Below are 57,274 nucleotides of genomic sequence, written 5' to 3' on the forward strand. Positions count from 1 at the left end.
GGTCGCCGGGTTGCTGGAGTAGTACGTCTCGTACTGGCCGCCGGGGCGGGTCATCTCGCGGAGTTCCGCGGGCGCCGCTATGGAGGCCTGCACCTCGGGGTGGGTGCCTATCCACCAGCCGAGCAGCGCGGCCACGGCCGTGGAGATCAGCGCCGTCGGCACCCACCAGTGACGCGCGCGGTAGACGGCCGCCGGGAACCCCTGGGTAAAGAAGTGTGTGACGTCGCGCCAGGACGCTCGGCGGGTGCCCGTCACCGCGCTGCGCGCGCGGGCGACCAGCTGGCTGAGCCGGCCGGTGAGCTGGGGGTCGGGGGCGGCCGACTGAATCACCGAGAGGTGGGTGGCGGCGCGCTGGTACAGGGTGACGAGTTCGTCGGCCTCGGCTCCGGTGAGCCGGCGGCGTCGTCCGAGCAGGGCGTCGAGGCGGTCCCACTCCGCGCGATGCGCGGAGACGAAGACGTCGAGGTCCATCGGTGTCCCTGCTCCTCGGCTGTTCGTACTGCGGTGCGATGTGCCATCAGCTTGGCAGACTGGCGGTGTTCGGGGCAGACCCAGGGAAGGGCGGCGGGCGTGAGTGAGCTGGTGACGGGCGAGGCGGTGGCGCTGGAGCTGCGCCCCGCGAAGCTGCCCAGCAGGGGGCTGGCGGTGCTGCTGGACCTGGCGGCGGCCGTGACCGTCTATGTCCTGGTGACCCTCGGGCTGGTGGCGGCGACGGCCTCGCTGGACGAGGCGGCGCGCACGGCGGTGTCGGTCGCGACGTTCGTCCTGGTGCTGGTCGGCGGGCCGATCCTGGTGGAGACGCTGACGCATGGGCGGTCGCTCGGGAAGCTGGCGTGCGGGCTGCGGGTGGTGCGGGACGACGGCGGGCCGATCCGGTTCCGGCACGCGCTGGTGCGGGGGCTGCTCGGGGTGATCGAGATCCTGATGACGTTCGGGGTCGTGGCGTGCGTCGCTTCCCTGGTGTCGGCGCGCGGGCGGCGGCTGGGGGATGTGTTCGCGGGGACGCTGGTGGTGCGGGAGCGGGTGCCGGCCGCCGGGCAGGGCGGTTTCGTGCCTCCGCCTCCCCCGTGGCTCGCGGGACGTTTCTCCGGGCTCGATCTGTCGGCGGTGCCCGACGGTCTGTGGCTCGCCGTCCGTCAGTACCTGACGCGGATGCGGCAGCTCGACCCACAGGTCGGCTGGTCGATGGCGGAGCGGCTGGCGGCGGACGTGGCCGGGCGTACCGGGGCGCCGGTGCCTCCGGGGGTGCCGGCCGCGATGTATCTGGCGGCGGTGCTGCAGGAGCGGCAGACGCGGGAGGCGCAGCGGACGTTCGGGGGCGGAGGGGCCGCCCCGGCCGCCCCGGCCTCTCCTGTTCCCGCCGTCGGCCAGGGCGGGCCTGTGCTGCCGCCGCCCGCCGTTCCGTCCACACCCGTGTCCCCGGCTGTACCGCCGGTCGCGCCGCCCGCGAGCGGCGAGGCCCCCGGTGCGTCCGCCGGGCGTCCCGCCACCGGCTTCGTGCCGCCCGCCTGACCACCGCCGGAGGCGGCGCTTCCTCAGCCGAGGTCCGACGGCGGTGAGTCCAGGTCCTCCAGCTCGACGCCCGGCGCGGACAGGACGACGTCCCCGGCCAGGTGCACGGTGTGCTGCTCGCCCGTGTCCAGGGCCGTGACCTGGTACGCGTCCACGGTCAGGGGGCCGTTGTCAGTGGCGTGTGTTTCTCTGTCGACCAGCGCCCAGGACTGGTCCACGGTGCGGGGGGCGAGGACCGGATCGGTGAAGGCGACGAGGCGTACGCGGGTGGCCGCGGCGGAGGGGGTGAGGCGCAGGAGACGGGCGGTGGCGACGAGGAAGGCCGGGGAAGAGCCGGTGAAGGCGTGGGCGCGCACATTGCCTTCGGTGGCGTGGGTCCCGGTGGGGTCGGTGCGGACCCAGGTGACGCCGTCGAGGGCGGCGCCGCGGACCTGCCAGCTCGCGGCGTGCAGTTCGAGGCGGAGGGGGCGGCCGAGTTCGTCGAGGGTGAGGTCGACCGAGCCGACGTGATCGCCGTCGGGGGCGGTGAGCTGGGAGACGTAGCGCCAGCCGGAGGGGCCGGGGGCGCACTGGAAGTGTTCGTCAGCGAGGGGGGTGTGATCGTGCGGATCGTGGAGCGAATAGCGGCCGCGGGGCATGGGGGTCCTGGGTCGTGAGGGCGGGGCCGGTCGCCGGCCCGACAAACGGGGCAGGCCCCCGGCACGGGGGTGCGGGGGCCTGCCTCGGGGCTCGGGCTCGGTGAGGAGCGCGGCCGGCTCAGTAGCGGTAGTGGTCGGGCTTGTACGGGCCCTCGACCTTCACGCCGATGTAGTCGGCCTGGTCCTGGCGCAGCGTGGTGAGCTTGACGCCGAGCGCGTCCAGGTGGAGGCGGGCGACCTTCTCGTCGAGGTGCTTGGGCAGCACGTAGACGCCGGTCGGGTACTCGTCGGGCTTGGTGAACAGCTCGATCTGGGCCAGGGTCTGGTCCGCGAAGGAGTTGGACATCACGAACGACGGGTGGCCGGTGGCGTTGCCCAGGTTCAGCAGGCGGCCCTCGGACAGCACGATGATCTTCTTGCCGCCGGGGAACGTCCAGGTGTGGACCTGCGGCTTGATCTCGTCCTTGACGATGCCGGGGACCTTCGCGAGGCCGGCCATGTCGATCTCGTTGTCGAAGTGGCCGATGTTCCCCACGATCGCCTGGTGCTTCATCCTGGCCATGTCGGAGGCCATGATGATGTCCTTGTTGCCGGTCGTGGTGATGAAGATGTCGGCCGTCTCGACCACCTCGTCGAGCGTGGTGACCTGGTAGCCGTCCATCGCCGCCTGCAGCGCGCAGATCGGGTCGATCTCGGTGACGATCACCCGGGCGCCCTGGCCGCGCAGCGACTCCGCGCAGCCCTTGCCGACATCGCCGTAGCCGCACACGACGGCGGTCTTGCCGCCGATCAGGGTGTCGGTGGCGCGGTTGATGCCGTCGACCAGGGAGTGGCGGCAGCCGTACTTGTTGTCGAACTTCGACTTCGTCACGGCGTCGTTCACGTTGATCGCCGGGAACAGCAGCGTGCCGTCACGCTGCATCTCGTACAGGCGGTGGACACCCGTCGTCGTCTCCTCGGTGACACCGCGGATCTCTGAGGACAGCTGGGTCCACTTCTGCGGGTTCTCGGAGAGGGTGCGGTTGAGGAGCTCCAGGATGACCCGGTGCTCGTCGGACTCGGCGGTGTCCGGGGAGGGCGCCTTGCCGTCCTTCTCGTACGCCACGCCCTTGTGGACGAGGAGCGTGGCGTCGCCGCCGTCGTCGAGGATCATGTTCGGGCCGCCGGTGGGGCTGTCCGGCCAGGTCAGCGCCTGCTCGGTGCACCACCAGTACTCCTCGAGCGTCTCGCCCTTCCAGGCGAAGACGGGGACGCCCTGCGGGTTGTCGGGCGTGCCGTTCGGACCGACGGCGATGGCGGCCGCGGCGTGGTCCTGGGTGGAGAAGATGTTGCAGGACGCCCAGCGGACCCGCGCGCCGAGCGCGACGAGGGTCTCGATGAGGACGGCGGTCTGCACGGTCATGTGCAGGGAGCCGGTGATCCGGGCGCCGGCCAGGGGCTGGGCGTCGGCGTACTCCCTGCGGATCGCCATCAGGCCGGGCATCTCGTGCTCGGCGAGGGTGATCTCCTTGCGGCCGAACTCGGCCAGGGAGAGATCGGCGACCTTGAAGTCCTGTCGGCTGTCGACAGTCGTCATTACGGGCTGCTCCTCGGGTTGGGTCGAGGTGGGTACGGCTGGTCTGCGCGGCGGCGGACACAGGGGTGCCCGAGGAGGGCACAGGCATGCCCGCGTACGCGCAGCGCAGTCCGTCGGAGGCCCTCTCTCCCTCGGCCGGTCCGCGGGGGACCGCCCGACCGCCATCAGCAGCGACGTCTGGCTCCGTCCCAAGCTACACCGACCCGCCCGGCGGTCCCCAGTCCGGCCGCGAACACATCAGGCCGTTCTGGGGCCGCGATGCGGTCCCGGAACGGCCTGACGGCGGTGTCGGGGCGGGTCAGTGCGCTGCGTCCGGCTGGGTGGGGCCGCCGGGCGTGGCCTCGGGGTCGGGCCCCTTGGCGGCCTCGGCCTCGCTGTAGATGTCGGGCTCGAGGTAGATGACCCGGGCGATCGGCACGGCGTCGCGGATCCGGGACTCCGCGGCGTTGATGGCGGCGGCCACCTCGGCGGCGGTGTCGTCGTGCTGCACCGCGATCTTGGCGGCGACGAGCAGCTCCTCCGGGCCGAGGTGGAGGGTGCGCATGTGGATGACGCGGGTGACGGTGTCGCCGTCGACGACGGCGGCCTCGATCTTGCGGGTCTCCTCGGCGCCCGCGGCCTCGCCCAGCAGCAGCGACTTGGTCTCGGCGGCGAGGACCAGGGCGATCAGGATGAGCAGGACGCCGATGCAGAGGGTGCCGATGCCGTCCCAGACGCCCTCGCCGGTGGCGAGGGCCAGGCCGACGCCGCCGAGGGCGAGCACCAGACCGACGAGCGCGCCGAAGTCCTCCAGCAGGACGACCGGCAGCTCGGGCGCCTTGGCGTGGCGGATGAACTCCTTCCAGGAGCGGCCGCCCCGCAGGCCGTTGGACTCCTTGATGGCGGTGCGGAAGGAGAAGCCCTCGGCGACGATCGCGAAGACCAGCACGCCGACCGGCCAGTACCAGTGCTCCAGCTCGTGCGGGTGCTTGATCTTCTCGTAGCCCTCGTAGAGGGCGAACATGCCGCCGACCGAGAACAGCACGATGGAGACGAGGAAGGCGTAGATGTAGCGCTCGCGGCCGTAGCCGAAGGGGTGCTCCGGGGTGGCCTTGCGCTGGGCCTTCTTGCCGCCGACGAGCAGCAGCGCCTGGTTGCCGGAGTCGGCGACCGAGTGCACGGACTCGGCGAGCATCGACGAGGAACCGCTGAAGACGAACGCCACGAACTTCGCTACCGCGATCGCGAGGTTGGCGGCGAGTGCCGCCACGATCGCCTTGGTGCCGCCTGACGCGCTCATGTGTCCGCGTTGTCCCTTCGTACGCCGTTGAGTCCCGGCAGGCGGGTGCGCCTGCCGCCGGGCCGTCGCCCGTGCTGCGACGGTGGGCCATTGTTGCAGCCCCGCCCGGCGACGGTGCGTCAGCCCGTCGTCATGGACCGCTCAGAGGACGACGGTGGCCCGGAAGACGGTTCCGGTACCCGAGACCTCGGCCTTCTCACCCGCGGGGACGAACACGGACTGTCCCGGCGTCAGGTCGTGCTCACCCGCGTGGACCGTACCCGCGGTGCACAGCAGGATCTGCGGGGCATCGAGGGTGACGTCGTGGGCGGGGGCGCCCTCGGGGAGGACGTAGCGGGAGAGCCGGAACTCGTCGGTGGGGGTCTCGTAGACCTCCTCGTCGTCCGGTCCGGCCTCCGGGCGGAGCACGCCGGGGTCGGCGGCCTCGAAGCGGACGATGCGCAGCAGTTCGGGGACGTCGACGTGCTTGGGGGTGAGGCCGCAGCGCAGCACGTTGTCGGAGTTGGCCATGATCTCGACGCCGAGGCCGTCGAGGTAGGCGTGCGGGACGCCTGCGCCGAGGTACAGGGCCTCGCCGGGCTGGAGCCGGACGTGGTTGAGGAGCAGCGCGGCGACGACGCCGGGGTCACCCGGGTAGTGGTGGGCGATGCCGGCGTAGGGGGCGTGGTCGCCGCCGAGGCGGTCGCAGGCGGCGGCCGTCTCCGTGACGGTGTGGGCCATCTCGTCGGGGTCTGCGGTGAGGACTGCGGTGAGCACCTCGCGCAGGGCCGCCTCCTCGGGGCGGGCGTGCAGCAGGTCGACGTACGGCTTGAGGGAGTCCACGCCGAGGCCGTCGAGGAGTGCGGCGGCGTGCAGCGGGTCGCGGAAGCCGCACAGGCCGTCGAACTCGGTGAGGGCGCAGATCAGTTCGGGCTTGTGGTTGGCGTCCTTGTAGTTGCGGTGCGGGGCGGTGACGGGGACGCCGCGGCGCTCCTCGTCCTCGTAACCCGCCTGCGCCTGGGCCCGGTCGGGGTGGACCTGGAGGGACAGCGGGGAGCCGGCGGCGAGCAGCTTGAGCAGGAACGGCAGGCGCGGCCCGAACTTGGCGACCGCGGCGGCGCCGAGCTCGCGCTCCGGGTCGGCGTCGATGACCTCGGCGAGGGTGCCCCGTCCGGTGCGCGAGGGGGCGCCGGGGTGGGCGCCCATCCACATCTCCGCCTGCGGTTCGCCGGTCGGTTCGGTGCCCAGCAGCCGCGGGATGGCGGTGGTGGAGCCCCAGGCGTAGGGGCGGACGGTGTTGTCGAGGCGGTCCATGGGGCTCTTCGCGTTCCTTCTGCCGGTTCTCGTGCGGGCGGCGCCGGGCCGGGCGTCCGCGCGGGGTTTCAGGGGGCCTTCGGCATCATCGGGGTGTGGAGGCGAGCGCCAGGTAAACGGCGGCGAAATCGGTGACGGCGATCAGTTCCGCGAGGGTCTCCAGTTCGCCGCCCTCCTCCGGTTCCAGCTCGCTGATGGGCGTGTCGTGGGTGAGGGCCAGTTCGCGGGCGGCGGGGGCGGCGGTGAGGCCGCCGAGGGGCCGGTCGCGGAGCAGCACCACGCGCGCGTGCAGGGCGGGCGGTTCCTCCACGCGGTCGCGGAAGAAGTCGTCCGGGTCGGCGCCGGCGGCGAGGGGTCCGGCGAGCAGGGCGCTGTGCGCGGCGAGGGCTTCGGGCAGTTCGGCGACGACGGCGGGGGTGCCGGACAGCTCGGCGAGCGCGGCGGCGAAGCGCCGTCCCGCCGGTCCGGCCGAGACGCCCTCGGTCCACACGATGGGCAGCGCGTCGGCGAGTTCGGCGGCGAGGGTCTTGGCCGCGTTGCTGTACGTGGCGACGGCGGGCCCGCAGCGTTCGGCGACGGCGTCGAGGCGGTCGGCGACCTTCTGCAGGGCGTCCGGCGGCGCGGTGAGCAGGCCGGTGCGGTCCAGCAGCGCGAGCAGCGGGGTGAGCAGCGCCCACAGCACGCCGGGCGCGGAGGCGGCCAGGGGCTCGTCGTGGTCGTAGGGCGCGACGGCCATGGGGACGAACAGGCCGTGGCTGCCGGAGACGGTCTCGGCGAGCGGGGTGCCGGCGGGGGCGACGGCGACGACCGTGAGGCCGCGCCGGTAGGCCTGCTCGGAGAGGAGGGACAGGCCCGGTTCGGTGCCGTCCGGGGTGGCGATCAGCAGCAGGTCCACGGACCCGGCCCAGCCCGGGAGTTCCCAGCGCAGGGCGCCCGCGGCGGGCGCGACGCCGGTGGGGGCGAGGCGGGTGACGGGGCTGCCGGCGCCGGCCAGGGTGCCGAGCAGGTCGGCGGCCTGGGTGGCGGCGGCGCCGGGCCCGGCGATGAGCACGGCGCGGGGCGCCGTCGGTTTCAGGCCGCCCACGCCCGCCTCGGCGGCGTGCCGTGCCGCGGTGCGGACGCGGGCGCCGGCCTCGGCGGCGCCGCGGAGCAGGGCGCGGTGGTCGGCCTCGGCGAGGCCCTCCGGTGAGTCGAGCAGCGATTCGTCGAGCATGGGCGACTGGCTCCGATCGGCGGGGCGGTACGCGGGGGCTCCGGGCGCGCGGCGGCTACTCCGGGCGGCGGGCCTCGTCGACGAGGAGGACGGGGATGCCGTCGCGGACCGGGTAGGCGAGTCCGCAGTCCTGGCCGGTGCAGACCAGCTCGGTGTCCCGCTCCTCGAGGGGGGAGTGGCAGGCCGGGCAGGCCAGGATCTCCAGGAGGCCGGCTTCGAGAGGCATGAGGGTCCCTTCACTGGTGGATGTGCTGGTCAGGGTACCGCCGGTGGGGGCCGCGCGGCGGGTCCGGGGCGGTCCGCCCCGGGCGCCCGCCGGCCCGGCCTCCGGGGGTTCGGGGACTACTGCCTGATCAGGGCGAGGGCCTCGTCGCGGACGCGGATCATGGTGGCCTCGTCGCGGGCCTCGGCGTTGAGCCGCAGCAGCGGTTCGGTGTTGCTGGGGCGGACGTTGAACCACCAGTCGGCGGCGGAGACGGTGAGGCCGTCCAGGTCGTCGAGGGTGACGCCGTCGCGGCCCTCGTAGGCGGCGCGGATCGCGGCGAGGCGGGCGGCCTGGTCGTCGACGGTGGAGTTGATCTCGCCGGAGCCGGCGTAGCGGTCGTACTGGTCGACGAGCGCGGACAGGGTGCCCTGCTGCTCGCCGAGGGCGGCGAGGACGTGCAGGGCGGCGAGCATGCCGGTGTCGGCGTTCCAGAAGTCGCGGAAGTAGTAGTGGGCGGAGTGCTCGCCGCCGAAGATCGCGCCGGTCCTGGCCATCTCCGCCTTGATGAAGGAGTGGCCGACGCGGGTGCGTTCGGGGGTGCCGCCGTTCTCCCGGACGACCTCGGGCACGGACCGGGAGGTGATCAGGTTGTGGATGACGGTGCCCGTGCCGCCGTTGCGCGCGAGTTCACGGGAGGCGACCAGGGCGGTGATGGCGGAGGGGGAGACCGGTTCGCCGCGCTCGTCGACGACGAAGCAGCGGTCGGCGTCGCCGTCGAAGGCGAGGCCGAGGTCGGCGCCCTCCTCGCGGACGCGCTTCTGCAGGTCGACGAGGTTGGCCGGGTCGAGCGGGTTGGCCTCGTGGTTGGGGAAGGTGCCGTCGAGCTCGAAGTACATCGGGACGAGCGTGAGCGGCAGTCCGGCGAGGACGGTGGGGACGGTGTGGCCGCCCATGCCGTTGCCGGCGTCGACGACGACCTTCAGCGGGCGGATGCCGGTGAGGTCGACGAGGGAGCGCAGGTGGGCCGCGTAGTCCTCGAGGGTGTCGCGGCGGGTGACGGTGCCGGTGGTGGCGGCCTTCTGCGGGGCGCCCGTGTCGCTCCACTCCTCGACGAGGGCGCGGATGCCGGCGAGGCCGGTGTCCTGGCCGACGGGGGCGGCGCCGGCGCGGCACAGCTTGATGCCGTTGTACCGGGCCGGGTTGTGCGAGGCGGTGAACATCGCGCCGGGCAGATCCAGCGCGCCCGAGGCGTAGTACAGCTGGTCGGTGGAGCACAGGCCGATCTCGGTGACGTCGGCGCCCTGGCCTGCCGCGCCGCGGGCGAAGGCGGCGGACAGGCCGGGCGACGAGGGACGCATGTCGTGGCCGGTGACGACGGCGGTCGCGTCGGTCACCCGCACGAAGGCGGCCCCGAAGAGCTCGGCGAGCGCCTCGTCCCACTGGTCGGGGACGACCCCGCGCACGTCGTACGCCTTCACGATCTGCGAGAGATCAGCAGCCACGGCAAGCCCTTCCGGAAGTCCTGTCGGTCACCACAAACTACCCGTAGTGTCCGGCGGGACCGTCGCGGAGGCTCAGGGCAGCATCCAGCCGAGCACCACCGTGCTCTGCCCGACCACGATCAGGCACATCACGAGCAGCAGGCCGAGGCTCCAGGGCAGCACCTTGCGCAGCAGGTCGCCCTCGCGGCCCGCGAGTCCGACGGCCGCGCAGGCGATGGTGAGGTTCTGCGGGGAGATCATCTTGCCGAGCACACCGCCGGAGCTGTTGGCGGCGGCGAGCAGTTCGGGCGAGAGGCCGGACTGCTGGGCCGCGGTGACCTGGAGGGCGCCGAAGAGGGCGTTGGCGGAGGTGTCGGAGCCGGACACGGCGACGCCGAACCAGCCGAGCACCGGGGACAGGAAGGCGAGGCCCGCTCCCGCTGCGGCCACGAAGTGGCCGATGGTGGCGGCCTGTCCGGAGAGGTTCATGACGTAGGCGAGGGCGAGCACGCTGGTCACGGTGAGCAGTGCGAACCGCAGTTCGCGCACCGTCTCCAGCCACTCGTTGACCGCCACGCGCGCGTGGACGCCGATGACGGCCGCGGTGGCGAGCCCGGCGAACAGCACGAGCGTCCCGCCGGTGGAGACGAGCGGCAGGCTGAACATGTTGCCGCCGACGGGCTCGCCGTCGGGGTTCGCGACGTCCAGGAACGGCCAGTTCCAGGTCTGCGTGGCGCCGGCGAGCCAGTCCTTGACGGCCGGGATCTGCGCGACGGCGAAGATCGCGACGATCAGCGCGTAGGGGGCGTACGCCCGGACGACCTCGCCGCGCGGGTCCTCGGCGTCCAGTTCCTCGCTGCGGGTGCCGGTGAGGACGGAGGCCCGTACGGTCTCGGTGGCGGGCACGCGGGAGTGGGGCACGGCCATCAGGGCGCCCGCGCCGACGAGGGCGGCGCCGATGTCGGCGAGCTGCGCGGAGACGAAGTTGGAGGCGACGAACTGCGCCACGGCGAAGGCGACGCCGCACACCAGGGCGGGCACCCAGGTCTCGCGCAGTCCGCGCCGGCCGTCGACCAGCCACACCAGCACGAGCGGAACCACGAGGGCCAGCAGCGGGGTCTGGCGGCCGACGACGGACGCCACGGAGTCCAGCGGCAGCCCGGTGACCTGGGCGAGCGTGACGACGGGCGTCCCCATCGCGCCGAACGCCACCGGCGCGGTGTTGGCGACCAGCGCGACCACGGCGGCGCGTACGGGGTCGAAGCCGAGGGCGACCAGCATCACGGCGGAGATCGCGACGGGGGCGCCGAATCCGGCCAGGGCCTCCAGCAGGGCGCCGAAGCAGAACGCGACGACGAGCGCCTGGATGCGGGGGTCGTCGGAGAGACGGCCGAAGGAGCGGCGCAGGATGTCGAAGTGGCGGGTGCGGACCGTCATCCGGTAGATCCACAGGGCGTTGACGACGATCCACATAATGGGGAAGAGCCCGAAGACGGCGCCCTGGACGCCGCTGGAGAGCGTCTGGTCCAGTGGCATCCCGTACGCCAGCCAGGCCACCGCGACGGCCGCCGCCAGGCCGATGAGGCCCGCGAGGTGGGCCTTCATCCGGACGCCGCCGAGCAGCACCAGCACGATCAGCAGAGGCAGGGCCGCCACGAGGGCGGAGAGGCCGAGCGATCCGGCGACGGGTTCCAGTTCCTGGACGTACACGTGCGCCTCCCGGATTCCGCCATGCGAAAGCGATTTCTCGCTGGGTCACCGGAATGGTCGTGTCCGCGCCAAGCGGGCGTCAATGGGTGTGCAGTGAAGGGATGTGACGGGGTGACCGGGCGCGTGCCCTCAGTTGTCAGGGGAGCGCAGAACCCGCAGGTGGCCGCGGCGGGCGACCTCCATCGGGTCGGCGCCACGCGCGCCGCCGCCTCCGGCCGCCCGCTCCTGGGGACGGGCCGCCTCACGCACGGCGTTGGCGAGCGCTTCCAGGTCGTCCCCGCTGGGCTGCGCCGGGGCGGACCCGTCGAGCAGGCGGACGACCTCCCAGCCACGCGGCGCGGTGAGGCGCTCGGAGTGCTCGGCGCACAGGTCGTAGCAGTGGGGTTCGGCGTAGGTGGCGAGCGGGCCGAGGACCGCGGTCGAGTCGGCGTAGACGTACGTCAACGTCGCGACGGCGGGACGGCCGCAGGCGGTGCGCGAACAGCGACGTACAGGGCTCACGACGTTGGACGGTACCGCACTCTTGAGCGGGCCGCGACGACTCTCCACCAGGTCACTCCCCCGTGTCGGGGTGTGAAACGCCCCACATACCCCAGGAAACACACCTCTGTGACCAGGCGGTACGCCGGAACGGCGGCTTTCGGACGGTTCTGATTGCGGTCACCAGTCGACATAAACACCGTCAAAAGCCTTGAGGTGATCGGTCGAGGAGAGATACGGAATCGAGCCCAAGCTTGGCTGGAATGGTCAGGTTGTGACATGGCGCGCGGGTCGGCCGGAACGCGCGTGGGCGTGGGGCGGCCCGGCGGCACGACGACTACCCTTCGCAGTGATGGACAGCCCCGTGACTCCTCACTCCGCAGGCCCCGGGCCCCGACGCCGTGACCGACACGGCCGGGGCATGCGCGGCCCGATCGCGCCACCCCAGGTGCCGCTGGCCGCCAGCCGCGCGGAGACGTTCGCGGACCTGGTGCAGGACTCGGTGGAGCGTCTCGAGCGGCGCTGGCCGCAGCTCGCCGACATCGATTTCCTGGTGCTGGACGTCCCCCGGCTGGACGGCGCGGCCGCCGGCTGGGACGAGACGGTCCCCCTGGGCGGGACGGTGACGGCACGCGACGGCCGCCCCGCGCGCGTGGTGATCTACCGGCGGCCGGTCGAGATCCGCTCCAAGGGGCGCGACGAGCGGGCGGCGCTGGTCCATGAGGTCGTGGTCGAACAGGTCGCCGACCTGCTGGGACTCACCCCCGAGACGGTCGACCCCCGGTACGGGGAGGACTGAGGTACCGGGGGGTCCTGGGGGCTCCTGCTGCTACCGCTGGAGGACGGACAGGTCCTCGGACGCCTCCGGCACCGCCACCATGCCCCGGTCGTCCGGGAGCGGCTGCACCGTGAAGAACGGGACGCCGCCCTCCGTCGAGGCCAGGGTGCGCGAGGCGTAGACGGGGCCGCCCGACCGCGTCTCCACCGTCAGGGCGTAGCTGCCCTTCAGGCCCGCGGGCACGGGCGCCTCGATGTCCTGCGTCGTCCCCGACTTGATGCTGTACGTCTTCGTCTGCGGCGTGCCGCCCTTGGTGCCCGCGGAGGCCGTCACCCTGATCTCGGCGGCGCCCTCGGGCGCGGTGACCGAGAGGGTGGTGCCCTTGGCGGTGTTGTCCAGGGCCGTCGCGCGCGTCTGGACCGGGCGGGCCGCCGGGATGAACGCCGACTCCTGCTTGCCCTCCTCGCCTCGCAGCACCCGCACCGCCGCCACCACGGGCACGGAGGCGTCCGGCGCGGTCAGCACCAGGGAGCCGGCCTCGCCACGGGTGAGGTCGCCCAGGTCGAAGGCCGCCGTCATGCCGCCCTTGAGGTGCAGCGTCTCGTTGCCTGCCGGGGTGATCAGACCGGAGGGGGCGGCGAGGCGCACCTTCAGGTCGACGTCGGCGTCCCCGGGCGTGAAGGCGACCAGGCGGACGGCCGTGGCGTCCTTCGGGATGCCGGGCAGGACCAGGCTGCCCGACGGGTCGGCCGACGCGGGCAGCCAGTCGCCGCCCGTCTCGTCGTCCAGGGCCTGCACGGCGGCGCCGACCCGGCCGCTGCGCACCACCACGTGCACGGTGACGTCGGTCTGCTTCTCGGCGGTGAGCGTGGACAGCAGCACCGGCTCGGAGGAGCGCGGCTTGACCGTGATGCCCTCCCCCACCGTCGTCTCGAGCTCGCCGTCCTTGCCGTAGAGCTCGATGTCGACCACGGCCGCGGAGTCGTCCGGGTTGGTCAGGTGGATGTAGTCGGTGCGGGTGTCGTCCGTGCTGGCGCCGGGGAACCAGAACTGCGTGTCGGCGGCGGAGCAGGCGACGCCCTGGAGGCCGCGGCCGGTGCCCGCGGTGACCTCGGTGGTCTGCTGCGCGGTCCAGCCGGACGCGAAGCGGCCGTCCGCCGTGCCGACGAGTGCGGGGGCGTCGGCGCCCTCCGCCTCGGCGGTCACCGGCGTGCCGGGCTCCTTGAGCTGGAGGACGGGCTTGCCGCCCTGGTCGTCCTTCGCGGAGCCCTTGCCGCCCTTCTCGCTCTCCTCGTCGGCGGAGGCGTCCTCCCCGTCCTTCTCGTCCTCTTCGTCGGCGGAGGCGTCCTCGTCCGGGACGGTCTGCCGCGCGGCCGACCGGAGCACGGCCGTGCCCTTGTCGTCCGCGCCCTCCGTGACCGGGGTGAACGAGGTGTAGGTCGTCTCGGCGAGGTCGGAGGTGCTGGGCTGCGGGCAGAGCAGGCCGGTGCGCTCCACGGGCAGGGTGGCCGCCGCCCCGGCCGGCTGCTCGGCCGCCTCGGGGCCGGGCGCGGTGAGCGCGGCGAAGCCGGTGACGGCGGCGAGCGCGGCGGCGCCCGCGATCAGGGACAGGGTGGTGCGGTTCACTGCTGGCTCCCGTCAGGACGCTCGTTGCCCGTGCCGTGGGGGTCGTAGGCGGGGTCGTAGCCCTGCTGGTACGCCGTCCCGTCGTACCCCTGCGGGTACGTCTGGTCGTAGCCCTGCTGCGGGGCGCCGTAGCCGTAGGGGTCGTACGCGCCGTCCTGCTGCGGGTAGCCCTCCGCCTGGTACTGCTGTCCGCCGTAGCCGTCCGCCGGGTACTGCTGCTGGTAGGGCGCGGCCGCGTAGGCGTTCTCGTCGTAGTCCGCGTTCTGGTACTGCCCCTGGTCCCAGTCGCCGTAGCCGGCCTGGTGCGGGACGGTCGCGGGGGGCTGCTCCGGCGGGGCGGGCATGGCGCCTTCGCCGTCCCCTGTGCCGTACGGGTCCGGGCCGGGCGCGTCCATGGCGTCGGCGTCCGTGCCGTTGCTGCCGTCCGGGTCGCCGCCGTCGGCCGCCGCCGCGGCTGCGGCCTCCGCCTCGGCCTGGGCGCGCAGGCGACGGGCGCGGCGGCCCTCGCCTGCCATGGCCTCGGCCGGGACGGGCGCCTCCTCGGGCAGGTCGTCGTCGATGTCACGGCTGCGGCCGGGCAGCGCCATGACGACGAGGACGATCGCGAGCAGGCCCTGCGCCCACATCCACAGGGTGTGGGTGAACGGCTCGTCGTAGGTGACGTCCAGGGCGCCGCCCGACGCGGGCAGCTCGAAGCCCTGGGCCCAGCCGTCGACCGTGGTCGGGGTGAGCTCCTTGCCGTCGAGCGTGGCGGTCCAGCCCTCGGCGGCGGAGTCGGCCAGGCGCAGGACGCGGCCCTCCGCGCCGTCCTCGATCTCGGTGTGGATCTCGACCGGGCCGGCGGCCACGGGCTCCGGCTCGCCCTTGCCCCCGGCGGGCACGACCACCGCGCGGGCGACCTGACGGTCCACCCGCCACAGCGCGCCGCCCGCCTGCTGGCTGAGCCGGCTCAGACCGGGCGTGGCGTCCAGTACCCGGGTGACCTCGCGCGGGGCGCCCGTGTGCACCAGGACGTAGCGGACGGCGAAGCCGCCGAGCTGGTCGGCCTGGTCGGCGCCGGAACCGGCGACGAGGTTGGCGACGACCTTGTCCAGCAGCTCGTTCTCGCCGTCCTGGGCGGCGATCTCCGCGTCGCCCATGCGGGCCCCCGAGCCGCGCACCAGGACGTAGTCGACGCGGTCGGCGGAGTCGGTGTCGAGGACCAGGGTGCGGGCCTGGTCGCGGGTGGCGCTCTCCTCGGCGACGAACGCCGGCACCTGCACCGGTTCGCGCCGCTCGACGGGGCCGTCGGCGCCGCCGGCCATCCAGCCGACGGCGAGGACCAGCGGTCCGACGGCGCAGGCCAGGGCGATCAGCGCGGCGACCGGCTGGCGCCAGCCGAAGCTCATCTCGGCGACACGCGCGCGGGCGCCGTCGGCGCCCAGTGTGCCGGCGGCCAGCAGGGCGATGCCGTAGACGAGGGTGGCGGGGCCCGCCCAGGCGGAGCCGTTCGACAGGGCCGCGAAGACGAGGCCCACCAGGGCGGCCGTCCACGCGGTGAGGATCGCCGTGCGGCGCTCGGCGCGCAGCAGGGCGGCCAGCGCGGCGAGGACCAGGCCGATCAGCAGCAGCCCGCTGCTGGTGCCCGGTCCGCCGGGGCTGGCGCCGAGCAGGTCGAGCGCGGACGCGGCGGACTGTCCGAACGGCAGTCCGGCCTCCGTGAAGAAGCCGAACGGCAGCAGGGACAGCGACCAGGGGGCGAGCACCAGCAGGGGGCTGCCGAACTGCGCCAGGAAGCGCGGGCCGTAGGTCTTGAGATCGGCCCGGCGCAGGGCCAGCACGCCGATGCCGAGGACCAGCGCCATCGGCCACACGATCGGGGTGAAGGCCGTGGTGAGGGTGAGCAGCAGCGCATATGCCCAGGTGGCGCGCCAGCTGCCGCGGCCGTCGGGGGCGGTGAGGCCGCTCGCGGCGATGCCGGCGCGGGCGAGGAGGGGCAGCAGCACGGCGAGCACGGCCGTGCCGATGTGTCCGGAGGCCAGGGCGCCGGTCGCGGCGGGCAGGAAGGCGTAGGCGACGGCCGCCCACGCGCGCAGCAGCCGGGACTCGACCAGCGGGCGGGAGGCGAAGTACGCGGTGAAGCCGGCCAGCGGCACCGAGCAGACGAGCATCACGGTGACGGCGAGGCCGGTGGAGCCGAGCAGCAGGGTCGCCAGTGCGGCGACGACGGCCAGGTAGGGCGGTGCGGTGCCGGTGCCGCCGGCGCCGACCGCGTGCCAGGCGTCGGTGTAGCGGGCCCACAGGTCGCCCGCGGCGGCGGGCGCGGGCAGCAGGGCGCCGCCGGCCAGGGCGCCGCCGCCGAGGAGCTGACGGCACGCCACCAGCGAGACCAGCAGCAGCGTCAGGAAGAGGACGGGGCCGGGTTTGCGCGCGATGCGCTTGACGCGGGCGAACTGCTCTATCTCGAGGAAGTCGGCGTCGTCGCCGCCGGGCCCGGACTCCATCGCGCTGCCGTGCCGTCCGGCGCCGGAGACCGCCTCGGGGTCGGAGCGGCCGACGAGGTTGCTCGCGACCTGCTCCACGGTGACGCGGACGGTCGCGCCGGGCGGCGGGAACAGCGGCCGCAGCTCGCCCTTGTCGACCTGGGGGCTGCCGCGGTCGCGGCGTCCGGCGAGGATGCGCTCGGGACGCAGCAGGACGCCCATCAGGCCGCGGATCTCGTCGACGGCCTGGCCGGGCACCTTGCCGACCAGGTAGGCGAGGGTGCGCAGCAGGGTGCCGAGGACGACCCGGAGCAGCACCCAGGGCAGCGCGGCGGTACGGGTGTTGACGAGGAGGGTGTGGACGGCGCCGGCCTTGTCCACCTTGTGCGGGGAGGCGGCCGTGCGGCCCACGCAGTCGACGGTGCGACGCTCACGGGAGGCTGCCTCGGCGTGCCGGACGACCGCCTCGGGTGCGACGAGGACCCGGTAGCCCGCGGCGTTGAGCCGCCAGCACAGGTCGACGTCGTCGCGCATGAGGGGCAGGTGCCGGTCGAAGCCGCCGAGCTGCTCGAAGAGGTCGCGGCGGACGAGCATGCCCGCGGTGGACACGCTCAGCACGGGCCGTACGTGGTCGTGCTGGCCCTGGTCCTGCTCGCGGCGGTCCAGACCGGTCCAGCGGCGGCCGGAGTTGGCGATGGAGACGCCGACCTCGAGCAGCTGCCTGCGGTCGTACCAGCCACGGAGCTTGGGGCCGACGACGGCGACGTCCTCGCGGCCGAGCTCGTACTCGTTCTCCACGACGCGCAGCAGCTCCGCCAGCGCGTCGGGCTCGGGCGCGCAGTCGTCATGCAGCAGCCACAGCCACTCGACCGGTTCGCCGTACGGCAGTTCGGGCAGGTCGTAGGCGTCGTCGCGCCAGCTGCGGGTGACCGGGTCCCAGCCGCTCGGCCGCCTCAGGTACGGCAGGTCGTCGGGGGTGAGGTGCGGGGCGCCGCGGTGGCACTCCTCGACGGCCTGGCCGAAGCCGGTGCGCCGGGCGAGGTGCAGGACACGCTCGTCGCCGAGGGCCTCGGTGACCAGCCGGGCGGAGTCGTCGGCGCTGCCGGTGTCGGCGGCCACGGCGAACTGGACGGGGCGCTCCTGGCCGAGCAGGCCGGCCAGGGCGTCCGGCAGCCAGCGGGCGCCGTCGTGGGAGACGAGGACCGCGGTCACCACGTGACGCGGGAACTCAGGTGCGGCAGCGGAATCCTGACGGGCTGCCGTGTGGCTGTGCACGGACATCGAGGTACGGGCCCCGGTTCGGTGGACTGTGGGGACGCCCGTGCCCGATGGGGGCGGCGGGGCGTCTCGGACGAGCGACCACACTATCGGCTGCACAACAAGGGGGCCCGCCGCCTGTGGACAACCCACCGGCGACGGGCCTTAAGTGACGTTTGTACGAAGAAGCGTGTGCATATCGGGACTGCGCCGGGCGGGGCCCGGGGCGCCGCGCGTCAGACGGCGGCCTTCTTGAGGCGGCGGCGCTCCCGCTCGGACAGACCGCCCCAGATGCCGAAGCGTTCGTCGTGGGCGAGGGCGTACTCGAGGCACTCGGAGCGGACCTCGCAGGCGAGGCAGACCTTCTTGGCCTCCCGGGTGGAGCCGCCCTTCTCGGGGAAGAAGGACTCGGGGTCGGTCTGGGCGCACAGCGCGCGCTCCTGCCAGCCGAGTTCCTCTTCCGCGTCGTCGACCAGCAGTTGCTGCACCAGCTCGGTCATGTGCGCCCCTCGTCCGTCTTTCGCGTCCCCGTGATGTGGCCGTTACCGATTCCGGCTGAACGACACGAGTGAAATTACAAGTGTGCTGCTCCGGGCGAGTCAAGCCGAGATCTGCTATTGGGCCCCTTATTCACTCTGCGGAACCAAGGCCGAGCGGAAAGTGTTCAAATCACCCTAAACCTTGACACGCAGACGGAACCCGCGTGGGCGTCCGGCCTCGCACAAGGCCTCACAAGGGAGGACGCCCCGAGGATCGATCCCGTTCCGACACCCCTGCCGCGGCGACCCGGATCACAGTCGGATCACGAGATCGCAACGGCGCGCGGGGCGCCCGGCCGTGCGCACCTTGTGTCCCGGCAACCGGCTGAACAAACCTTTCGCCTGCCAGATGAACCGGATGAGGTGAACCAGGTCCCACATACCGGGCTTCGAGTTGACTTCGGGAGTGTGAACCGCTCTCCTTGTGGGCATGCTCGCGAATCCGGCACTCACCTCGACCCGCTCCGCCGGGTTCCTCGGTGCTGCCCGCGCTCGCTGTAGCTGTCGCTGTACCGGCTGTTGAGCCACCGCGCTCCCGCCGACGCCGCGTCCTTCGAGGACCCGGCCTCCTCCTGCTGAATCCGCTCCCACCCGGGGCACCCCCTGCCGCCCGCCCGCGACCCGGGCCCCGCGCGGCGACACCCCCACCGCCCCGCCTCTTCGCGCCGAGGACCTCCGTACTCCATGAACAGCGACAGCGACCTGCAGATCGCCGGCGACATCCTCGAAGTCCCGCACCTGCTCCAGCCCGAACGTGAACACCCCTCCACCGTGGCCGAGTTCGCCGGCCTGGCCCGCGCCGTCGCGGCCGACCGCGCCCAGTGGGAACCCCTCGTGCGGTACGACGCCACCACCCGCTGGTACCACCGGCTGCGCACCGGACCCGGCTACGAGGTGTGGCTGCTCTCCTGGGTCCCCGGCCAGGGCAGCGGGCCGCACGACCACGGCCGCTCCTCCGGCGTGCTCACCGTCCTGGAGGGCGCGCTGACCGAGCGCACGGAGCGCGGCACGCGCGTGCTGACCGCCGGGGACCAGCGGGTCTTCGCGCCCGGCTACGCGCACGACGTCGTCAACGACACCCTGGAACCCGCGGTCAGCCTGCACATCTACCACCCGGGCCTGACCGAGATGCCGATGCACCCCGCGTCCCGGCTCCGCACGGCCGCCGCCTCCCCCGCCGCCCCGCACTGCGAGGCACGCCCGGCAACGGTCCGGTGACTGGCTGACGCGATGTCGTAGCGGCCTGCGAGGATGACCCCATGCGCATTGTGGTTCTGGCAGGCGGCATCGGCGGTGCCCGTTTCCTGCGCGGTCTGAAGCGGGCCGTGCCGGACGCGGACATCACGGTCATCGGCAACACCGGGGACGACATCCACCTCTTCGGGCTGAAGGTCTGCCCGGACCTCGACACGGTGATGTACACGCTCGGCGGCGGTATCAACGAGGAGCAGGGCTGGGGGCGGAGCGACGAGACCTTCCACCTCAAGGAGGAGCTCGCGGCCTACGGCGTCGGGCCGGACTGGTTCGGGCTCGGCGACCGCGACTTCGCGACGCACATCGTGCGCACGCAGATGCTCGGCGCGGGCTTCCCGCTGAGCGCGGTCACCGAGGCGCTGTGCGACCGCTGGCAGCCCGGCGTGCGCCTGATTCCCATGACCGACGACCGCGTGGAGACGCATGTGGCGGTCGAGGTGGACGGCGAGCGCAAGGCCATCCATTTCCAGGAGTACTGGGTGCGGCTGCGCGCCTCGGTGCCCGCCCAGGCGGTCGTGCCGGTCGGCGCCGAGCAGGCCAAGCCCGCGCCGGGCGTCCTGGAGGCGATCGGCGAGGCCGACGTGATCCTCTTCCCGCCGTCCAACCCGGTGGTGTCCGTCGGCACGATCCTCGCGGTGCCCGGCATCCGCGAGGCCATCGCCGACGCGGGCGTGCCGGTGGTCGGCCTCTCCCCGATCGTGGGGGACGCGCCGGTGCGCGGCATGGCCGACAAGGTGCTCGCCGCCGTCGGCGTGGAGTCCACGGCGGCCGCGGTCGCCGAGCACTACGGCTCGGGGCTGCTGGACGGCTGGCTGGTGGACACCGTGGACACGGCGAGCGTGGAGCGGGTCGAGGCGGCGGGCATCCGCTGCCGGGCCGTGCCGCTGATGATGACCGACGTGGACGCGGCCGCCCGGATGGCCGGCGAGGCGCTGGCCCTGGCCGAGGAGGTCCGTACGGCATGAGCGAGGCGCACCCCGCCTACCGGGTCTGGGCCCTCCCCGGCCTGCCCGAGGTCCGTCCCGGCGACGACCTGGCCAAGCTGATCGCGGCCGCCGCGCCCGACCTCGCCGACGGCGACGTCCTCCTGGTCACCTCGAAGATCGTCTCCAAGGCGGAGGGCCGGATCGTCGAAGCCGCCGACCGGGAGGCCGCGATCGACGCGGAGACCGTACGGGTGGTGGCCCGGCGCGGCCCCCTGCGTATCGTCGAGAACCGGCAGGGCCTGGTGATGGCCGCGGCCGGTGTCGACGCCTCGAACACGGCCCCGGGCACCGTCCTTCTGCTCCCCGAGGACCCGGACGCCTCCGCCCGCACCATCCGCCAGGGCATCCGTGACGCGCTCGGCGTCGAGGTCGGCGTGATCGTCACCGACACCTTCGGCCGTCCCTGGCGTGCGGGGCTGACGGATGTGGCGATCGGCGCGGCGGGCGTGCGCGTGCTGGACGACCTGCGCGGCGGCACCGACGCGCACGGCAACCCGCTCTCCGCCACGATCGTCGCCACCGCCGACGAGCTGGCCGCCGCCGGTGACCTGGTCAAGGGCAAGGCGGCGGGCCTGCCCGTGGCGGTGGTCCGCGGCCTGCCGCACACCACGTCCCCCGACGACACCGAGGGCGCCCGCGCCCTGGTCCGCGTCGCCCGCGACGACATGTTCCGCCTGGGCACGTCCGAGGCGGTGCGCCAGGCGGTCACCCAGCGCCGTACGGTGCGGTCGTTCACGGACGAGCCGGTGGACCCCGGCGCGGTACGCCGCGCGGTCGCCGCCGCCGTGACGGCCCCCGCGCCCCACCACACCACCCCCTGGCGCTTCGTCCTCCTCGAGTCCGCCGAGATCCGCACCCGTCTGCTCGACGCGATGCGCGACGCGTGGATCGCTGACCTCCGCAGGGACGGCAAGCCGGAGGAGTCCATCGCCAGGCGGATCCGCCGCGGCGACGTCCTGCGCAACGCCCCGTACCTGGTCGTGCCCTGCCTGGTGATGGACGGCTCCCACCACTACGGCGACGCCCGCAGGGACGGCGCGGAGCGGGAGATGTTCGTCGTCGCCACGGGCGCGGGCGTGCAGAACTTCCTGGTGGCCCTGGCGGGCGAGCGGCTCGGCTCGGCGTGGGTCTCCTCGACGATGTTCTGCCGCGAAGTGGTCCGTGACGTCCTGGACCTGCCCGACGACTGGGACCCGATGGGCGCGGTGGCGGTGGGCCACCCGGCCGGGGAACCGCGCCCCCGCCCCGAGCGGGATGCCGCCCGGTTCATCGAGGTGCGGTGAGCGAGGCCCTACCCTCGTAGGAGCTCTTCACTCTCACCTCAAGGACTCTCGTGGCCGGACGCTTCGCTCCCCGCCCGACACGGACCACCGTGCGCGGCGGCCATGTCGCGATGCCGTCCCCACGAGGCCCCCGCGACGCGCCGGCCTCACCCCGGACCCGAACCTACGTACCGGACCACCCCCTGGACCTGGGCCTGGTCCTCGGCCCGCTGCGACGCGGCACCGGCGATCCCACGTTCCGCACGACCCCGGACGGGGCCGCGTGGCGCACCAGCCTCACGCCCGTGGGGCCCGGCACCCTGCGGGTGACCCGGCACGACGACACGATCCGCGGCCAGGCGTGGGGCCCCGGAGCCGACTGGCTCCTGGACCGCCTGCCCGAACTGCTCGGCGCGGCCGACGACCCGTCCGCGTTCGTGCCCCGGCACAAACTGCTGGCGCTCACCCACCACCGTCTGCCGGGCCTGCGGCTGCTGCGCACCGGGCTGGTGCTGGAGTCGCTGATCCCGTCGATCCTGGAGCAGAAGGTCACGACCGGGGAGGCGTACCGGGCGTGGCGGCTGCTGGTCCGCAAGTTCGGCGTACCCGCGCCCGGGCCCGCGCCCGAGCGGATGGCGGTCATGCCCGCGCCCCGCACCTGGGCGCTGATCCCCTCCTGGGAGTGGCACCGCGCCGGCGTCGACGACAAGCGGGCCTCGACCGTGCTGCGCGCGGTGCGGGTCGCTGCGCGGCTGGAGGAGGCGGCGGGGATGCCCCCGGAGGAGGCGCGGGCGCGGCTGGAGGTCGTGCCGGGGATCGGGCCTTGGACGTCTGCGGAGACGGTGCAGCGGAGTCATGGGGCGGTGGACTCCGTGACGGTGGGGGATGTGCATCTGCCGGGGATCGTGGGGTGGGCGTTGGCGGGGGATCGTGACGCCGATGACTCCGTCATGCTGTCCTTGCTGGAGCCCTACGCGGGGCAGCGGCACCGTGCGGTGCGGTTGATCCTGCTGAGCGGGAGGACGCCTCCGCGGCGGGCGCCCCGTATGCCGCACGGGGACATCGGTCGTCTCTAGCACCCCGTGCCGTGCAGCACCGTACGGGCGTTGCACACCCGTTCCCGTTCTTCTCACACCGGTGTTGGTGGGGGCCGGGGGTGTTTGCGCACCTCGGCGCCGACGAGGTGCCGCCGCGCCCACCCTCCCCCACTCTCGGCTTCGCTCGAGCGGGAGGTACCCCCATCGCCCCAGCGGCACGAATGCCCGCAGTTGGCGGTGACCGCACGCCGCCGGTGTCGGGGTAGCCGCTCGCGGCGGGGAGGGGACGGGGTGGGGGTGGGCGCCCGCAGCGGCTGGCGCGTCCGCGCCCTCAGCCTCTCCAGCACGCACTCTCGCGCCAGACCGAGGACGACCGCCCCCACCGCGGCCCCGCACCACCCACCGCCCGTATGCGCTACACCCGCCCCCACCGGACAGGTGGATGCGCCGCAGGCGTCACACCGCAACCCCCACCAGGCGTCGGGGGCACCGGACCTCAGTCCTCACCGCACAGAACCCCGCGCCGCAGGCATCGAACCCCCACCACGCGTCAGGGGCACCAGACCTCAGCCCTCACCGCGCAGAACCCCGCGCCACAGGCGTCGAACCGCACCTCCCACCAGGCGTCAGAGGCACCGCGCCTCAGTCCCCCCGCCGCAGGCGTCCGACCGCACCCCCTACTGATCCGACGAAAACCGCACCGCCCCCGCCGGAATCCGCGCGTCGCACCACACCCGCACGCCCTCCCTCAGCTCGTTCCGCGCCCCGATCACCGCGCCGTCGCCTATCACCGCCCCCGTCAGCACGGCCCGCTCCCCCACCCGTGCCCGCGTCCCGATCAACGAGTCCGTGACCACCGCCCCCGGTTCGATCACCGCGCCCGGCAGGATCGTGGAGCCGAACACCCGCGCGCCCTCCGCAACGAACGCCCCCTCGCCCACCACCGTCCCGCCCGCCAGCTTCGCGTCCGGCGCGACCCGTGCCGTCGGCAGCACCAGCCGGTCCCCGCACCGCCCCGGCACGGCAGGCGACGGCGCCTTGCCCAGCACCAGATCCGCCGAGCCCCGTACGAACGCCGCCGGCGTCCCGAGGTCCAGCCAGTACGTAGAGTCGACCATCCCCTGCAGATGCGCCCCCGCCTCCAGCAGCCCCGGGAACGTCTCCCGCTCCACCGACACCACCCGCCCCGCGGGAATCGTGTCGATCACCGACCGCCGGAAGACATACGCCCCCGCGTTGATCTGATCGGTGACGATCTCCTCAGGCGTCTGCGGCTTCTCCAGGAACGCCAGCACCCGCCCCGTCCCGTCCGTCGGCACCAGCCCGTACGCCCGCGGATCGGTCACCTGCGTCAGATGCAGGGAGACGTCCGCCCCGGACGTCTCGTGCGTCCGCACCAGCGCCCGGATGTCCAGCCCCGTCAGGATGTCCCCGTTGAAGACGAGCACCGGCTCGTCCGGCCCGGAGCGCAGCCGCGAGGCGACGTTGCGGATCGCGCCGCCGGTGCCGAGCGGCTCCTCCTCCGTGACGTACTCGATGTGCAGCCCCAGCGCCGACCCGTCACCGAAGTACGGCTCGAACACCTCCGCCAGGTACGACGTGGCGAGGACGATGTGCTCCACGCCCGCCGCGCGCGCCCGCGCGAGCTGGTGCGTGAGGAACGGCACCCCGGCCGCCGGGACCATGGGCTTGGGCGTGTGCACCGTGAGCGGACGCAGTCGCGTGCCCTTGCCGCCGACCAGGAGGATCGCTTCTGTCACCTGTCGTCTCTGCTTCCTGCCGGGACCGGCCGAACTGTCTTTCGGCCGGCCAGTGTATGCAGACGGCCCCCGGCAGGGGCGGAGCAGCCGGCCCGTGGGCCGTACGCGGGCGCGGTCCTCAGCGGCCTTGGTACTTGGCCGCCTTGGACCGCACGGTGCTCAGCTTCTTGTAGAGCTTCCCCCCGGGGCATGAAGTGTTGAACCCGTCCCGGTGACCGGAGATCACCTTCATCTTCACCTTCTTGCCTTTCGCGTACAGGTTGCCCCCGCCGGACGTCAGGGATGTCTTCTTCTTCGGATTCATGCCGTGGAGTCCGAGCTTCCAGGCGGTGAGCCGGGCGACGGCCTTCACCGCCTTGGAGGACGGCTTCTTGGAGCCGTAGGAGCCGATGACGGCGATGCCGGTGGTCTTGGAGTTGAACCCCATGGTGTGCGCGCCCTTGACCGGCTTGGCCACGCCCCCGGCCCGGCCCTCGTAGATCCGGCCGCACTTGTCGACGAGGAAGTTGTAGCCGATGTCCCGCCAGCCCAGGCTCCTGGTGTGGTAGCGGTAGAAGCCGCGGATCAGGGAAGGCACCTGCGAGCAGGAGTAGTTGTTGCCGGAGGCGGTGTGGTGCACGAAGGCCGCCTTGACGGTGCTCGTGTAGACGAAGCTCTTCTCGCGCAGACTCTCGTCCGCCCCCCAGCCACGCCGGGTGACGATGGCGGGGCGCGGCCCGATGTACGGCTTGGCCTGCTGCTGCTCTGTCAGCTCGGTGCCCCGCAGCGTGACGAGTTCCTCCCGCGTCTCCTCGGCGGTGAGCGAGGGGATCCGGGTGGCGCCGAGGGGCACGAGGGCGGAGTTGGCGGCGGAGGCGGCCTTGGCCGCGGCGGTCATGACGCCCGTACGGGGTTCTTCCGCACCCTCTGCAGGCCCGGCAGGCCCGGCGGGCTCGGCGGGCTCGGCACCCTCTGCAGGCCCGGCAGGCCCGGCGGGCTCGGCGCCCTCTGGGGGCTCCGCGCCCTCCGCAGGCTCCGCGCCCCCCACGGGCTCCGCGCCCTCAGCGGGCTCTGCACCCTCCCCCCGCTCGACGGGCTCCGCACCCCCCGCGGACTCCCCGGCCTCCGCCTCCCCCGGATCGACCAGGTCGAGCCGCATCCCGGCCGGCAGGGTGGACACCTCCCCCGCGCCACCTGACACCCCTTCACCTGACCCCGTGTCGACAGGATCGGCGTCGTCCGGCTCGCCGGCTGTCGGCAGCACCCGCACCTCGACCCCGTCCGACTCCCCCACCCACAGCGGCGCGGTGGCGCCCCGCGCCTTTCCGGAGGCGGCCTCCGAGGAGTCCGGGTCCGCCCCGTCCTGGGTGTAGTGGGTCTCGAGGTCCTGCCAGTCGGTCCACTCCCCCGTGCCGGCCTCACGGGTGCGGACCTGCACGCGGCCGCGCAGGTCGGCGGAGGGGTCGTCCCAGACGACACCGAGGAGGGAGAAGGTCCGTACCGTCCGGGGCGTCAGGCCGAGGACGGCGCCGGAGGCACGGTCGTGGGTCAGGGGCCGCAGGGGCAGCGACTGGGTGCTGCCGGGCACGTCGGCCCGCACTCCGGCGGACGATGCGGATGATGCGGACGATGCGGACGAACCAACCGCACCCGCGGACGCGACGACCCCACCGGACGAGGCGCCCGCGGCGGGCGGGGCGAGCGGAAGGGCGAGGGCCGCGGCGCAGGTGACGCCGATTGAGGAAGCAAGAATTCCACGCATGCCCCTGAGCTTGGACATAGTCAGACATATCTGTCCATCGGTCATATGACGGTCCGTCGGCTGCCGTTCCCCCGAACCGGTGGCCCGCGCATGGCCCGCACGGTGGGTGCGCCCGGCGGGGGCCGCGTACGCTTGCCCGGGTGAACGCCACCGACCGCACCCCTGCCGACCTGCTGAGTTCCGCGCTGGCCGCGGACCCGGGACGCCCCCTGGTGACCTTCTACGACGACGCCACGGGCGAGCGGGTCGAATTGTCCGTGGCCACCTTCGCCAATTGGGTGGCCAAGACCGCCAACCTGCTCCAGGACGAACTGTCCGTCGAACCGGGCGACCGGGTGACCCTGCTGCTGCCCGCGCACTGGCAGACCGCGGTGTGGCTGCTGGCGTGCGCGTCGGTCGGCGTGGTCGCGGACGTCGGCGGCGACCCGGCCGCGGCGGACGTGGTGGTGAGCGGCCCGGAGCCGGAGCAACTGGAGGCCGCCCGCGCCTGCTCGGGCCCGCGGGTCGCGCTGGCCCTGCGGCCGCTCGGCGGGCGCTTCCCGCAGCCGCCTGAGGGCTTCGCGGACTACGCCGTGGAGGTGCCGGGGCAGGGCGACCGGTTCGTGCCGTACGCGCCGGTCGACCCGGAGGAGCCGGCGCTGATCGTGGCGGGCCGGGAGTTCTCGGGCGCGGAGGTCGTCGAACGGGCCCGCGCGGAGGCGCCGGACCTCGGGCTGACCGGCCCCGGCTCGCGCATCCTCTCCGGGCTGCCGTACGACACGTGGGAGGGGCTGAACGCCGGGCTGTACGCGCCGCTGGCGACCGGCGGCTCCGTGGTGCTGTGCCGTCACCTCGACCGGCTGGACGCCGACGGCCTGGACAAGCGGGTGGAGAGCGAGCGGGTCACGGTCATCGCCCGCTGACCTGCCTCGACGAACACCGTCGTCACCCGTTCGGCGCAGCACCACCCCCCACCCCTCCCTTCCCCGGGCCACAGTCGTAGCAAGCGGCACACACCGAGCGGCACGCGCGGCGGCCCGCACCCGTACGCCGTCCCGGCCCGTACGCAGGGAGGGGTGGAACCGGCATGAGCGACACCGCAGGCACACCCCCCGAGGGACAGGGCGCGGCGGGCCGCCCGCTCGGTCCCGGCGCCGGAGCCTCGCCGACCGGGCGCGGCGCGGTCCGCCGCCGTCGACGGCGCTGGGTGTGGGGCGTGGGCCTCGGGGTGTCGCTCACGCTGGTGGGCGCCGCGGCCGCCGGGTGGGCGGTGTACATGAAGCTCGAGGGGAACATCACCCCGGACGACGCGACGGCGGCCGAGCTCGCCCGGTTCGAGAAGGACCGGCCCACCGCGCTGGTGAAGGACGCCCTCAACGTCCTGCTCATCGGGTCGGACTCGCGCGCGGGCGCGGAGAACGGCCGCTACGGACACGACCCGGGCACCGAGCGCTCGGACACGGTGATCCTGCTGCATCTGTCGGCGGGCCGGCGCAGCGCCACCGCGGTGTCGATACCGCGTGACCTGATGGTGGACGTGCCCGACTGCCGCCGCCGCGACGGGTCGCGTTCCGCGCCGATGTTCACCCAGTTCAACGCGGCCTTCGAGGTGGGCGGCCCGGCCTGCACCATCCGCACCGTCGAGAAGCTGACCGACGTCCGCGTGGACCACCACGTCGTCGTCGACTTCGAGGGGTTCAAGGACATGGTCGACGCGGTGGACGGCGTCGAGGTGTGCCTGAACGAGCCGATCGACGACAAGGACGCCCACCTGCGCCTGCCGGCGGGGCGCGTGACGCTGGACGGGGAGCAGGCCCTCGGGTACGTCCGCGCCCGCAAGACCCTCGGGGACGGCAGCGACACCGGGCGTATCGAACGCCAGCAGCGGTTCCTCGGCGCGCTGGTCAGCAAGGTCCGCAGCAACGAGATCCTGCTGAATCCGGTGAAGCTCTATCCCGTTCTCGACGCGGCCACCTCGTCCCTCACGACCGACCCCGAACTCGCCAGCTTGCGTGGTTTGTACGAACTCGTACGGGGGCTGCGCGACATCCCCACGGAAGGGGTGCAATTCCTCACCGTGCCACGGGAGTCCTACGCCGGGGACGTGAATCGCGACCAACTCGCCCAGCCCGCCGCCGGGAAACTGTTCGAGCGGCTACGCAAGGACGAACCCGTACGCGTGGATACGGACGGTGAGCGAAAGGCCACGGAAAAGGAAACGACGGCGCCGGCGGACAGCGCGTCCCCGGCGCCCACGTTCTCCGGGAACACCGCCGCCGAGGACACCTGCGCGTAAAAGAAACTCAAAGGCAACTCACAGGCTGCGAACTCCTGTCCATGGAAATGGGTGGATTGCCCCTTGTGAAGGCGTGGAATTGGTCACCGACGTCGCCGGAGGCCGATCCGGCCCGTTAGTGTGAGCCCTCCGGTGCGTCCGTTCCTTCAGGTCCGTCCTGAGATCCCGCACTGTGTGACCGAGACCCGAGCGCCTTGGGAGGGGAAAGGCGCCGCGTGGCCCCGACGGAGGATTCGAGCGACCGTGGACGCGCAAGGCCGTGGGCGGGGAGAGAACATCGATCCCGCAGACCAGTGGGTACTCAATCCGACCACCGGCGAATACGAACTGCGACTGAGCCCTTCCGCACCGCAGTCACCCATTCCGGGCCCGCGCGGCCCGAGGAACGCGGGTGCGGGAAATGCGGGCGCCCGAGCGGCGTCGCCCGACCAGGCGCCCGAGCGCCCCGGCCGTGCCTCACCCGAGCGTGGGACGCCCGGGCCGGACGTGCCGCCGCAGCGCCGGCGCCGGGGTGCCCAGGAGGAGGAGCCTCCGGCGGGCCGCCGCGGGCGCCGGCCGGCGAAGAAGAACAAGAAGGCGAAGAAGGTGCTGCTGTGGACCAGCGGCACGGCGGCCTTCCTGGTGCTCGCCGCGGGTGTCGGCGGCTACCTGTACCTGGAGCACCTGAACGACAACATCACGTCCGTGTCGGACGACGGCGCGGGCACCGGTGGCTTCAAGAAGGACCAGGCCATCAACATCCTGCTGATCGGCACGGACAAGCGCACCGGCTCCGGCAACGAGGGCTACGGCGACAAGGGCAGCGAGGGCCACGCCGACACCACGATCCTGCTGCACGTCTCCAAGGACCGCTCCAACGCCACCGCGCTGAGCATCCCGCGTGACCTGATAGTCGACATCCCGGACTGCCCGACGGAGCAGGAGGACGGCAGCCAGAAGGTCATCCCCGGCGAGACCGGCGCCCGCTTCAACACCAGCCTCGGCCAGGCCGGCCGTACGCCCAGCTGCACCATGCGGACCGTGACCGAGCTGACCGGCATCAAGCCGGACAACTTCATGGTGGCGGACTTCAACGCGGTGAAGACGCTGACCTCGGCGGTCGGCGGCGTCCCGGTGTGCCTGGGCAAGGACATCAACGACCCGGACTCGCACCTGAACCTGCCCAAGGGCACGCACCGGGTCGAGGGCGAGGAAGCGCTGGCGTTCGTGCGCACCCGTCACTCGGTGGGTCTGGGCGGCGACCTGAGCCGCATCGAGCTGCAGCAGCAGTTCCTCAGCTCCCTGATGCGCGAGCTGAAGTCGAACGACACGCTCACCAGCCCGTCCAAGATGATCAAGCTGGCCGAGGCCGGGACCAAGGCGCTCACCGTCGACTCCCAGCTCGACAGCATCAACAAGCTCAAGGAGCTCGGTCTGGAGCTGGGCAAACTGAACGTCAAGAACCTGACGTTCACGACGGTCCCGGTGATCGACAACCCGGCGGAGAAGATCAAGGTGACCGTCGTGCTCGACGAGTCGAAGGCGCCGGAGGTCTTCGACCTCATCCGCAACGACGTGTCGTTCACCGAGGTCAAGCAGAAGCAGAAGAAGGAGAAGGCCGCCGTCGCCGCCCGGCTCAAGGGCGAGAAGGCCCCGGCCTCCGAGGTGCGGGTGCGCATCCTCAACGGCGGCGCGCCCTCCGGAAGCGCCCAGTCGACCCTGAGCTGGCTCCAGGTCGATCAGGGCGTCAACAAGTCGGAGAACGCGGGCAACGCGCCCGCGGAGCTGGCGAAGACCACCCTCGAGTACGCCCCCGACCAGGCGGACCAGGCGCGGCGGCTGGCCGACATCATGGGCCTGTCCGGGTCGGCGCTGAAGCCGGGTGAGAGCGTCACCAACTCCCAGGGCGTGCCCGCGATGACGCTGACCCTCGGCAAGGACTTCAAGGGCGCGGGCGTCTCGCTCACGACACCGGCCAAGGCGCCGGACGACATCAAGAAATCCACGGCGGACAAGGTCGTCTGCGCCGAATAGGCACCGGACGGGCCCGTCTCGCGTCTTCGGGGACGCAGACGGGCCCGTTCCATGTCCAGGGGTGGGGAGAAAACACCGCACGATGACGCGAAGTGACGTGTACGAAGAGGGCGCACGGCAGGACAGCGCCCCGAGCGTCCCCGCGGGCGGCGACGGCGGCGACGCCGCTGGGAGACCGCGCGCCGGACGGGCGCGGCGCGCCCTGCGCTGGTCGGCGACGACCCTGGCCGTGCTGATACTCGGCACGGCGGGCGCCGGTTACCTGTACTACGACCACCTCAACGACAACCTGGTGAAGGGCGAGCGCAGCAGCGGCGACTCCAAGGCGGAGCGGTCCGCGCCCAACGCGGACGGGCAGACGCCCCTCAACATCCTGCTGATCGGCTCCGACAGCCGCGCCTCCGACGCCAACGTCGCCCTCGGCGGCGGCAAGGCCAACCGTGGCAACCCGCCGCTGGGCGACGTGCAGATGCTGATCCACCTGGCCGCCGACCGGAAGAGCGCGGCCGTGGTGAGCATCCCGCGCGACACCCGCGTCGACATCCCCCGGTGCACGGACCCGGAGACCGGGTCGACGTACCCGGCGACCAACGACATCATCAACACCTCGCTCGCGCGCGGCGGTCCGGGCTGCACACTCGCCACCTGGGAGAACCTCACCGGCGTCTACGTCGACCACTGGATGACCATCGACTTCGCGGGCGTGGTGCGGATGGCCGACGCGGTCGGCGGGGTCGAGGTCTGCGTCCGGCAGAACGTGTGGGACCGGCCGCTGCCCGGCGTGCCCGGCGGCTCGGGCCTGAAACTGCGGGCGGGCAGGACCAAGGTGCAGGGCGTGCAGGCGCTGCAGTGGCTGCGCACCCGGCACGCGTGGGGCAGCGACATCCTGCGCACCCGGGCTCAGCGCATGTACATGAACTCGATGATCCGCACCCTGCGCGGACAGAACGTGTTCACCGACACCGGGCGGCTCACCGACCTCGCGGAGGCGGCCACGAAGTCGCTCCAGGTCTCCGAGGAGATCGGGTCGGTGAAGAAGCTGTACGACCTGGGGATGCAGCTGAAGACGGTGCCGCCGGACCGCATCACGATGACGACCCTGCCGACCGTCGCGGACCCGCAGAACTCCAACCACCTCCTCCCCGCCGGGGACGACGCGGAGAAGGTCTGGGCGCTGCTGCGCGACGACGTGCCGTTCGACGACAAGGGCGGCAAGGGCGCGAAGAACAAGACGGCCGGGAAGGCATCCCGCGAGGAGCGCACCGCGGACCCGTCCGCGCCCGACGACGAGATCGGCGTGCTGGTGCGCAACGCCACCCGGTCCGCGACCGAGGGGCCGGTCTCCGGCCGGGCGAGCGCGATCGCCGCGGAGCTGGCCGAGCGGGGCTTCACCCGTGCCGCGCCGGACACCTCCGCCGCCGGCGCCGAGGAGCGGACCGTCGTGCGCTACCCCGCCGACGATCTGAAGGGGGACGCCCAGCGAGTCGCCAAGTCCCTCGGGATTCCGACGAGTTCGGTGCGCCGGTCGGCCGACGTCTCCGGCGTCACCGTGGTCGTCGGCGCGGACTGGCGCGAGGGAGACGCGTACCGGGAGCCGGAGCCGCCGAAGGCGGGCGACCTGCCGAAGAACGCCGACGCGCTCACCGCGGCCGAGAAGAGCGCCTGCATGGACGTGTACGCGCCGTACCGCTGGTAGCGGGCGGGGCCCCCGCCGCGCCCCTTGGCGAAATCGAGGGAAAACCCGGGGCAACTGACGGGCCTGTCAAGCGTCTAACAGGACGCAGGGCGGGGCCTGCGCGCCGGAGCGAGGAGTTTTCCACGGGTGGGAAGGACGGGGCAGTGACACAGAACGCCACACGGGAGACGGCCCGCCACGAGGAGATCGCACCGGATTCCGACGACGCTCCGCCCGCCGGCGACGCCCCGCCCGCCGACGGCTCCGTCCCGCGTCCGCGGCGCTTCCGCCGGATCCTCAAGTGGTCGGCGGCGGTGCTCGCGCTGCTCATACTCGCGGCCGGCGCGGGCGGTTACCTGTACTACCGGAAGCTCAACGACAACATCCGCAAGGACCCGCTGAACCTCGGCGACGGCAAGGTCGCCGAGCCGACGCCCAACGCGGCGGGCCAGACCCCGCTGAACATCCTGCTGATCGGCAGCGACGCGCGGGACAGCGAGGAGAACCAGAAACTCGGCGGCGCCCGCGAGACGTTCGGCTCGACACCGCTGGCGGACGTGCAGATGCTGGTGCACCTGTCCGCGGACCGCAGCAACATGTCCGTGATCAGCATGCCGCGCGACACCCTGCTGCAGATCCCCAAGTGCACCGACCCGGACGACGGCACGGTGTACCCGGCGAGCGAGGGCCGCCGTATGACCAACGAGAGCCTCGGGCACGGCGGTCCGGGCTGCACGGTGGCCACCTGGCAGGAGCTGACCGGCATCCACATCGACCACTTCGTGATGGTGGACTTCGCGGGCGTGGTCGCCATGGCGGACGCGGTCGGCGGCGTCCCCGTCTGCGTCGACGCCAACGTCCACTCGCGCGACAGCCTGGGCCACGGCTCGGGGCTGAAGCTGCCGAAGGGCACCCACCCGGTCAAGGGCGAGGAGGCCCTGCAGTGGCTGCGCACCCGGTACGGCTTCGAGGACGGCAGCGACCTCGCGCGCGCCAAGGCGCAGCACATGTACATGAACTCGCTGGCCCGGCAGTTGCGGGAGAACGCCACCCTGAGCAGCCCCAACAACCTGCGCAGGCTGGCCGAGGAGGCCACCCGGGCGCTCACCGTCGACCCCGGCCTCGACACGGTGAAGAAGCTGTACGACCTGAGCACCGAGCTGCGCAAGGTGAAACCGGAGCGCATCACCATGACGACGATGCCCAACCGGTACGTCGGCGCCCGGGTGGAACCCACCGAGGACGCCGAGAAGCTGTTCCGGCTGGTGCGCGAGGACATCGCCCTGGACGGCAAGGACTCCAAGCCGAAGCCGGCCGTGGAGAAGCCGCCCGCCGACCCGGCCGCGGCCGACGCCGCCATCGCCGTGCAGGTCCGCAACGGCACCCGCACCGACACCCTCGCACCCGCCCAGGGCCGTGCCTCCGCGATCGCCGGGGAGCTCCAGGGCAAGGGCTTCACGAGCGCCACCGCCGACGCCGACGGCGCGTACACCGAGGAGCGGACCGTGGTGCGCTACCCGAGCGCCGACCTGGAGGGCGACGCCCGCCGCGTCGCCGCGGTCCTCGGCATCCCGGCGGACGCGGTGAAGCGGTCCACGGACGTGTCCGGGGTGACGCTCGTCGTGGGCGCGGACTGGCGCGAGGGCACGCGGTACGAGGCGCCCGAGCAGGACGACACCACACCCGAGTCGGCGCAGGCGCTCAACGGCGCGGACGACAAGGCGTGCATGCACGTGGACCCCGACTTCACCTGGTGACGCGCGAAGGCCCCTTCCCGGCGCGGGAAGGGACCTTCGGCCGTAAGGTGACGGGGCGTCAGACCGCCTTGGCGTCCTCCGCCGTGACGGCGGGCCGGCGGGAGGCGATGACCTTCTTCGCCAGGGAGCGCGGGCTGGTGAGGAAGCCCCAGCCCCAGGACATGTGCATGGTGGCGAGGGCCACCGGGATCTGCAGCCGCGCCTTCAGCGACAGGCCCTTGCCGGCGGGTATCGAGCCCGCCACGATCGCCGCGAGGTAGCCGCCGGGGATCACGAAACCCCACGGGGTGAGCGCCGCGCCCACCACGATGCCCGCCGCGATCGCGCACACCGCGGTCGGCGGGGCGAGGTAGCGCAGGTTGATGGAACCGGAGTGGTAGCGGGCCACCACGTGGCGCCAGCGGCCGTAGTCCTTGTACTGCTTGGCCAGCGCCCGCACGGACGGGCGGGGACGGTACGACACCCGCAGCTCGGGCGAGAACCAGATCAGCCCGCCCGCCTCACGGATGCGGAAGTTCAGCTCCCAGTCCTGGGCGCGGATGAACTCCACGTTGTAACCGCCCTGCCGCTCCAGCGCCTCGCGCCGGAACACGCCCAGGTACACGGTCTCGGCGGGGCCGGCCTCGCCGCCGGTGTGGAAGGCGGCGTTGCCCACGCCGATCTTCGAGGTCATCGCGGCGGCGACGGCGCGCTCCCAGTCGTTCTCGCCCTCGGCGTGCATGATGCCGCCGACGTTCTGCGCGCCGGTCTCCTCCAGGAGGCGCACGGCGGTGGCGATGTAGTTCGGGGAGAGCATCCCGTGGCCGTCGACGCGGACCACGATCGGATGGCGCGAGGCCTTGATCGCCGCGTTGAGGGCGGCCGGGGTGCGGCCCGTCGGGTTGGGCACGGTGTGCACCCGCGGGTCCTCGGCGACGAGCTCGGCGGCGATCTCGTCCGTGCGGTCCGTGGACGGACCGAGGGCGATCACGACCTCCATCTCGCCGGCGTACTCCTGGGCGAGGATCGCGCGGACCGCGCCGCGCAGATGCCGCTCCTCGTTGAGGACGGGCATGATCACGGAAACGGCCGGGGGCCGCACGTCGGGATTGGCGTTCATAGGAGCCTCACGTTACCGCGAACGGGGGACACGTCTGCGCGTGCCGGGGTGCTGTGCGGAGGGCCGCAGATCGTATCGGCCTACGGTGCTCACGATTCCACGCTCGGCCGTCGTCCGGAGGTGCCCCCCTTGCCCACGCCGCCGCGCTCTTCCCGGCCCCGAAACGCCGACCGGCGCCCGGCGCGGCCTCCCCGCCCGGGCCCGCGCCCGCCCGCGCCCCCGCGCCGCCGTCCCCGGTGGGTCATGCGCACGGTCACCGCGCTGTCGGTCGTGGTGCTGGCCTCCGCCGGGATCGGGCACGCGGTGCTCAGCGGGCTCGACGACGACATCGCACGGGTCGACCCGTTCCGTGACATGAAGAACCGGCCCCGGGCCGGGCACGGCATGAACATCCTGTTGGTCGGCACGGACGGGCGGGACACCGTCGGCAAGGAGGAGCGGAAGCGGTACCGGCTCGGCGGGGCGCCCTGCCACTGCACCGACACGATCATGATCGTGCACATCTCCGAGGACCGGGACCGCGCCAGCGTCGTCAGCCTGCCCCGCGACTCCTACGCCGTGACGCCCCCGCACACCGACCGGGTCAGCGGGCAGCAGCACAAGGGACACCCGGTGAAGCTGAACGCGGCGTACGCGGAGGGCGGGCCGCAGCTCACCGTGCGGACGGTGGAGAAGATGACCCGGGTGAAGATCGACCACTACCTGGAGGTCGACTTCGCCAGCTTCATGAAGACCGTGGACGTGGTCGGGGGTGTGGAGATCTGCACCGACCAGCGGCTGAAGGACAGCCACACCGGGCTCGACCTGCCGCCGGGCCGGCACACCCTGAAGGGCGGCGAGGCCCTCCAGTACGTCCGTGCCCGGTACGTCGACGGCGGGTCCGACCTGAGCCGGATGCGGCGGCAGCAGCACTTCATGGCGGCGCTGGTGGAGCGGGCCACGTCGTCGGGGATCCTGCTGAACCCGATGCGGTTCCGGGACGTCACGCGCGCGGTGCTCGGCTCGGTCCGCGCGGACGAGGGGTTCGGCACGGGCGAGCTGCTCGACCTGGGGCGGGCGATGCGGAACTTCTCGCCGTCGTCGTCGGAGTTCACCACCGTGCCCGTGGTGACGCCGGGGTACGTCGTGAAGGGCATCGGCTCCACGCTGAAGTGGGACCCGCAGAAGTCCGAGCTGATCTTCGACGCGCTGCGCCGTGACGAGCCGCTGTCCACGCGGCCCTCGGCCGGCGCGGCGCTGCGGGTGCCGGTCGACCCGAAGCAGATCCGGGTGCAGGTGGAGAACGGCACCCGCACGCCCGGTCTGGGCCGCCGCGTGGACGCGGCCCTGGCGGCGACCGGCTTCGCCACCACCAAGGCCCCCGTCAACGCCGCCCGCCAGGACCACCAACGCACGGTCGTCACCTACGACCCCCGCTGGGACCGCTCCGCGAAGTCCCTCGCGGCGGCCCTTCCCGGCAGCGAACTCCGCGCGGTGAAGGGCCAGGGCGCCACCCTGAAGGTCATCGCGGGCGCGGACTTCGAGAAGGTCCGCAAGGTCCGCCCGGAGGACCCCGGCCAGGGAGAGTTCGGGGTGGTCAGGGGCGACGAGGTCAACTGCGGCTGACCCCGCCTGCGGCGGGGGCTCTCCCGGCCCCTGCGCGCCCTTGGCCCCGAGGCCCGGTCATGCCACCCGGGCCGAAGGCCCGCTCCTTGGTGTCCACGGCGGACCGACGCGGCCTGCCGGGCCGCGGACGGCCAAGCCGCCTCCGGGCCCGAGCGGGCCTTCGGCCCCGGACACGCTGGTGTCCACGGCAGACCGCGCGGCCTGCCTGGCCGACGCCGGCCTTCGCGCTCCGAGGCCTGGGCAGTGCCGCCGGGCAGTCCAGGGATCCGGGCGGGGCCTGGGCGGTGCCGCCGGGCAGTCCGGGGGATCCGGGCGGGGGCCGAGTGCCCGCCTCGGGCAGCCGCGCGGGAGCCGGTCGGCCGCAGGGCGACGGACGCGAGTCCGGGGGCGCACCCCGCACCTCCGGCCACTCAGGCCCTGGGCTCCACGGCAGCGCGCCGGGCAGCCACGCAACCGCCGGCCGTCCCCGGGAGGGCAGTGCACAGGGACCCAGCACTCGGCCACGCCACGGGCCGAACCCGCGGGTTGCGGGCCGCCGCCCGGCAAGTCCGGGGCTGGACACAGGATCCGGCCCTGACGGACCGGAGCCACGCCCCCAAGCGTGACTCGCCGTCCCACCCCCCGCCGTCAGGCGGACGCCGCGCGGCTGACCGTCCGGCCGTCCCACTCGTAGACCGGGACCCAGTGCACAGGGACCCAGCACTCGGCCACGCCACGGGCCGAACCCGTGGGTTGCGGGCCCCCGCCCGGCAAGTCCGGGGCTGGACACAGGATCCGGCCCTGACGGACCGGAGCCACGCCCCCAAGCGTGACTCGCCGTCCCACCCCCCGCCGTCAGGCGGACGCCGCGCGGCTGACCGTTGGCCGGCCTCTCGTGGGTCGGGACACCGTCATCGTCCTGCGCGTTCGGCGGCGAGCCGTGTCGCGGGCGCTCAGGTCAGGGGGCCGTGCCCCGCCTTCGGCGGCGAGCCGTGTCGCGGGCGCCCAGGTCAGGGCGCCGGGCCCCGTCCGGGGCTCGGGGGCATCCCGCCCTCGGGGGCCCGAGGGCGGGACGGCGTCAGTCGTCGAAGCCCTCCGCCGCCCGCTTCTCGCGCAGCTCCAGGATCGCGCGGCGGCGGGAGAGGCGGTGGGTGCGGCGGATCTGCGCCTCCTGGTAGCGGCGGCGGTCGCGGTCGGACTCGGGGAGAACCGGCGGGACCCGGCGTGGCTTGCCATCGGCGTCGACCGCGGCGAAGACGAGGTAGGCCGAGCCGACGTGCGTCGCCGGCGCGGACTCGTTCCAGCGTTCGGCCAGCACCCGCACCCCGACCTCCATCGAGGTCCGGCCCGTCCAGTTGACCTGGGCCTTGACGTGAACAAGGTCACCCACGCGAACCGGCTCGAAGAACGCCATCTCGTCCATGGAGGCCGTCACGGCCGGCCCTCCGGAGTGCCGGCCGGCGACGGCGCCCGCCGCGTCGTCGACCAGTTTCATGATCACCCCACCGTGCACGGTGCCCAGAAGATTCGTGTCGTTGTGGGTCATGATGTGGCTGAGAGTGGTGCGGGACGCCGAAACGGGCTTGCCCGGGATCTCCGGACTGTCCGTCTGCGCGGCAGGGGCCTGGTCTGTCATGGCCTCCACCTTATGCCGAGGTGACAAGCGGTGGTTTTGTGTCAGCTTCGCAACAGCGCCGCCCTGATTTTCCGACGACCCTTGTACCGCTCCCCCGGCGGACCTGCACACTGTCTGGCATGAATGATTGGCCCGAGGCATGGTCCGACGACAACCGCGGCGGCCGCTACGGACGCGGGAGCGCGAGCGCACAGCCCGAGAGCCCCCGCGTCATGCGGCAGGTCCGGCGGGGTCGGCCGGCCCCTCCCGGGCCGGGCGCCTACGGCGGTGTCCCGCAGCAGCCCCAGTACGTCGACGGCCGCGGCAGCGGCGGCTACGACGACTACAACACAGGACAGGTGTACGGCGGCGGCGGACGCGGCGGCGGTGACGGCTACGGCCCGCAGCGCCCCGCACCCGACTGGCGGCGCCGTATCAAGTGGACGGCGATCACCCTGGTGACCGTGCTGTTCGTCACCACCGTCGCCACCTACTTCTGGGCCGACTCCAAGCTCAACCGCGAGGTCGACCTGTCGAAGGTGATCGAGCGGCCCGAGAAGGGCGAGGGCACCAACTACCTGATCGTCGGCTCCGACAGCCGCGAGGGCCTGTCCGACGACGACAAGAAGCGGCTGCGCACCGGGTCCGTCGACGGCAAGCGCACGGACTCGGTGATGGTCCTGCACACCGGTGACAACGGCCCGACGCTGATATCGCTGCCGCGTGACTCCAACGTGGAGATCCCCACCTTCAAGGGCTCCGAGTCCGGGAAGACCTACCAGGGCACCGGCCGTCAGGTGAAGCTGAACGCCGCGTACGCCGAGGACGGGCCCGAGCTGCTGGTGCGCACGGTGGAGTTCAACACCGGCCTGCACATCGACCACTACGTGGAGATCGGCTTCGGCGGCTTCGCGAACATCGTCGACGCGGTCGGCGGCGTGGAGATGGACATCCCGCAGGACATCAAGGACACCAAGTCCGGCGCCGACCTCAAGAAGGGCAAGCAGACCCTGAACGGCGCGGAGGCGCTCGCCTTCGTCCGCACCCGCTACGCCCTGCCCGGCTCCGACCTGGACCGCACCAAGAACCAGCAGAAGTTCCTGTCGGCGCTGGCCGGCCAGGTGGCCACGCCCAGCACCGTCCTCAACCCCTTCCGCCTCTACCCGACCATGGGCGCGGGCCTCGACTCCCTGATCGTCGACAAGGACATGGGGCTGTTCGACCTGGCCGACATGTTCTGGTCGATGAAGGGCGTCAGCGGCGGCGAGGGCACCTCGATGAACATGCCGCTCGCCGGCTCCACCGGGGGCAACCTGCTGTGGGACAAGGACAAGGTGAAGCAGCTGGTCAACCAGCTGAACAACGACGAGAAGGTGACCGTCACGGGCGACTGACACCGCCGGTCACCACGACGAGGGCACCCCCGCCGGGGGTGCCCTCGCGCATGTACGGCGCCTGCGTCACATCGGGGCGCCCGCCATCGCACGGCACATCTCCGAGCAGCGGCGGCACGCCTCGGCACACCGCGTCATCAGCTCGTCCTCCGGCATCGACATGCACGCCTCCGCGCACAGGTCGCAGGCCTGCGCGCACATCATGCACATCTCGTTGTGCAGCGGGGAGCGCCGCATCATCATGTCCGCGCACATACGGGTCATCTCCGAACAGTCGAGGAGCGCCCGCATGATCCGTGTCTGGGCCTCGCCGCCCCGCTGCAGACACGCGCTCATGGCCTCCTCGCACACGCCGTGACAGGCCATGCACGCCTGGATGCAGTCCTGCATCTCCTTGCTCAGCGGTTCCGTAGCCGGCTGCTGCTGGGTCATGGTTCCTCCCAGGGTCCGGCGAGGACCGGCGTTCGGTCCCCGCACCTCCCGTCCTACGCGCCTGTGTCCATGACCACCACAGGGACGCTGCTTGGCCGGGCCGGGAGCGGCAACCAGGAAGGGCGGCGCCCGTGACCGCGACGCCGAGGGGGCGAGCGGCGGAACGGGCAGGGAGAGGACATGACGACACAGACGGAACGGCAGCGGCTGCGCAGACGCCTGGAGCGGCTCATCGGCATCGCGGCGACCGAGGGCAACGAACTGGTGCCGCTGCGCAACGGCGACGAGATCTTCCCGGCGATGCTGGAGGCGGTCCGCGCCGCCGAGCACACCGTCGACATGATGACGTTCGTCTACTGGCGGGGCGACATCGCGCGCGAGTTCGCCGAGGCGCTGGCCGAGCGCGCCCGCGCGGGCGTCCGTGTGCGACTGCTGCTGGACGGCTTCGGCGCCAAGGAGATAGAGCCGGAGCTGCTGGAGGCGATGGAGGAGTCCGGCGTCCACGTGGCGTGGTTCCGCAAGCCGACCCGGCTGTCGCCGATGCGGCAGAACCACCGCTGCCACCGCAAGGTGCTCCTCACCGACGAGCACACCGCCTTCACCGGCGGGGTGGGCATCGCGCAGGAATGGTGCGGCGACGCCCGCAACCCCGAGGAGTGGCGCGACACCCATGTGCGGGTCAGGGGCCCGGCCGTGGACGGCATCGCGGCGGCCTTCGCGCAGAACTGGGCCGAATGCCACGACGAGCTGTACGACGAGTACGACCGCTTCACCGCGCAGGAGCAGCCCGGCACCGCCACGGTGCAGGTGGTGCGCGGCTCCGCAAGCTTCGGCTGGCAGGACATGCAGACCCTGCTGCGCGTGATGATCACTTCGGCGCGGGAGCGGTTCCGGCTGTCCACGGCGTACTTCGCGCCGGACGAGTACTTCATCGACCTGCTGGCGGCCGCCGCCCGCCGGGGCGTGAAGGTGGAGATCCTGCTGCCCGGGCCGCACACCGACCAGCGGGCCTGTCTGCTGGCCGCGCGTCAGCACTACCAGACGCTGGTGGACGCGGGCGTTCAGGTGCGGGAGTACCAGCCGACCATGCTCCACACGAAGATCATCACGGTGGACGGCGTCTGCTCCCTGATCGGCTCGACCAACTTCAACCGCCGCTCGCTGGAGCACGACGAGGAGGTCATGCTGGCCGTCCTCGACGAGGGCTTCACCGCGCAGCTGGACGCCGACTTCGACGCCGACAGCAAGCAGAGCGAGGCCGTCGACCCGGCCCGCTGGCGGCGCCGCCCGCTGCGCGCACGGCTCGCGGAGGCGGCCGTCACCCCGATCCGGCGATTTCTGTGAGCCGGCGGCGATGAGTTCCGCCCGCGCGGGAAGTCCACCCCCTGTCAGCCAGGTCGGGAATGACCAGGTCAGGAGAGACAGTGACTCAGCTGCTGCGCGTACAGAACTTCTGCGTCTCGGCCGACGGGATCGGCGCGGGCAAGGACCAGACCCTCGAGCGCCCGTTCGGCCATGTGAACCCGGGCGAGCTGTTCGCCTGGGCGGGGGCCACGGCGAGCTGGCCCAACCGCACCGACCCCGGCGGGACCCGGGGCCTCGACGACTACTTCACCCGTGACTTCACGCACAACATCGGCGCGGAGATCATGGGCCGCAACAAGTTCGGGCCCCTGCGCGGGCCCTGGCAGGACGACGAGTGGCGGGGCTGGTGGGGGGACGAGCCGCCGTTCCGCACGCCGGTGTTCGTGCTGACCCACCACCCGCGTCCGACGTTCACGCTGTCCGACACCACGTTCCACTTCGTCGACGGCACCCCTGAGCAGGTGCTGGAGCTGGCACGGGAGGCGGCGGACGGCAAGGACGTCCGGCTGGGCGGCGGGGTCACCACCGTGCGGCAGTTCCTCGACGCGGGTCTGGTGGACACACTGCACGTGGCGGTGTCACCGGTGAAGCTGGGCTCCGGGCTGCGCCTGTGGGACTCCCCGGAGGACCTGCTCGACCGGTACCACCTCGAGGTCGTGCCCAGCCCGAGCGGGGTGACGCACCACCTGTTCTGGCGCAGGTGAGCCCGGCGCGGTGGCCGGCCACCGGGGCCGGACGGCGCGGAAGGGCGCCCGGGAGACCCCGGGCGCCCTTCCCTGGGGCCTGACCGCGGTTACGGCAGGTTGCGCGCCATCACGATGCGCTGCACCTGGTTGGTGCCCTCGTAGATCTGCGTAATCTTGGCGTCGCGCATCATGCGCTCGACCGGGTAGTCGCGGGTGTAGCCGTAGCCGCCGAGGAGCTGGACGGCGTCCGTGGTGACCTCCATGGCGACGTCGGAGGCGAAGCACTTGGCGGCGGCGCCCTGGAAGGTCAGGTCGCTGTCGCCCCGCTCGGACTTCGCCGCCGCCGCGTACGTCAGCTGGCGGGCGGCCTCGATCTTCATGGCCATGTCGGCGAGCATGAACTGCACACCCTGGAAGTCGGCGATCGGCTTGCCGAACTGCTTGCGCTCCTTGACGTAGCCCTTGGCGTAGTCGAGGGCGCCCTGGGCGATGCCGAGGGCCTGCGCGGCGATGGTGATGCGGGTGTGGTCCAGGGTCTTCATCGCCGTGGCGAAGCCGGTGCCCTCCTCGCCGATCATGCGGTCGGCGGGGATGCGGACGTTGTCCAGGTAGACCTCGCGGGTGGGCGAGCCCTTGATGCCGAGCTTCTTCTCCGGGGCGCCGAAGGAGACGCCCGGGTCGGACTTCTCCACGACGAAGGCGGAGATGCCCTTGGAGCGCTTCTCCGGGTCGGTGACGGCCATCACCGTGTAGAACTCGGACTCCCCGGCGTTGGTGATCCAGCGCTTCACGCCGTTGAGCACCCAGAAGTCGCCGTCGCGGACCGCGCGGGTCTTCATGCCGGCGGCGTCGGAACCGGCGTCCGGCTCGGACAGGCAGTACGAGAACATCGCCTCGCCCTTGGCCAGCGGGGCCATGTACTTCTTCTTCAGCGCCTCGGAGCCGGAGAGGATGACCGGCAGCGAGCCCAGCTTGTTCACGGCGGGGATGAGGGAGGAGGACGCGCAGACGCGGGCCACCTCCTCGATCACGATGACCGTGGCGAGCGCGTCCGCGCCGGCGCCGCCGTACTCCTCGGGGACGTGGACGGCGTGCAGGTCGCCCGCGACGAGCGCGTCGAGGGCCTCGCGGGGGAAACGGGCCTCCTCGTCCACCGCGGCGGCGTGCGGCGCGATCTTCGCCTCGGCCAGCGAGCGGACGGCGTCCCGGAGCATGTCGTGCTCCTCGGACGGGCGGTACAGGTCGAAGTCAGCCGATCCGGCCAAGGTCTCTCACGCTCCAAAACGCTGCGATGCTGGTCACGCTAACTACCGTTAAGTAACTCAAATGTTAGGCCTTCTCCCCTGCTCGTGGATAGGTGAGCTGGGCGACAGCGGGGGAACAACCCGACGAGGGGCGCAGGGCCGCCCCGGATATGCTCGGGCGCGCACGTGCCTGCCGCAGACGTCTGGAGCACCCCCCATGGCCCTCAAGATCACCGTGATCGGCACCGGTTATCTCGGCGCGACCCACGCCGCGGCCATGGCCGAGCTGGGCTTCGAGGTGATGGGCCTGGACGTGGTGCCCGAGAAGATCGACAAGCTGCGCCGCGGCGAGGTCCCGATGTACGAGCCGGGACTCGAGGAGCTGCTGCGCCGGCACGTGGCCGGGATCGAGGGCTCGACCGGCCGGCTGCGGTTCACCATGGACTGGGCGGAGCTGGGTGAGTTCGGCGACGTCCACTTCGTCTGTGTGAACACCCCGCAGCGGCACGGCGAGTACGCCTGCGACATGTCGTACGTCGACTCGGCGATCGCCTCGCTCGCCCCGCATCTGAAGGGCCCCGCGCTGGTCGTGGGCAAGTCGACGGTGCCCGTCGGGTCGGCCGACCGGCTGGCCGCCTACCTCGCCGAGCACGCGCCGGCCGGGGCGGACGCGGAGCTGGCCTGGAACCCGGAGTTCCTGCGTGAGGGCTTCGCGGTGCAGGACACCCTGCACCCGGACCGGATCGTGGTGGGCGTGCGCAGCGAGCGGTCGGAGAAGCTGCTGCGCGAGGTGTACGCCACACCGGTCGAGGAGGGGTCGCCGTTCGTGGTGACGGACTTCCCGACGGCGGAGCTGGTGAAGACGTCCGCGAACTCCTTCCTCGCCACGAAGATCTCCTTCATCAACGCGATGGCGGAGCTGTGCGAGGCCACCGGCGGCGACGTCGCCAAGCTGGCCGAGGCGATCGGGTACGACGACCGGATCGGCCGGAAGTTCCTGCGTGCCGGGATCGGCTTCGGCGGCGGGTGTCTGCCGAAGGACATCCGGGCGTTCATGGCGCGCGCCGGTGAGCTGGGCGCGGACCAGGCGCTGACGTTCCTGCGCGAGATCGACTCGATCAACATGCGCCAGCGCGGGCGGATGGTGGAGCTGACCCGGCAGGAGCTGGGCGGCGGGCCGTTCCTCGGCAAGCGGGTGGCGGTGCTGGGCGCGACCTTCAAGCCCGACTCGGACGACGTGCGTGACTCGCCCGCGCTGAACGTGGCCGGGCAGATCCACCTCCAGGGCGGCCAGGTCACGGTCTACGACCCGAAGGGCATGGACAACGCCCGCCGTATCTTCCCCACGCTCGGATACGCCGATTCGGCGCTGGAGGCGGTGCGCGGCGCCCATGTGGTGCTGCATCTGACGGAGTGGCAGGAGTTCCGCGAGCTGGACCCGGCGGAGCTGGGCGAGGTGGCGGCCGAGCGGGTCGTCCTGGACGGGCGCAACGCGCTCGACGCGGAGGCGTGGCGGCGGGCCGGCTGGCGCTTCCGGGCGATGGGACGCCCCGGGGCCTGAGACGCGGCTCCTGTATGAAGGGTGACGCCGGTTCGGCCGAGGCTCAGTCGGCCGAACCGGCGTCGTGTTGCATTCTGCCCCAACGGGCGCGAACGTGCCGGGACTACCCCTGCTTCGCCCGGTAACGGCGCATCTTCGCGCGGGCCCCGCACACCTGCATCGAGCACCAGCGGCGGCGTCCGGCGGGGCTGCGGTCGTAGTAGGCCCAGTGGCAGGACGGGGACTCGCACGCCTTGAGGCGCTGCCAGGTTCCGGCGGTGACCGCCTCGGCGACGGCGGCGGCGACGCGGGAGGGCAGCGGGCCGTCGTCGACCGGCGCGAGGGCGGCGGAGCCGTCGGCGGGGTCGACCGTGACCACGAGGGGCGCGCGGGCGAGCAGTTCGCCGAGCGGGACGACCGGGCGGTGGGCGGGGTGTCCCGCGTGCGCGAGCAGGGTGGCGCGGAGCGACTCGCGCAGCGCGCGGGCGTCGTCGACGGTGTCCTCGGTGAGCCCGAACGGCGCGCGGCCCTCGGGGGTGTCCAGCGCGTCGGCGCCGGTGGCGAGGTCCACGGTGTTGACGAGGTCGTGGACCAGGGCCAGCCGCCCCGGCGGGGCCGCTCTCTCACTCATGACGCGACGGTACCTTTCCGCAATCTCCTTGCGACGTTACCTGCTGTGGGGGAGTATGCGGTAACGGTTACCTGTAGACCGCTTCAAGCGGTAACACGAGGAGGCAGTCATGTCCGTAGCGAAGGTGGGCGCCGTCGTCCTGGACTGTCCGGACCCGCAGGCGCTGGCGGGTTTCTACGCCGGTGTCGTGGGCGGCACGCCGGAGGGCGAGGGGGACTGGGTGGACCTCGCGGTCCCCGGCGGTCCGACGCTGGCGTTCCAGCAGGCCGAGGGCCACGTCCCGCCGCAGTGGCCGGCGGCCGACCACTCGCAGCAGTTCCATCTCGACCTGACCGTGGAGGACCTGGACGCGGCCGAGAAGGAGGTTCTGGCGCTGGGCGCGAAGCCGCTGGACACGGAGGACCGCGCGCGTTCCTTCCGGGTTTACGCGGACCCGGCCGGGCACCCGTTCTGCCTGTGCGCCTGCTGAGACTTGCTGGCTGGAACTTGCTGACACCTGCTGAGAGCCTGCTGAGACATGGAGGAACCGATGGCCCCCGTGGCACGACTGCGCAGTGTCGTCCTGGACTGCCCCGACCCGAGTGAACTGGCGGTCTTCTACGCGGCCGTCGCCGGCGGCACGCCCGTGGCGGAGGACGAGGACTGGGTGGTCCTCCAGGTCCCCTCGGGCCCCCGCCTCGCCTTCCAGCGCGCCCCCGGCTTCACCCCGCCGGCCTGGCCGGCCGCCGACCACGACTCCCAGCAGTTCCATCTCGACTTCGACGCGGGCGGGACGTGGGAGGAGGTCGACGCGGCGGAGGAGAAGGTGCTGGCGCTGGGGGCGCGGGTGTTGGACCGGGAGGACTACGAGAAGAAGGACTTCCGGGTCTACGCGGACCCGGCGGGGCATCCGTTCTGCCTGTGCCGCATCGAACAGCCGTGAGCGGCGCCAGGGGTGCGGGAGCGGCGGTGCGCTTTCAACGCCGACTGCGGGCAGTCGGTGGCCGATCGCGCAGTTCCCCGCGCCCCTGAAGGGCGCCTCCGCCGCCGGCGCCTCGCCCGCAGGCGCAGCGGCACCCCGCCGACGCCGGGTGCGGGAACTCCGTGGCTGAGCGCGCAGTTCCCCGCGCCCCTGAAGGGCACCTCAGCTGTCGGCGCCTCGCCCGCAGGCGCAGCGGCACCCCGCCGACGCCGGGTGCGGGAAGTCCGTGGCTGAGCGCGCAGTTCCCCGCGCCCCTGGAGGGCGTTTCCGCCGTGGTGTGGGAAATGGGTGAGCCGGGCCCCGCCCGGGTGGTGTCTCAGCCGTCGAGGGTGGTGATCGTCGCCGTCGACGGCTTGCGGCGTTCTCGGGCCAGGTGGGCCGTGAACGCCGACGCGCGGAGGACGCGTTGGACGTTGCCCCAGGTCAGGAGGGCCACGTCGGACTCCTCCCAGCCCCGTCGGAGGAGTTCCGCGATCAGGCGGGGATAGCAGGACGGATCCCGCAGCTCCTGCGGGTGCGCCCCGCCTGTGTCGTACGTGCCGGACAGGCCCACGCAGTCCGGCCCGGCGACGGTGCGGACGTGGTCGAGGTGGTCGGCGACGTCGCGGACGGTCGGGCCGGCCTGTTCCGCGGTGAGCGGCACCAGGCACAGCCCCTTCGCCTCGCCCACCGCGGCGAGCAGGTCGTCGGGCAGGTTGGCCGGGTGCGGACGCAGGTCGCGGGCGCCGGAGCGGGTGAAGAGGACCGGCGCCTTGGAGACCACGAGGGTCCGGCGGATCGTGGAGGCGGAGGCGTAGGACAGGTCGGCGACCATGCCGAGCCGGTTCATCTCCCGCACGACCTCCTCGCCGAAGCGGGTGAGCCCGGCCGGGCCCGCCCAGGAGGTGCCGGTGAGGGTGAGCACCCGGACGCCGAGGGCGTGCAGGGAGCGCAGGACGCTCAGGGAGTCACCGAGGGCGGGCGCGCCCGCGGGGCCGAACAGCACGGCGACCCGGCCGCAGTTGCGGGCGTCGACGACCTCCCCGGCGGTGCGGGCGGGCCGCAGCCCCGCCTCGTGGGCGGCGACGACCCTCTGCGCCAGGTCCAGCTGCTCCAGGGTCGTGGTGAGCGCCCGTCCGCCGTCGTGGCCGTCGGGCAGGTGCAGCGACCAGAACACGGCGCCGACCTGCCCCTTGCGCAGCCGCGGCAGGTCGGCGTCGACGGCGGACTCCCCCAGGTCGAGGTCGTACCAGGGCAGTCCGCGCAGCGTCCACGGCAGGCCGCTGTAGCCGTCGCAGACGGGGTGGGCGGCGAGGACGGCCCGCGCGCGGTCGAGGGGTGCGTCGTCCGGGTCGGAGACGGGCCGGTACTCCTCCGGCCCGACGACCACCGCCTCCTGGGGGTACGGCTCGTCGGCGCGGCCCACCTCGGCGGCGGTGTGCAGGTCGTCCTGGAGATCGGCCATAACGGGGCTCCGTACGTCGTGACCTCGGGCGGTACGGTCACCGTCGCACGGAGCACCCGCGTACTTCCTGGTGAACGCGGCGTTCGGGGTAAGCGGACGTCCGCCCCGGTGCCGCGTCCGCCGGTCAGCCGTCCAGCGCCTCGATGGTGGCGTTGGACGGCGCGCGCGTGGCGCGCAGGTCACGGGCCACGTCCTCGGCGGCGCCCAGCACCCGCACCGCGTTCTGCCAGGTGAGCTTGGCGAGGTCGGCGCGGGACCAGCCGCGGTCCAGCAGCTCGGCGATCAGCCGGGGGTAGCCGGAGACGTCGTTCAGCCCGTCGGGGGTGAAGGCCGTGCCGTCGTAGTCGCCGCCGATGCCGATGTGGTCGACGCCGGCGGCCTCGCGCATGTGGTCGAGGTGGTCGGCGACCGTGGCCACGGTGGCGACGGGCCGCGGGCGGCTCTCCTCGAAGGCGCGGTGCAGCTTCATCGCCTCGGGACTGGTGTCGAGGTGGTGGAAGCCGTGCGCGCGCAGGTTCTCGTCGGCGGCGGCCGTCCAGTCGACGGCGGCCTGGAGCACGAACTTCGGCACGAAGGTCACCATCGCGACGCCGCCGTTGGCGGGCAGCCGCTCCAGCACGTCGTCGGGGATGTTGCGCGGGTGGTCGCAGACCGCGCGGGCGGAGGAGTGGGAGAAGATCACCGGCGCGGTGCTGGTGTCCAGCGCGTCCCGCATGGTCGTGGCGGCGACGTGGGAGAGGTCGACCAGCATGCCGAGCCGGTTCATCTCCCGCACCACCTCGCGGCCGAACGCGGACAGTCCGCCCACGCCGGGCTCGTCGGTGGCCGAATCGGCCCACGCCACGTTGAAGTTGTGGGTGAGGGTCAGGTAGCGCACCCCGAGGTCGTACAACCCCCGCAGCGTGCCGAGGGAGTTGGCGATGGAGTGGCCGCCCTCGGCGCCCATGAGGGAGGCGATACGGCCCTCACGGCGCGCGGCCTCCATGTCGGCGGCGGTCAGCGCGGGTGCCAGGTCCCGCGGGTGCCGGTCGATCAACTGCCGTACGCAGTCGATCTGTTCCAGCGTGGCCGGCACCGGGTCGGGGGCGTCGGCGCGGACGTACACCGACCAGAACTGCGCGCCGACGCCGCCGGCGCGCAGCCGGGGGATGTCGGTGTGCAGATGGGCGGACTGGTCGTCGGTGATGTCGCGGGCGTCGAGGTCGTAGGAGACCTGTTCGCGCAGCGCCCAGGGCAGGTCGTTGTGCCCGTCGACGACGGGGAACTCGGCGAGCAGCGCGCGGGCGTCGTCCAGGGAAGTCATGCCGTCCACCCCGCTCACTTGCCGAAGCCGAAGCCGGCGCCGGAGCCCTCGGCCTTGGCGCGCAGCCGCTTGCCCTTCTCGGCCGCCTGGTCGTTCAGCTCCTGCTGGAAGTCCCGCATGCGGCCGAGCAGTTCCTCGTCGTGGGCGGCGAGGATGCGGGCCGCGAGCAGGCCCGCGTTGCGCGCGCCGGCGACGGAGACGGTGGCGACCGGGACGCCGGCCGGCATCTGCACGATGGACAGCAGCGAGTCCATGCCGTCGAGGTATTTCAGCGGCACCGGCACGCCGATGACGGGCAGCGGGGTCACCGAGGCGAGCATGCCGGGCAGATGGGCGGCGCCGCCCGCGCCCGCGATGATCACCTTGAGCCCGCGGTCCGCGGCCTGCTCGCCGTACGTGATCATCTCGCGGGGCATGCGGTGCGCGGAGACGACGTCGACCTCGTAGGCGATCTCGAACTCGTCGAGGGCCTTGGCGGCGGCTTCCATGACGGGCCAGTCGGAGTCCGACCCCATGACAATGCCAACGACAGGACTCATTCGGTGATCGTGCCTCTCAGGTAGCCGGCTGCGTGACGGGCGCGCTCCAGCACGTCGTCCAGGTCGTCGCCGTAGGTGTTCACGTGGCCGACCTTGCGGCCGGGCTTCACGTCCTTGCCGTACATGTGGATCTTCAGCTGGGGGTCGCGCGCCATGCAGTGCAGGTACGCCGAGTACATGTCCGGGTAGTCGCCGCCGAGGACGTTGACCATCACCGTCCACTTCGCGCGGGGGCGCGGGTCGCCGAGCGGGAGGTCGAGGACGGCGCGGACGTGGTTGGCGAACTGCGAGGTGATCGCGCCGTCCTGGCTCCAGTGGCCGGAGTTGTGCGGGCGCATCGCGAGTTCGTTGACGAGGACGCGGCCGTCGCGGGTCTGGAACAGCTCCACCGCGAGGTGGCCGACCACGCCGAGCTCCTTGGCGATGGTCAGCGCCATCTCCTCGGCCTTCAGCGCCAGCTCCTCGTCGAGGTCCGGCGCCGGCGCGATCACGGTGTCGCACACGCCGTTCACCTGCCGCGACTCCACCACCGGGTAGGCGACGGCCTGGCCGTGCGGGGAGCGGACCACGTTGGCGGCCAGCTCGCGCACGAAGTCGACCTTCTCCTCGGCGAGCACGGGCACCCCGGCCCTGAACGGCTCGGCGGCCTCCGCCTCGGAGTCCACGACCCACACGCCCTTGCCGTCGTAGCCGCCGCGGACGGTCTTGAGGACGACGGGGAAACCCTCGCCCTCCGCCGCGAACGCGGCCACGTCGGCCGGGTCCGACACGATGCGGTGGCGTGGGCAGGGGATGCCGATCGCGTCGAGCCTCGCGCGCATCACGCCCTTGTCCTGGGCGTGCACCAGCGCCTCGGGCCCGGGGCGGACGGGCACGCCGTCGGCCTCCAGGGCCCGCAGATGCTCGGTGGGCACGTGCTCGTGGTCGAAGGTGATCACGTCGCAGCCGCGCGCGAAGTCACGCAGTGTGTCCAGGTCGCGGTAGTCGCCGACGACGACGTCGCCCACCACCTGGGCCGCGGAATCCTGCGGGGTGTCACTGAGGAGCTTGAACCTGATGCCGAGCGGGATGCCCGCCTCGTGTGTCATACGAGCGAGCTGACCGCCGCCGACCATGCCGACTACCGGGAACGTCACGACCCCAGGGTATCCGCCCACGCCAGGGTGGCCGATTCCCGCCCGTCCCCCGGGACGGAAGGGGCCCATGAGGCCCGTGCGACACGGCGTCCGCAGGAAGATCGCGCGTCCGGGTGGTTAGCATGGCGGAGTTGACACACTCGACCGACGGGAGCCTGTGGGCGATGGAACAAGGTTCCTCGGGGCTTCGACGGCTCTTCCGTGAAGTGGCCAAGTTCGGCGCGGTGGGGGGAGCCGGGGTTCTGGTCAACCTCGGTGTGTTCAACCTGGTCCGTCAGGCGACCGACCTCCAGGTGGTGCGCGCGAGCGTCATCGCCACCGTGGTCGCGATCGTCTTCAACTACCTCGGCTTCCGGTACTTCACCTACCGGGACCGCGACAAGTCCCGGCGCACCCGCGAGATGTCGCTGTTCCTGCTGTTCAGCGTCATCGGCCTGGTGATCGAGAACGGCGTGCTCTACACGGCGACGTACGGCTTCGGCTGGGACAGCTCCCTGCAGAGCAACATCTTCAAGTTCCTCGGCATCGGCCTCGGCACGCTGTTCCGCTTCTGGTCCTACCGCTCGTGGGTGTTCCGCGCCCTGCCGGTGCGGGAGAAGCCCGTGGCGGGCGGCGGCGCCACCGTCGCCGGGGAGCGGCTCCGGCAGCGCGTGCCGTAGCGGCCGTCCCTCCCCTCCCCGCCTCGTGTGACCGCCGCGCGGCTCAGCGCACCGGCCTGGGGGGCTCCTCGCCGGGGTCCTTCCGCGGGGGCGTGCGGGACAGGAACAGGCCGAACACGGGCGGCTTGGCCTGGAGCATCTCCAGCCGGCCGCCGTCCGCCTCCGCGAGGTCACGGGCGACCGCCAGGCCGATGCCGGTGGAGTTGCGGCCGCTGATCGCCCGCTCGAAGATCCGCGACCCCAGCTCGGCGGGCACGCCGGGGCCCTCGTCGGTGACCTCCACGACGACCTGGTTGCCGGTGACCCGGGTGCGCAGGGCGACCGTGCCGCCGCCGTGCATGAGCGAGTTCTCGATCAGCGCGGCCAGCACCTGGGCGACCGCGCCCGGTGTGCCCACGGCCCGCAGGTTCCGCTTGCCGGAGGTCACGATGGCCCGGCCGGCGCTGCGGTAGGCGGGGCGCCACTCGGCGAGCTGCTGTTTGATCACCTCGTCGAGGTCGAAGGTGACGGCGGAGCCCGTGCGCGGGTCGCGGGAGTTGGTCAGCAGCCGCTCCACCACGTCCGTCAGCCGCTCCACCTGCGCGAGCGCGATCGTCGCCTCCTCCTTCACCGTGTCCGGGTCGTCGGTGAGGGTGATCTCCTCCAGCCGCATCGACAGCGCGGTGAGCGGGGTGCGCAGCTGGTGGGAGGCGTCGGCGGCGAGCCGCCGCTCGGCGGTCAGCATCCGCGCGATGCGCTCGGCGGAGGCGTCCAGCACGTCGGCGACCCGGTCCAGCTCGGGGACGCCGTAGCGGCGGTGGCGGGGGCGCGGGTCGCCGGAGCCGAGGCGCTCGGCGGTCTCGGCGAGGTCGGTCAGCGGGGAGGCGAGCCGGTTGGCCTGCCGGATCGCCAGCAGCACCGCCGCGATCACCGCGAGCAGCGCCAGGAAACCGATGATCAGCAGGGTGCGGCCGACCTCCTCGGTCACCGCGGAGCGCGGCTCCTGGACGGTGACCGTCTCGCCCTCCTCGCCGGGCGCCGTGGCGCTGATGACGTCGCCGTCCGGCTTGGAGCCGACCTCGATGGGCGGCTTGCCGGGGATCCGGACGACGGCGTACCGGTCGTCGGGCATCTGGTCGCCGATGATCTCGGCGGTGACCTTGTCCTCGACGAGCAGACGGCTGTCGACGATGCTGGCCAGCCGCACCGCCTCGGACTTCACGCGCTCCTTGGCGGTCTCGGTGATGGTGCGGGTCTCGACGATCACCAGGGAGACCCCGAAGACGGCGATCACGACGAGGACCACGGCGAGCGTGGACTGGATCAGACGGCGGCGCATGTTCTCTTACCCGGCGGTGGAACCCCGGCGGGGTTCAGCTCTTCTCGAAACGGAAGCCCACGCCGCGCACGGTGGCGATGTAACGGGGGTTGGCCGCGTCGTCGCCGAGCTTCTTGCGCAGCCAGGAGATGTGCATGTCGAGGGTCTTGGTGGAGGACCACCAGGTGGTGTCCCAGACCTCGCGCATCAGCTGGTCGCGGGTGACCACCCGGCCCGCGTCGCGCACCAGCACCCGCAGCAGGTCGAACTCCTTGGCGGTGAGCTGGAGCTCCTCGTCGCCCATCCACGCGCGGTGCGACTCGACGTCGATGCGCACGCCGTGGGTGGCGGGCGGCTGCTGCGGCTCGGCGGCGCCGCGCCGGAGCAGGGCCCGGACCCTGGCCAGCAGTTCGGCGAGGCGGAACGGCTTGGTGACGTAGTCGTCGGCGCCCGCGTCCAGGCCGACGACCGTGTCCACCTCGTCGGCTCGCGCGGTGAGGATCAGCAGGGGGACTGTGTGCCCCTCGGCGCGGAGCCGGCGGGCGACCTCCAGGCCGTCCATCCCCGGCAGCCCGAGGTCCAGCACGACCAGGTCGACGCCGCCCTGCATTCCGGCGTCCAGGGCGCCGGGTCCGTCCTCACGCACCTCGACTTCGTAGCCCTCCCGGCGCAGGGCGCGGGCCAGCGGCTCCGAGATGGACGCGTCGTCCTCGGCGAGCAGTACACGGGTCATGCGGATGATGGTAGACCCGTGGCCCGAGCCGCAGGGGTGTGATCGGCGGGCTTGCCTCTTACCGCCGTCTCACCCGATTCTCACCTCTCCCCTTACTCTCCGTTCCCCGATTCGTACCTGCGGGTGCGAGGTGCGATGCTGTGAGGACCTTCGAATAGGTGATCACGGTTCCTTCGAAACCTGTGATTCGCGTCTCAAGTCCTTCCATATCCGCCCGTGTCCTGCCGTATGGTGAGTCAACGCCTGTTGCACCACGGGGACCTTTGGCGGCAGTTGACGCTGAGGGTCTCTTTTGTGTGCGGGCCGGCTCACGCTGCCGGTCCCTGAAGGAATGACCTGTGGCCGGGCCGCTGCCGTGCGTGGACGCACGGCGGGGGCGTGGATCCCGGTGGTCGCCGTCCGCCGCTCCGTGATCCGGGGCGGCACCCCCCCCCAGGCGTGGGGCGGACGGTACGGCCCGCCGGTGCCGGCCAGCCCCCCACCGGGCGCGTACCCGTCTCGCGCGACGCGTCCCGACAGCAAGGAACGACCATGGCGTCCAGCCTGACGAAGGACTCGGTGACCCCGGGCACCCCCGGTTCCGAGAAGACCTTCTTCGGCCACCCCCGCGGACTGGCCACTCTCTTCATGACCGAGATGTGGGAGCGTTTCTCCTACTACGGCATGAGGGCTCTGCTCCCGCTGTACCTCGTCGCGCCGGGCGGTCTCGGTCTGAGCGCGGGCACCGCCACCGCCATCTACTCGGTGTACGTGTCGCTGGTGTACCTGCTCGCCATGCCCGGCGGCTGGTTCGGCGACCGGGTCTGGGGCCCCCGCAAGACCGTCGCCGTCGCCGGCGGCGTCATCATGCTGGGCCACCTGACGCTGGCCCTGCCCTTCTCGGGCACCTTCTACGGCGGTCTCGGCCTCGTCGCGATCGGTTCCGGTCTGCTGAAGGCCAACATCTCCACGATGGTCGGCCAGCTCTACAAGGGCCCGGACGACCCGCGCCGGGACGGCGGCTTCACCGTCTTCTACATGGGCATCAACCTCGGCGCCTTCGCCGCGCCGCTGATCATCGGCACCGTCGGTGAGAGCGTCAACTGGCACCTGGGCTTCGCGCTCGCCGCGCTCGGCATGGGCCTGGGCCTCGCCCAGTTCCTGCTGGGCAGCCGTCACCTGGACGCGCAGTCCAGCGTCGTCCCGAAGCCGCTGTCGGCCGAGGAGAAGGCCTCCACGCTGCGCAAGGCCGCGCTGTGGGCGGGCATCGCCGTCGTGGCGTACGCGATCGTCGGCTTCTCCGGCCACTACACCCTGAACTGGATCCTGGTTCCGCTGACCCTGCTCGGCGTGATCATCCCGGTGATGGTGCTGGCGCGCATCAAGCGCGACAAGGACCTCGACCGCGCCGAGCAGTCGAAGATGTCCGCGTACATCTGGTTCTTCGTCGCCGCGGCGATCTTCTGGATGATCTACGACCAGGGCGGCTCGACCCTGTCGATCTTCGCCGACTCGTCGGCCGAGAACAGCGTGCTGGGCTGGGACTTCCCGGTCTCCTGGTACCAGTCGGTCAACCCGGTCCTGATCATGGCGCTGGCTCCGGTCTTCGCCTGGATCTGGCTCGCGCTGAACCGGCGCGGCAAGGAGCCGAGCACGATCGTGAAGTTCTCGTCCGGTCTGATGCTGGTCGGCGTCTCGTTCTTCCTGTTCCTCGCCCCGCTGTCGATCGCCGAGGGCGGTCACAAGGCGGCCGCGCTGTGGCTGGTGGCGATCTACTTCACCCAGACCGTCGGCGAGCTGCTGCTCTCCCCGGTCGGCCTGTCGGTCACCACGAAGATGGCGCCCGCGAAGTACGCCTCGCAGATGATGGGCGTCTGGTTCCTCGCCGTCACCGCCGGCGACGCCACGACGGGCCTGCTGTCCATCGCCGGCGTCGACCTGAACAAGTCGGGCATCGTCGCCCTGGAGGCGACCCTCGCGGTCGTGGCGGGCGTCGCGGTGTGGATGTACCGCAACAAGGTGAAGTCCCTGATGGGGGATGTCCGCTGATGCGGGTGTGACGCACGTCGTACTGAACGAAGGGCCCCCAGCCTCGGCTGGGGGCCCTTCGGGCGTGAGGGGGGCGGCACCTTGTCAGCGCCGGGTGCGGGCAGTCGGTGGCCGATCGCGCAGTTCCCCGCGCCCCTGAGGGACGCCCCAGCTGCGGGCAATCGTGCCGCAGCGGCGGCACGGGTGGGCGCAGCGGCACCCCGTCAGCGCCGGGTGCGGGACGTCCGTGGCTGGGCGCGCAGTTCCCCGCGCCCCTGAAGGACGCCTCCGCCGCCGCTGCAGGCAATCGTGCCGCAGGGCGGCACAGGTGGGCGCAGCGGCACCCCGTCAACGCCGGGTGCGGGACGTCCGTGGCTGAGCGCGCAGTTCCCCGCGCCCCTGAACGGCGTTCCCGCCACCGCCGCTGGAACAGCCCCGCCGTCACGCGGCAAGCACCCCTGCGACGCCGGGTGCGCGGGCTCCCCGTCCAGGCGCTGGCGGCGCTCAGACGGGGCCGTGGCGGCCTGAAAGCCGATGGGGCGGGTCCGAGGCGGGGCCCGGGCGTTCTGCGGGCGCTCAGGCGCGTACAGCGTGCCCGTCCGGAAAACGAAACGGCCTCCGGGAACCCTCTCAGGGTCCTGGAGGCCGGCGCGTACCGGGCGTCGGGAGGCGCCCCGACGACTACGACGGCGTGCCCAGCTCGGCCCAGACCGTCTTCCCCGCAACGTCGGGCAGGCGCTGAACCCCCCAGTCCAGACACAGCCGCTGCACGATGAACATGCCGTGCCCGCCCGGCCGCCCCGCACGGTGGGGGGTCCGGGGCGACGGCTGCCCCGTCCCCCGGTCGGTGACCTCGAGACGGATCACCTTGCGGTCGCAGGTGATGGTCAGCAGATCCGGCCCCTCGGCATGCAGGCACGCGTTGGTGACCAGCTCGGACACGACGAGCAGGACGTCCTCGGCGGCGGCCCGCCGATCGGCCGTGGCGGCCGGCAGCCACCCCCAGTCGTACAGCGCCTGCCGGGTGAAGTCCCGCGCGAGCGGCACGACCCCGCTCTGGTCCTCGAAGCTCAGCCGGCGCACCTGTGCGCCGTCGGGCGGCCCCGGTGGGGACGCCGGGTCTGTGGCCGGCGTGGCCACACCGCCGTCCGGGGCGCCTGCGGCCGGTGCAGCGCCCCCGGGCGTCCCGGAAGCGCCGCTGGGCTCCGGACCGCGGTCGCCCGGCGAGTAGGGCCGGGTGGTGCTCATCAGCGCTTCACCTCACCGTGTCACCAGTTCACAATGCAAAATCTTCCGTACTCGGCCGGTCACGCGCGGACGGCCCGAAGGGTTCTCGGCACCCTCCCGACCACCGCGTCCGGGACGTACAGGGTGTCTCCTGCCCGACCCGTCCGACGGAACACCCCCGTGTTCGCACGAAAAGACGCGCCGGGAGCCCCCCGCCGCCGGCGGATGCGTCACGAGCACCCCGCCCGGCCTGCCCGCCCGCGTCACGCCGAATCGTCGGCCAGGGCCGCCTCGAGCGTGTCGTGGACGGCGAACACCGCGTCCGCCCCCGTGATTTCGAACACGCGCGCAACGACGGGCTGCATGCCCACCAGGGCCACCCCGCCGCCGCCCGCCTCGGCCTTCAGCCGGGCGCCGAGCAGCACGTTCAGCCCCGTGGAGTCACAGAACTCCAGCCGGGAGCAGTCGATGACGAGCCGCTTGAAACCCTTGGCGAGGCAGTCCTCCAGTGGCTCCCGCAACAGATCGGCGGTGTGGTGGTCCAACTCACCCGCCGGGGTCACGACGGC

Annotated in this window: 48 protein-coding genes (2 of these 48 only partly in view); 20 read left to right on the forward strand and 28 right to left on the reverse strand. The window is 72.7% G+C overall.

All coding sequences use genetic code 11. The features are described from left to right. On the reverse strand, positions 1-471 hold the 5' portion of the coding sequence (locus tag AY578_RS12840) for a stage II sporulation protein M (protein WP_258902374.1). 537 nt of this gene lie to the left of the window's left edge; 471 of the gene's 1,008 nt are visible here — the first part of the coding sequence; it begins with the start codon at positions 469-471; its stop codon lies off the left edge, out of view. Positions 472-570: 99 nt separating this feature from the next. Here AY578_RS12840 and AY578_RS12845 point away from each other — a divergent pair, with 99 nt between their 5' ends. After that, entirely contained in the window at positions 571-1,512 is a 942-nt protein-coding gene (locus AY578_RS12845; RefSeq protein WP_028959700.1) for an RDD family protein, read from the forward strand. Between the two features lie 23 nt (positions 1,513-1,535). Here AY578_RS12845 and AY578_RS12850 read toward each other — a convergent pair whose 3' ends face one another. The 9 genes from AY578_RS12850 to AY578_RS12890 all read right to left on the reverse strand — a co-directional run bounded on the left by AY578_RS12850 (position 1,536) and on the right by AY578_RS12890 (position 11,456). Beyond that, positions 1,536-2,150, reverse strand: a complete 615-nt coding sequence (locus tag AY578_RS12850; protein WP_019527110.1) for a hypothetical protein — start codon at positions 2,148-2,150, stop codon at positions 1,536-1,538. 118 nt (positions 2,151-2,268) lie between these two features. Continuing rightward, positions 2,269-3,726: an adenosylhomocysteinase gene (gene ahcY, locus AY578_RS12855; RefSeq protein ID WP_258902375.1), complete on the reverse strand. Its 1,458-nt coding sequence runs from the start codon at positions 3,724-3,726 to the stop codon at positions 2,269-2,271. Positions 3,727-4,024: 298 nt separating this feature from the next. Beyond that, positions 4,025-5,005 (reverse strand): cation diffusion facilitator family transporter, encoded by a 981-nt coding sequence (locus AY578_RS12860; RefSeq protein WP_028959698.1) that lies wholly within the window; start codon positions 5,003-5,005, stop codon positions 4,025-4,027. Between the two features lie 141 nt (positions 5,006-5,146). After that, entirely contained in the window at positions 5,147-6,298 is a 1,152-nt protein-coding gene (gene manA, locus AY578_RS12865) for a mannose-6-phosphate isomerase, class I (protein ID WP_028959697.1), read from the reverse strand. 85 nt (positions 6,299-6,383) lie between these two features. Beyond that, positions 6,384-7,511, reverse strand: a complete 1,128-nt coding sequence (locus AY578_RS12870) for an SIS domain-containing protein (RefSeq protein ID WP_258902376.1) — start codon at positions 7,509-7,511, stop codon at positions 6,384-6,386. A 55-nt stretch (positions 7,512-7,566) separates the two neighbouring features. Further along, the gene (locus AY578_RS12875) at positions 7,567-7,737 is read right to left on the reverse strand and encodes a Trm112 family protein (RefSeq protein ID WP_019527105.1); all 171 of its coding nucleotides are present in this window, start codon (positions 7,735-7,737) and stop codon (positions 7,567-7,569) included. 116 nt (positions 7,738-7,853) lie between these two features. After that, a complete protein-coding gene (locus AY578_RS12880; protein WP_019527104.1) occupies positions 7,854-9,218 on the reverse strand; it encodes a phosphomannomutase/phosphoglucomutase in 1,365 nt (454 codons plus the stop codon). A 72-nt stretch (positions 9,219-9,290) separates the two neighbouring features. Further along, positions 9,291-10,907 (reverse strand): L-lactate permease, encoded by a 1,617-nt coding sequence (locus tag AY578_RS12885; protein WP_019527103.1) that lies wholly within the window; start codon positions 10,905-10,907, stop codon positions 9,291-9,293. Between the two features lie 129 nt (positions 10,908-11,036). Continuing rightward, positions 11,037-11,456: a DUF3499 domain-containing protein gene (locus tag AY578_RS12890; protein ID WP_078504677.1), complete on the reverse strand. Its 420-nt coding sequence runs from the start codon at positions 11,454-11,456 to the stop codon at positions 11,037-11,039. A gap of 352 nt (positions 11,457-11,808) precedes the next feature. Between AY578_RS12890 and AY578_RS12895 the strand changes: the two genes are divergently transcribed. Further along, positions 11,809-12,186 (forward strand): metallopeptidase family protein, encoded by a 378-nt coding sequence (locus AY578_RS12895; protein ID WP_136239181.1) that lies wholly within the window; start codon positions 11,809-11,811, stop codon positions 12,184-12,186. Between the two features lie 30 nt (positions 12,187-12,216). On the opposite strand, the gene AY578_RS12900 is transcribed toward AY578_RS12895, so the two are convergent. The 3 genes from AY578_RS12900 to AY578_RS12910 all read right to left on the reverse strand — a co-directional run bounded on the left by AY578_RS12900 (position 12,217) and on the right by AY578_RS12910 (position 18,010). Next, positions 12,217-13,791, reverse strand: coding sequence for a DUF5719 family protein (locus AY578_RS12900; RefSeq protein ID WP_215048785.1), 1,575 nt, complete (start codon positions 13,789-13,791; stop codon positions 12,217-12,219). Continuing rightward, positions 13,788-17,534 carry a glycosyltransferase family 2 protein gene (locus AY578_RS12905; protein ID WP_251144285.1) on the reverse strand — a complete coding sequence of 1,249 codons (3,747 nt, stop codon included), beginning with the start codon at positions 17,532-17,534 and terminating at the stop codon, positions 13,788-13,790. Before AY578_RS12905 ends, AY578_RS12900 begins: the two co-directional genes overlap by 4 nt. Before the next feature lie 212 nt (positions 17,535-17,746). Further along, a complete protein-coding gene (locus AY578_RS12910) occupies positions 17,747-18,010 on the reverse strand; it encodes a WhiB family transcriptional regulator (RefSeq protein ID WP_019527098.1) in 264 nt (87 codons plus the stop codon). Between the two features lie 723 nt (positions 18,011-18,733). On the opposite strand from AY578_RS12910, the gene AY578_RS12915 reads away from it, so the two are divergent. Genes AY578_RS12915 through AY578_RS12930 form a run of 4 tightly spaced genes read left to right on the forward strand, consistent with a single transcriptional unit; the run spans position 18,734 to position 22,627 of the window. Further along, entirely contained in the window at positions 18,734-19,267 is a 534-nt protein-coding gene (locus tag AY578_RS12915) for a cysteine dioxygenase (RefSeq protein WP_215049350.1), read from the forward strand. A gap of 41 nt (positions 19,268-19,308) precedes the next feature. Next, entirely contained in the window at positions 19,309-20,268 is a 960-nt protein-coding gene (gene cofD, locus AY578_RS12920; protein ID WP_215049351.1) for a 2-phospho-L-lactate transferase, read from the forward strand. Further along, the gene (locus AY578_RS12925; protein WP_136239187.1) at positions 20,265-21,572 is read left to right on the forward strand and encodes a coenzyme F420-0:L-glutamate ligase; all 1,308 of its coding nucleotides are present in this window, start codon (positions 20,265-20,267) and stop codon (positions 21,570-21,572) included. The genes cofD and AY578_RS12925 overlap by 4 nt, the downstream gene beginning before the upstream one ends. A gap of 50 nt (positions 21,573-21,622) precedes the next feature. Then, on the forward strand, positions 21,623-22,627 hold the full coding sequence (locus AY578_RS12930; protein WP_019527094.1) for a DNA-3-methyladenine glycosylase family protein: 1,005 nt from the start codon (positions 21,623-21,625) through the stop codon (positions 22,625-22,627). Positions 22,628-23,265: 638 nt separating this feature from the next. Here AY578_RS12930 and manB read toward each other — a convergent pair. Both manB and AY578_RS12940 read right to left on the reverse strand, forming a co-directional pair. After that, on the reverse strand, positions 23,266-24,348 hold the full coding sequence (gene manB / locus AY578_RS12935) for a mannose-1-phosphate guanylyltransferase (RefSeq protein WP_019527153.1): 1,083 nt from the start codon (positions 24,346-24,348) through the stop codon (positions 23,266-23,268). 118 nt (positions 24,349-24,466) lie between these two features. Further along, entirely contained in the window at positions 24,467-26,107 is a 1,641-nt protein-coding gene (locus tag AY578_RS12940) for an N-acetylmuramoyl-L-alanine amidase (protein ID WP_258902377.1), read from the reverse strand. Between the two features lie 122 nt (positions 26,108-26,229). Here AY578_RS12940 and AY578_RS12945 point away from each other — a divergent pair, with 122 nt between their 5' ends. From AY578_RS12945 to AY578_RS12965, 5 genes are all read left to right on the forward strand, one after another. Continuing rightward, positions 26,230-26,991, forward strand: a complete 762-nt coding sequence (locus AY578_RS12945) for a TIGR03089 family protein (protein WP_136239189.1) — start codon at positions 26,230-26,232, stop codon at positions 26,989-26,991. Between the two features lie 164 nt (positions 26,992-27,155). After that, positions 27,156-28,364, forward strand: a complete 1,209-nt coding sequence (locus AY578_RS12950) for an LCP family protein (protein WP_019527156.1) — start codon at positions 27,156-27,158, stop codon at positions 28,362-28,364. 243 nt (positions 28,365-28,607) lie between these two features. Continuing rightward, a complete protein-coding gene (locus AY578_RS12955; protein WP_161232267.1) occupies positions 28,608-30,377 on the forward strand; it encodes an LCP family protein in 1,770 nt (589 codons plus the stop codon). A gap of 82 nt (positions 30,378-30,459) precedes the next feature. Further along, entirely contained in the window at positions 30,460-32,073 is a 1,614-nt protein-coding gene (locus AY578_RS12960; protein ID WP_026244169.1) for an LCP family protein, read from the forward strand. A 143-nt stretch (positions 32,074-32,216) separates the two neighbouring features. Beyond that, the gene (locus AY578_RS12965; protein ID WP_019527159.1) at positions 32,217-33,809 is read left to right on the forward strand and encodes an LCP family protein; all 1,593 of its coding nucleotides are present in this window, start codon (positions 32,217-32,219) and stop codon (positions 33,807-33,809) included. Positions 33,810-33,867: 58 nt separating this feature from the next. Here the strand turns inward: AY578_RS12965 and AY578_RS12970 are convergent, their stop codons facing one another. Then, a complete protein-coding gene (locus AY578_RS12970) occupies positions 33,868-34,908 on the reverse strand; it encodes a glycosyltransferase family 2 protein (protein ID WP_161232268.1) in 1,041 nt (346 codons plus the stop codon). A gap of 129 nt (positions 34,909-35,037) precedes the next feature. Between AY578_RS12970 and AY578_RS12975 the strand changes: the two genes are divergently transcribed. Beyond that, the gene (locus tag AY578_RS12975; RefSeq protein ID WP_202415015.1) at positions 35,038-36,513 is read left to right on the forward strand and encodes an LCP family protein; all 1,476 of its coding nucleotides are present in this window, start codon (positions 35,038-35,040) and stop codon (positions 36,511-36,513) included. 1,057 nt (positions 36,514-37,570) lie between these two features. Here the strand turns inward: AY578_RS12975 and AY578_RS12980 are convergent. Next, complete coding sequence (locus AY578_RS12980; RefSeq protein ID WP_019527162.1) at positions 37,571-38,128, reverse strand: acyl-CoA thioesterase; 558 nt, start codon at positions 38,126-38,128, stop codon at positions 37,571-37,573. Between the two features lie 119 nt (positions 38,129-38,247). Here AY578_RS12980 and AY578_RS12985 point away from each other — a divergent pair, with 119 nt between their 5' ends. After that, positions 38,248-39,501 carry an LCP family protein gene (locus tag AY578_RS12985; RefSeq protein WP_215047945.1) on the forward strand — a complete coding sequence of 418 codons (1,254 nt, stop codon included), beginning with the start codon at positions 38,248-38,250 and terminating at the stop codon, positions 39,499-39,501. A gap of 66 nt (positions 39,502-39,567) precedes the next feature. Here AY578_RS12985 and AY578_RS12990 read toward each other — a convergent pair whose 3' ends face one another. Then, positions 39,568-39,933, reverse strand: coding sequence for a four-helix bundle copper-binding protein (locus AY578_RS12990; RefSeq protein ID WP_019527164.1), 366 nt, complete (start codon positions 39,931-39,933; stop codon positions 39,568-39,570). A 180-nt stretch (positions 39,934-40,113) separates the two neighbouring features. Between AY578_RS12990 and AY578_RS12995 the strand changes: the two genes are divergently transcribed. After that, a complete protein-coding gene (locus AY578_RS12995) occupies positions 40,114-41,277 on the forward strand; it encodes a phospholipase D-like domain-containing protein (protein ID WP_258902378.1) in 1,164 nt (387 codons plus the stop codon). An 80-nt stretch (positions 41,278-41,357) separates the two neighbouring features. After that, positions 41,358-42,002 (forward strand): dihydrofolate reductase family protein, encoded by a 645-nt coding sequence (locus AY578_RS13000; protein ID WP_215047944.1) that lies wholly within the window; start codon positions 41,358-41,360, stop codon positions 42,000-42,002. Between the two features lie 89 nt (positions 42,003-42,091). Here AY578_RS13000 and AY578_RS13005 read toward each other — a convergent pair whose 3' ends face one another. Next, positions 42,092-43,249: an acyl-CoA dehydrogenase gene (locus tag AY578_RS13005; RefSeq protein WP_019527167.1), complete on the reverse strand. Its 1,158-nt coding sequence runs from the start codon at positions 43,247-43,249 to the stop codon at positions 42,092-42,094. 196 nt (positions 43,250-43,445) lie between these two features. Between AY578_RS13005 and AY578_RS13010 the strand changes: the two genes are divergently transcribed. Then, positions 43,446-44,789: a UDP-glucose dehydrogenase family protein gene (locus tag AY578_RS13010; RefSeq protein WP_019527168.1), complete on the forward strand. Its 1,344-nt coding sequence runs from the start codon at positions 43,446-43,448 to the stop codon at positions 44,787-44,789. Between the two features lie 103 nt (positions 44,790-44,892). Here the strand turns inward: AY578_RS13010 and AY578_RS13015 are convergent, their stop codons facing one another. Further along, on the reverse strand, positions 44,893-45,399 hold the full coding sequence (locus tag AY578_RS13015; protein WP_019527169.1) for a CGNR zinc finger domain-containing protein: 507 nt from the start codon (positions 45,397-45,399) through the stop codon (positions 44,893-44,895). A gap of 109 nt (positions 45,400-45,508) precedes the next feature. Between AY578_RS13015 and AY578_RS13020 the strand changes: the two genes are divergently transcribed. Together AY578_RS13020 and AY578_RS13025 are read left to right on the forward strand one after the other, a co-directional pair. Further along, positions 45,509-45,868 carry a VOC family protein gene (locus AY578_RS13020; RefSeq protein WP_136239193.1) on the forward strand — a complete coding sequence of 120 codons (360 nt, stop codon included), beginning with the start codon at positions 45,509-45,511 and terminating at the stop codon, positions 45,866-45,868. A 60-nt stretch (positions 45,869-45,928) separates the two neighbouring features. Then, the gene (locus AY578_RS13025) at positions 45,929-46,321 is read left to right on the forward strand and encodes a VOC family protein (RefSeq protein WP_019527171.1); all 393 of its coding nucleotides are present in this window, start codon (positions 45,929-45,931) and stop codon (positions 46,319-46,321) included. Between the two features lie 355 nt (positions 46,322-46,676). On the opposite strand, the gene AY578_RS13030 is transcribed toward AY578_RS13025, so the two are convergent. The 4 genes from AY578_RS13030 to AY578_RS13045 form a co-directional block, all read right to left on the reverse strand. Next, positions 46,677-47,804 (reverse strand): dipeptidase, encoded by a 1,128-nt coding sequence (locus AY578_RS13030; RefSeq protein WP_019522695.1) that lies wholly within the window; start codon positions 47,802-47,804, stop codon positions 46,677-46,679. A 124-nt stretch (positions 47,805-47,928) separates the two neighbouring features. After that, positions 47,929-49,107 (reverse strand): dipeptidase, encoded by a 1,179-nt coding sequence (locus AY578_RS13035; protein WP_026243491.1) that lies wholly within the window; start codon positions 49,105-49,107, stop codon positions 47,929-47,931. Positions 49,108-49,121: 14 nt separating this feature from the next. Continuing rightward, positions 49,122-49,646 (reverse strand): 5-(carboxyamino)imidazole ribonucleotide mutase, encoded by a 525-nt coding sequence (gene purE / locus AY578_RS13040; RefSeq protein WP_026243490.1) that lies wholly within the window; start codon positions 49,644-49,646, stop codon positions 49,122-49,124. Continuing rightward, positions 49,643-50,782, reverse strand: a complete 1,140-nt coding sequence (locus tag AY578_RS13045; RefSeq protein ID WP_026243489.1) for a 5-(carboxyamino)imidazole ribonucleotide synthase — start codon at positions 50,780-50,782, stop codon at positions 49,643-49,645. The genes purE and AY578_RS13045 overlap by 4 nt, the downstream gene beginning before the upstream one ends. Positions 50,783-50,946: 164 nt before the next feature. Between AY578_RS13045 and AY578_RS13050 the strand changes: the two genes are divergently transcribed. Next, positions 50,947-51,441, forward strand: coding sequence for a GtrA family protein (locus AY578_RS13050; protein ID WP_037953372.1), 495 nt, complete (start codon positions 50,947-50,949; stop codon positions 51,439-51,441). 43 nt (positions 51,442-51,484) lie between these two features. Here the strand turns inward: AY578_RS13050 and AY578_RS13055 are convergent, their stop codons facing one another. Together AY578_RS13055 and AY578_RS13060 are read right to left on the reverse strand one after the other, a co-directional pair. Next, a complete protein-coding gene (locus tag AY578_RS13055; RefSeq protein ID WP_019522690.1) occupies positions 51,485-52,759 on the reverse strand; it encodes a sensor histidine kinase in 1,275 nt (424 codons plus the stop codon). Between the two features lie 34 nt (positions 52,760-52,793). After that, on the reverse strand, positions 52,794-53,471 hold the full coding sequence (locus AY578_RS13060; RefSeq protein ID WP_019522689.1) for a response regulator transcription factor: 678 nt from the start codon (positions 53,469-53,471) through the stop codon (positions 52,794-52,796). Positions 53,472-54,002: 531 nt separating this feature from the next. Between AY578_RS13060 and AY578_RS13065 the strand changes: the two genes are divergently transcribed. Next, a complete protein-coding gene (locus tag AY578_RS13065) occupies positions 54,003-55,499 on the forward strand; it encodes an oligopeptide:H+ symporter (RefSeq protein ID WP_019522688.1) in 1,497 nt (498 codons plus the stop codon). 660 nt (positions 55,500-56,159) lie between these two features. On the opposite strand, the gene AY578_RS13070 is transcribed toward AY578_RS13065, so the two are convergent. Together AY578_RS13070 and AY578_RS13075 are read right to left on the reverse strand one after the other, a co-directional pair. Beyond that, positions 56,160-56,726, reverse strand: coding sequence for an ATP-binding protein (locus AY578_RS13070; protein ID WP_215188400.1), 567 nt, complete (start codon positions 56,724-56,726; stop codon positions 56,160-56,162). A 242-nt stretch (positions 56,727-56,968) separates the two neighbouring features. Next, positions 56,969-57,274 carry the 3' portion of an STAS domain-containing protein gene (locus tag AY578_RS13075; RefSeq protein ID WP_019522686.1) on the reverse strand. Its footprint extends 72 nt past the window's final position, so only the last 306 of its 378 coding nucleotides appear in the window; its start codon lies off the right edge, out of view; the stop codon is at positions 56,969-56,971.

Source organism: Streptomyces thermocarboxydus (assembly GCF_024760485.1).
GTDB lineage: Bacteria > Actinomycetota > Actinomycetes > Streptomycetales > Streptomycetaceae > Streptomyces > Streptomyces cellulosae.

Excerpts from the sequence above, each read along its gene's own strand:
- AY578_RS12850 (WP_019527110.1), bottom strand. The coding sequence starts at position 2,150 with ATGCCCCGCGGCCGCTATTCGCTCCACGATCCGCACGATCACACCCCC.
- ahcY (WP_258902375.1), bottom strand. The coding sequence starts at position 3,726 with ATGACGACTGTCGACAGCCGACAGGACTTCAAGGTCGCCGATCTCTCC.
- AY578_RS12860 (WP_028959698.1), bottom strand. The coding sequence starts at position 5,005 with ATGAGCGCGTCAGGCGGCACCAAGGCGATCGTGGCGGCACTCGCCGCC.
- manA (WP_028959697.1), bottom strand. The coding sequence starts at position 6,298 with ATGGACCGCCTCGACAACACCGTCCGCCCCTACGCCTGGGGCTCCACC.
- AY578_RS12870 (WP_258902376.1), bottom strand. The coding sequence starts at position 7,511 with ATGCTCGACGAATCGCTGCTCGACTCACCGGAGGGCCTCGCCGAGGCC.
- AY578_RS12875 (WP_019527105.1), bottom strand. The coding sequence starts at position 7,737 with ATGCCTCTCGAAGCCGGCCTCCTGGAGATCCTGGCCTGCCCGGCCTGC.
- AY578_RS12895 (WP_136239181.1), top strand. The coding sequence starts at position 11,809 with ATGCGCGGCCCGATCGCGCCACCCCAGGTGCCGCTGGCCGCCAGCCGC.
- AY578_RS12905 (WP_251144285.1), bottom strand. The coding sequence starts at position 17,534 with ATGTCCGTGCACAGCCACACGGCAGCCCGTCAGGATTCCGCTGCCGCA.
- AY578_RS12910 (WP_019527098.1), bottom strand. The coding sequence starts at position 18,010 with ATGACCGAGCTGGTGCAGCAACTGCTGGTCGACGACGCGGAAGAGGAA.
- AY578_RS12915 (WP_215049350.1), top strand. The coding sequence starts at position 18,734 with ATGAACAGCGACAGCGACCTGCAGATCGCCGGCGACATCCTCGAAGTC.
- cofD (WP_215049351.1), top strand. The coding sequence starts at position 19,309 with ATGCGCATTGTGGTTCTGGCAGGCGGCATCGGCGGTGCCCGTTTCCTG.
- AY578_RS12925 (WP_136239187.1), top strand. The coding sequence starts at position 20,265 with ATGAGCGAGGCGCACCCCGCCTACCGGGTCTGGGCCCTCCCCGGCCTG.
- AY578_RS12940 (WP_258902377.1), bottom strand. The coding sequence starts at position 26,107 with ATGTCCAAGCTCAGGGGCATGCGTGGAATTCTTGCTTCCTCAATCGGC.
- AY578_RS12950 (WP_019527156.1), top strand. The coding sequence starts at position 27,156 with ATGAGCGACACCGCAGGCACACCCCCCGAGGGACAGGGCGCGGCGGGC.
- AY578_RS12960 (WP_026244169.1), top strand. The coding sequence starts at position 30,460 with ATGACGCGAAGTGACGTGTACGAAGAGGGCGCACGGCAGGACAGCGCC.
- AY578_RS12970 (WP_161232268.1), bottom strand. The coding sequence starts at position 34,908 with ATGAACGCCAATCCCGACGTGCGGCCCCCGGCCGTTTCCGTGATCATG.
- AY578_RS12980 (WP_019527162.1), bottom strand. The coding sequence starts at position 38,128 with ATGACAGACCAGGCCCCTGCCGCGCAGACGGACAGTCCGGAGATCCCG.
- AY578_RS12985 (WP_215047945.1), top strand. The coding sequence starts at position 38,248 with ATGAATGATTGGCCCGAGGCATGGTCCGACGACAACCGCGGCGGCCGC.
- AY578_RS12990 (WP_019527164.1), bottom strand. The coding sequence starts at position 39,933 with ATGACCCAGCAGCAGCCGGCTACGGAACCGCTGAGCAAGGAGATGCAG.
- AY578_RS12995 (WP_258902378.1), top strand. The coding sequence starts at position 40,114 with ATGACGACACAGACGGAACGGCAGCGGCTGCGCAGACGCCTGGAGCGG.
- AY578_RS13010 (WP_019527168.1), top strand. The coding sequence starts at position 43,446 with ATGGCCCTCAAGATCACCGTGATCGGCACCGGTTATCTCGGCGCGACC.
- AY578_RS13015 (WP_019527169.1), bottom strand. The coding sequence starts at position 45,399 with ATGAGTGAGAGAGCGGCCCCGCCGGGGCGGCTGGCCCTGGTCCACGAC.
- AY578_RS13020 (WP_136239193.1), top strand. The coding sequence starts at position 45,509 with ATGTCCGTAGCGAAGGTGGGCGCCGTCGTCCTGGACTGTCCGGACCCG.
- AY578_RS13025 (WP_019527171.1), top strand. The coding sequence starts at position 45,929 with ATGGCCCCCGTGGCACGACTGCGCAGTGTCGTCCTGGACTGCCCCGAC.
- AY578_RS13030 (WP_019522695.1), bottom strand. The coding sequence starts at position 47,804 with ATGGCCGATCTCCAGGACGACCTGCACACCGCCGCCGAGGTGGGCCGC.
- AY578_RS13035 (WP_026243491.1), bottom strand. The coding sequence starts at position 49,107 with ATGACTTCCCTGGACGACGCCCGCGCGCTGCTCGCCGAGTTCCCCGTC.
- purE (WP_026243490.1), bottom strand. The coding sequence starts at position 49,646 with ATGAGTCCTGTCGTTGGCATTGTCATGGGGTCGGACTCCGACTGGCCC.
- AY578_RS13050 (WP_037953372.1), top strand. The coding sequence starts at position 50,947 with ATGGAACAAGGTTCCTCGGGGCTTCGACGGCTCTTCCGTGAAGTGGCC.
- AY578_RS13055 (WP_019522690.1), bottom strand. The coding sequence starts at position 52,759 with ATGCGCCGCCGTCTGATCCAGTCCACGCTCGCCGTGGTCCTCGTCGTG.
- AY578_RS13060 (WP_019522689.1), bottom strand. The coding sequence starts at position 53,471 with ATGACCCGTGTACTGCTCGCCGAGGACGACGCGTCCATCTCGGAGCCG.
- AY578_RS13065 (WP_019522688.1), top strand. The coding sequence starts at position 54,003 with ATGGCGTCCAGCCTGACGAAGGACTCGGTGACCCCGGGCACCCCCGGT.
- AY578_RS13070 (WP_215188400.1), bottom strand. The coding sequence starts at position 56,726 with ATGAGCACCACCCGGCCCTACTCGCCGGGCGACCGCGGTCCGGAGCCC.